General features: G+C 61.1%; 47 protein-coding genes (1 of these 47 cut by a window edge). 11 read left to right on the top strand and 36 right to left on the bottom strand.

The features are described 5' to 3' along the window. Window positions 1-253 precede the first annotated feature (253 nt). From GPK39_RS06615 to prfA, 18 genes are all read right to left on the bottom strand, one after another. A complete protein-coding gene (locus GPK39_RS06615; protein ID WP_215674550.1) occupies window positions 254-1489 on the bottom strand; it encodes an LCP family protein in 1236 nt (411 codons plus the stop codon). A 12-nt stretch (window positions 1490-1501) separates the two neighbouring features. Continuing rightward, the gene (gene murA / locus GPK39_RS06610; RefSeq protein ID WP_215674548.1) at window positions 1502-2785 is read right to left on the bottom strand and encodes a UDP-N-acetylglucosamine 1-carboxyvinyltransferase; all 1284 of its coding nucleotides are present in this window, start codon (window positions 2783-2785) and stop codon (window positions 1502-1504) included. A gap of 88 nt (window positions 2786-2873) precedes the next feature. Next, window positions 2874-3266 (bottom strand): ATP synthase F1 subunit epsilon, encoded by a 393-nt coding sequence (gene atpC / locus GPK39_RS06605; RefSeq protein ID WP_006235718.1) that lies wholly within the window; start codon window positions 3264-3266, stop codon window positions 2874-2876. A gap of 3 nt (window positions 3267-3269) precedes the next feature. Then, a complete protein-coding gene (atpD, locus tag GPK39_RS06600) occupies window positions 3270-4724 on the bottom strand; it encodes a F0F1 ATP synthase subunit beta (RefSeq protein WP_006235717.1) in 1455 nt (484 codons plus the stop codon). Then, entirely contained in the window at window positions 4724-5632 is a 909-nt protein-coding gene (atpG, locus tag GPK39_RS06595; protein WP_215674546.1) for an ATP synthase F1 subunit gamma, read from the bottom strand. The genes atpD and atpG overlap by 1 nt, the downstream gene beginning before the upstream one ends. Before the next feature lie 5 nt (window positions 5633-5637). Further along, window positions 5638-7236 (bottom strand): F0F1 ATP synthase subunit alpha, encoded by a 1599-nt coding sequence (gene atpA, locus GPK39_RS06590; RefSeq protein ID WP_215674544.1) that lies wholly within the window; start codon window positions 7234-7236, stop codon window positions 5638-5640. After that, window positions 7236-7712 carry a F0F1 ATP synthase subunit delta gene (locus GPK39_RS06585; RefSeq protein WP_215674542.1) on the bottom strand — a complete coding sequence of 159 codons (477 nt, stop codon included), beginning with the start codon at window positions 7710-7712 and terminating at the stop codon, window positions 7236-7238. The genes atpA and GPK39_RS06585 overlap by 1 nt, the downstream gene beginning before the upstream one ends. Then, window positions 7702-8304, bottom strand: coding sequence for a F0F1 ATP synthase subunit B (gene atpF, locus GPK39_RS06580; RefSeq protein WP_006235712.1), 603 nt, complete (start codon window positions 8302-8304; stop codon window positions 7702-7704). The genes GPK39_RS06585 and atpF overlap by 11 nt, the downstream gene beginning before the upstream one ends. Window positions 8305-8319: 15 nt before the next feature. Beyond that, window positions 8320-8514: an ATP synthase subunit c family protein gene (locus tag GPK39_RS06575; RefSeq protein WP_022094262.1), complete on the bottom strand. Its 195-nt coding sequence runs from the start codon at window positions 8512-8514 to the stop codon at window positions 8320-8322. Between the two features lie 123 nt (window positions 8515-8637). Continuing rightward, window positions 8638-9441 (bottom strand): F0F1 ATP synthase subunit A, encoded by an 804-nt coding sequence (gene atpB, locus GPK39_RS06570; protein WP_022094263.1) that lies wholly within the window; start codon window positions 9439-9441, stop codon window positions 8638-8640. Window positions 9442-9444: 3 nt separating this feature from the next. After that, window positions 9445-9756, bottom strand: coding sequence for a hypothetical protein (locus tag GPK39_RS06565; protein WP_022094264.1), 312 nt, complete (start codon window positions 9754-9756; stop codon window positions 9445-9447). Between the two features lie 282 nt (window positions 9757-10038). Next, a complete protein-coding gene (gene upp, locus GPK39_RS06560) occupies window positions 10039-10686 on the bottom strand; it encodes a uracil phosphoribosyltransferase (protein WP_022094265.1) in 648 nt (215 codons plus the stop codon). A 123-nt stretch (window positions 10687-10809) separates the two neighbouring features. Further along, complete coding sequence (gene glpK, locus GPK39_RS06555) at window positions 10810-12351, bottom strand: glycerol kinase GlpK (protein WP_215674540.1); 1542 nt, start codon at window positions 12349-12351, stop codon at window positions 10810-10812. Window positions 12352-12364: 13 nt separating this feature from the next. Further along, entirely contained in the window at window positions 12365-13108 is a 744-nt protein-coding gene (locus GPK39_RS06550) for an L-threonylcarbamoyladenylate synthase (RefSeq protein WP_215674538.1), read from the bottom strand. A gap of 148 nt (window positions 13109-13256) precedes the next feature. Further along, the gene (locus tag GPK39_RS06545) at window positions 13257-13559 is read right to left on the bottom strand and encodes a helix-turn-helix domain-containing protein (protein WP_006235701.1); all 303 of its coding nucleotides are present in this window, start codon (window positions 13557-13559) and stop codon (window positions 13257-13259) included. Next, on the bottom strand, window positions 13546-13941 hold the full coding sequence (locus tag GPK39_RS06540) for a type II toxin-antitoxin system RelE/ParE family toxin (RefSeq protein ID WP_022094268.1): 396 nt from the start codon (window positions 13939-13941) through the stop codon (window positions 13546-13548). Before GPK39_RS06540 ends, GPK39_RS06545 begins: the two co-directional genes overlap by 14 nt. Before the next feature lie 75 nt (window positions 13942-14016). Then, window positions 14017-15267, bottom strand: a complete 1251-nt coding sequence (locus GPK39_RS06535) for a N5-glutamine methyltransferase family protein (RefSeq protein WP_055310131.1) — start codon at window positions 15265-15267, stop codon at window positions 14017-14019. Window positions 15268-15901: 634 nt separating this feature from the next. Next, window positions 15902-16969 carry a peptide chain release factor 1 gene (gene prfA, locus GPK39_RS06530; RefSeq protein ID WP_138375237.1) on the bottom strand — a complete coding sequence of 356 codons (1068 nt, stop codon included), beginning with the start codon at window positions 16967-16969 and terminating at the stop codon, window positions 15902-15904. 508 nt (window positions 16970-17477) lie between these two features. Here prfA and GPK39_RS06525 point away from each other — a divergent pair. Continuing rightward, window positions 17478-17636 carry a hypothetical protein gene (locus GPK39_RS06525; RefSeq protein ID WP_158567811.1) on the top strand — a complete coding sequence of 53 codons (159 nt, stop codon included), beginning with the start codon at window positions 17478-17480 and terminating at the stop codon, window positions 17634-17636. A gap of 81 nt (window positions 17637-17717) precedes the next feature. Here the strand turns inward: GPK39_RS06525 and GPK39_RS06520 are convergent, their stop codons facing one another. From GPK39_RS06520 to idi, 12 genes are all read right to left on the bottom strand, one after another. Beyond that, on the bottom strand, window positions 17718-24824 hold the full coding sequence (locus GPK39_RS06520; protein WP_215674536.1) for a Spy0128 family protein: 7107 nt from the start codon (window positions 24822-24824) through the stop codon (window positions 17718-17720). Between the two features lie 297 nt (window positions 24825-25121). Beyond that, on the bottom strand, window positions 25122-26549 hold the full coding sequence (locus tag GPK39_RS06515) for a M20/M25/M40 family metallo-hydrolase (protein WP_215674534.1): 1428 nt from the start codon (window positions 26547-26549) through the stop codon (window positions 25122-25124). Between the two features lie 72 nt (window positions 26550-26621). Further along, complete coding sequence (locus GPK39_RS06510; protein WP_252200122.1) at window positions 26622-27407, bottom strand: amino acid ABC transporter ATP-binding protein; 786 nt, start codon at window positions 27405-27407, stop codon at window positions 26622-26624. A gap of 22 nt (window positions 27408-27429) precedes the next feature. Further along, entirely contained in the window at window positions 27430-28578 is a 1149-nt protein-coding gene (locus GPK39_RS06505; protein ID WP_215674532.1) for an amino acid ABC transporter permease, read from the bottom strand. Between the two features lie 9 nt (window positions 28579-28587). Next, a complete protein-coding gene (locus GPK39_RS06500; protein WP_215674530.1) occupies window positions 28588-29514 on the bottom strand; it encodes a transporter substrate-binding domain-containing protein in 927 nt (308 codons plus the stop codon). A gap of 263 nt (window positions 29515-29777) precedes the next feature. Beyond that, window positions 29778-30671 carry an aldose 1-epimerase family protein gene (locus GPK39_RS06495; protein ID WP_215674528.1) on the bottom strand — a complete coding sequence of 298 codons (894 nt, stop codon included), beginning with the start codon at window positions 30669-30671 and terminating at the stop codon, window positions 29778-29780. A 113-nt stretch (window positions 30672-30784) separates the two neighbouring features. Next, window positions 30785-31654 carry a hypothetical protein gene (locus tag GPK39_RS06490; RefSeq protein ID WP_215674526.1) on the bottom strand — a complete coding sequence of 290 codons (870 nt, stop codon included), beginning with the start codon at window positions 31652-31654 and terminating at the stop codon, window positions 30785-30787. A gap of 176 nt (window positions 31655-31830) precedes the next feature. Next, window positions 31831-32697: a MerR family transcriptional regulator gene (locus GPK39_RS06485; RefSeq protein ID WP_215674524.1), complete on the bottom strand. Its 867-nt coding sequence runs from the start codon at window positions 32695-32697 to the stop codon at window positions 31831-31833. Window positions 32698-32777: 80 nt separating this feature from the next. Next, the gene (locus GPK39_RS06480; RefSeq protein WP_215674522.1) at window positions 32778-33356 is read right to left on the bottom strand and encodes a UbiX family flavin prenyltransferase; all 579 of its coding nucleotides are present in this window, start codon (window positions 33354-33356) and stop codon (window positions 32778-32780) included. 33 nt (window positions 33357-33389) lie between these two features. Beyond that, window positions 33390-34877, bottom strand: a complete 1488-nt coding sequence (locus GPK39_RS06475) for a UbiD family decarboxylase (protein ID WP_215674520.1) — start codon at window positions 34875-34877, stop codon at window positions 33390-33392. A gap of 142 nt (window positions 34878-35019) precedes the next feature. Beyond that, entirely contained in the window at window positions 35020-36477 is a 1458-nt protein-coding gene (locus GPK39_RS06470; RefSeq protein ID WP_070100742.1) for an SLC13 family permease, read from the bottom strand. A gap of 244 nt (window positions 36478-36721) precedes the next feature. Beyond that, window positions 36722-37669 (bottom strand): isopentenyl-diphosphate Delta-isomerase, encoded by a 948-nt coding sequence (idi, locus tag GPK39_RS06465; RefSeq protein WP_215674518.1) that lies wholly within the window; start codon window positions 37667-37669, stop codon window positions 36722-36724. A gap of 152 nt (window positions 37670-37821) precedes the next feature. Between idi and GPK39_RS06460 the strand changes: the two genes are divergently transcribed. Both GPK39_RS06460 and GPK39_RS06455 read left to right on the top strand, forming a co-directional pair. Beyond that, the gene (locus tag GPK39_RS06460; RefSeq protein ID WP_338404402.1) at window positions 37822-39066 is read left to right on the top strand and encodes an MFS transporter; all 1245 of its coding nucleotides are present in this window, start codon (window positions 37822-37824) and stop codon (window positions 39064-39066) included. Between the two features lie 51 nt (window positions 39067-39117). Beyond that, window positions 39118-39564 carry a low molecular weight protein-tyrosine-phosphatase gene (locus tag GPK39_RS06455; protein ID WP_215674516.1) on the top strand — a complete coding sequence of 149 codons (447 nt, stop codon included), beginning with the start codon at window positions 39118-39120 and terminating at the stop codon, window positions 39562-39564. Window positions 39565-39720: 156 nt separating this feature from the next. Here GPK39_RS06455 and GPK39_RS06450 read toward each other — a convergent pair whose 3' ends face one another. The 3 genes from GPK39_RS06450 to GPK39_RS06440 all read right to left on the bottom strand — a co-directional run bounded on the left by GPK39_RS06450 (window position 39721) and on the right by GPK39_RS06440 (window position 42412). After that, on the bottom strand, window positions 39721-41082 hold the full coding sequence (locus tag GPK39_RS06450; protein ID WP_215674514.1) for an ATP-binding protein: 1362 nt from the start codon (window positions 41080-41082) through the stop codon (window positions 39721-39723). A gap of 183 nt (window positions 41083-41265) precedes the next feature. Further along, window positions 41266-41595: a TIGR04076 family protein gene (locus tag GPK39_RS06445; RefSeq protein WP_215674512.1), complete on the bottom strand. Its 330-nt coding sequence runs from the start codon at window positions 41593-41595 to the stop codon at window positions 41266-41268. Then, window positions 41588-42412 (bottom strand): PfkB family carbohydrate kinase, encoded by an 825-nt coding sequence (locus tag GPK39_RS06440; RefSeq protein WP_215674510.1) that lies wholly within the window; start codon window positions 42410-42412, stop codon window positions 41588-41590. Before GPK39_RS06440 ends, GPK39_RS06445 begins: the two co-directional genes overlap by 8 nt. 351 nt (window positions 42413-42763) lie before the next feature. Between GPK39_RS06440 and GPK39_RS06435 the strand changes: the two genes are divergently transcribed. The 4 genes from GPK39_RS06435 to GPK39_RS09750 all read left to right on the top strand — a co-directional run bounded on the left by GPK39_RS06435 (window position 42764) and on the right by GPK39_RS09750 (window position 48614). Next, complete coding sequence (locus tag GPK39_RS06435; RefSeq protein WP_215674508.1) at window positions 42764-43270, top strand: MarR family winged helix-turn-helix transcriptional regulator; 507 nt, start codon at window positions 42764-42766, stop codon at window positions 43268-43270. After that, the gene (locus GPK39_RS06430; protein WP_215674506.1) at window positions 43263-45077 is read left to right on the top strand and encodes an ABC transporter ATP-binding protein; all 1815 of its coding nucleotides are present in this window, start codon (window positions 43263-43265) and stop codon (window positions 45075-45077) included. Before GPK39_RS06435 ends, GPK39_RS06430 begins: the two co-directional genes overlap by 8 nt. After that, the gene (locus tag GPK39_RS06425; RefSeq protein WP_215674504.1) at window positions 45070-46989 is read left to right on the top strand and encodes an ABC transporter ATP-binding protein; all 1920 of its coding nucleotides are present in this window, start codon (window positions 45070-45072) and stop codon (window positions 46987-46989) included. Before GPK39_RS06430 ends, GPK39_RS06425 begins: the two co-directional genes overlap by 8 nt. Before the next feature lie 533 nt (window positions 46990-47522). Beyond that, window positions 47523-48614, top strand: coding sequence for a GGDEF domain-containing protein (locus GPK39_RS09750; RefSeq protein ID WP_215674503.1), 1092 nt, complete (start codon window positions 47523-47525; stop codon window positions 48612-48614). A 43-nt stretch (window positions 48615-48657) separates the two neighbouring features. On the opposite strand, the gene GPK39_RS06415 is transcribed toward GPK39_RS09750, so the two are convergent. Beyond that, complete coding sequence (locus GPK39_RS06415; RefSeq protein ID WP_338404401.1) at window positions 48658-49536, bottom strand: LysR family transcriptional regulator; 879 nt, start codon at window positions 49534-49536, stop codon at window positions 48658-48660. Window positions 49537-49769: 233 nt separating this feature from the next. Between GPK39_RS06415 and GPK39_RS06410 the strand changes: the two genes are divergently transcribed. The 4 genes from GPK39_RS06410 to GPK39_RS06395 all read left to right on the top strand — a co-directional run bounded on the left by GPK39_RS06410 (window position 49770) and on the right by GPK39_RS06395 (window position 55644). Then, window positions 49770-50651, top strand: a complete 882-nt coding sequence (locus GPK39_RS06410; protein WP_118934451.1) for an SDR family NAD(P)-dependent oxidoreductase — start codon at window positions 49770-49772, stop codon at window positions 50649-50651. A 66-nt stretch (window positions 50652-50717) separates the two neighbouring features. Further along, a complete protein-coding gene (locus tag GPK39_RS06405) occupies window positions 50718-51974 on the top strand; it encodes an MFS transporter (protein WP_117646283.1) in 1257 nt (418 codons plus the stop codon). A 70-nt stretch (window positions 51975-52044) separates the two neighbouring features. Then, complete coding sequence (locus GPK39_RS06400) at window positions 52045-53085, top strand: Gfo/Idh/MocA family protein (protein WP_215674499.1); 1041 nt, start codon at window positions 52045-52047, stop codon at window positions 53083-53085. Window positions 53086-53496: 411 nt separating this feature from the next. Beyond that, window positions 53497-55644, top strand: coding sequence for a Tex family protein (locus tag GPK39_RS06395; RefSeq protein ID WP_215674497.1), 2148 nt, complete (start codon window positions 53497-53499; stop codon window positions 55642-55644). A gap of 380 nt (window positions 55645-56024) precedes the next feature. On the opposite strand, the gene GPK39_RS06390 is transcribed toward GPK39_RS06395, so the two are convergent. Both GPK39_RS06390 and GPK39_RS06385 read right to left on the bottom strand, forming a co-directional pair. Further along, a complete protein-coding gene (locus tag GPK39_RS06390) occupies window positions 56025-56729 on the bottom strand; it encodes a transaldolase (protein WP_199576330.1) in 705 nt (234 codons plus the stop codon). A 193-nt stretch (window positions 56730-56922) separates the two neighbouring features. Then, a protein-coding gene (locus GPK39_RS06385) for an HAD-IIB family hydrolase (protein WP_215674495.1) crosses the window boundary here: on the bottom strand, window positions 56923-57621 show its 3' portion. Its footprint extends 129 nt past the window's final position; the window shows 699 of its 828 coding nt (coding positions 130-828); its start codon lies off the right edge, out of view; its stop codon occupies window positions 56923-56925.

Genomic DNA, 57621 nt, shown 5'->3' with positions numbered 1-57621 from the left:
GCGATATACGCCGTGATGCGCGACCGGGTGCCCTACCGGGAGTAGCCCCGACGGTTGACAAAACTATAGGAACACCCAACGACTAACGTCGCAGGTTGAGGACGGGCAGCGAGCGGGTCGCATTTGAGACAAGGTGACGTGAAACGAAAGGGCGCTGACCTTCTGGTCGCGCCCTTGAAGTTGAACGTCAGATTGTCCAAATGCGGCCCGCGCAGCGTCAAGCGGTTATGCGGTTTGGTAAAACCGCATAACTCTAATAGTTGGCTTCGTAGCCGTTGCCGTCGCCGGTGGGCTCTTCGTAGTAGTCCGAATCGCTCGAATCGTTTGAGTCATCGGAATCGTCAGAGCTGACCGATGAGGTTGCGGTACCGTTTGCGTAGTCGTCAGACGTGTTGTTGTTCAGGTCGCCGATCGTAGAGCTGGAACCGTCGGAAAGACCCATGGTGTTGGGACCCTTGGGATCCTTGCCGGCATCGACGCGCTCCATCATTTCCTTGAGCTCGTCCTCGTAGACAAAGACGTAGCTCACACCGTCGATCATGGTGCTGTCGTCGGCATACGAGGGCAGGTTGGCCGAGTAGATACCGTCGACATCCATACCGCGCATGGCGTTGACCGTAGCCACGATATCCTGAACGCTCATATCGGTTACGAGCATATCGGACAGCGAATTAACCAGGCCGAAGATCTTCGTGGCATCGAAGTTATTGAGAATCTGGTTGGCAAGGGCGCCGAGCACCTGACGCTGGTGGCGCATGCGCGTGTAATCGCCGTCGGCATAGGTGTAGCGGCAGCGGGCATAGGTAAGGGCGGTGGCACCGTCCATATGCTGCTGGCCAGCGGTAATCTTAATATCCAGGTGCTCGGGGTCGTCAACATCATCGGTTGCGTTAATGTCGATACCGCCAACCGAATCAATCAGCGCCTGCATACCGTCGAAGCTGACCTCGGCATAGTGGGAAATCTGAACACCGCACAGCTCGTTGACCGCCTCGACCATGGCCTCGGCGCCGCCAACGGTATGGCAGGCGTTGATCTTCATGGTCTCGCCCTTGTACTCGACCTTGGTGTCGCGCGGAACAGAAATGAGCGTCGCCTGCTTTTGCGTGGGGTCGATGCGTGCCAGGATAATCGAGTCGGCACGATACGTATCCTCGCCCGGACGGCCGTCGGTGCCAAGAAGCAGCACGTAGAACGGATCCTTTGCCTCATCGGTGTCAACCAGAACCCGACGCAGATTGTCGGTAATGACATTAGAATCGCCGAGCTTGCCCATGATGGTGGCAAACCACAGGCCGGCAGCGGTAGTGGCACTCAGCAGCACGCCAAGCACGACAATGAGCGCGACGTGACGAATCGTGTGGCTACGACGACGTTGACGAGCGCGCTCGGAATAGCGAGCCACGTTATCGCGACTGTAGATCTTGGCCTGCGCACCAGTTGAGGGTCTTCGGGCGGTGGTATCCGCGAGGGGCTTTTTATTAAACATAGGCAACCTGTATTAGTAGATGACGGGATCGGGGACGGTAGCATGCTCGACATGCGCGCCGAGCGCCTGCAGCTTTTCGACAAACTGCTCGTAGCCGCGCTTGATGTGATGAATAGCCGAAACCTCGGTCGTCCCGTCGGCGATCAAGCCCGCTACGACGAGGGCCGCTCCGCCACGCAGATCGGGCGAGGTAACCTGTGCACCCGAGAAGCCCTTGACGCCATGAATCATGGCATGATGGCTCTCGATACGAATGTCGGCACCCATGCGCACCAGCTCAGAGGCAAACATAAAGCGATTCTCGAAGATGTTTTCGGTAATAACGGAACTGCCATCAGCAAGGGCGGAGAGTACCATAATCTGTGCCTGCATGTCCGTCGGGAAGCCGGGGAACGGAAGCGTCTGGATGTCGACCGGCTTGATACGCTCGGCACGGTTCACATGGACGCCATCCTCGACGCGCTCGCAGTCGATACCCATGAGCTCCATCTTCTTGAGCACCATGCCCAAGTGAATGGGGCAAAAGCCCGTGACATCGATACCGCGATCGTCGGCCATCAACGCACCGGCAACGATAAAGGTACCGGCCTCGATTCGGTCGCCCACTACGCGATGGGTAACAGGATGCAACTCTTCCACGCCCTCGATGGTCACGACAGGCGTGCCGGCGCCGACAATCTTAGCGCCCATCTCGTTGAGCATGTTGGCGAGATCGACGATCTCGGGCTCGCGGGCGGCATTGTCGATAACCGTGGTGCCCTGCGCGCGCACGGATGCCATGATGAGGTTCTCGGTCGCACCGACGCTGGCGAACTCGAGCGTGACGGTGGTACCGCGCAGACCTTGGGGCGCATTAGCGTTGATGTAGCCGTGGGCGGTATCGAACTCAACGCCCAGGGCCTCAAGACCAAGAATGTGCATATCGATCTTGCGAGCACCCAGGTTGCAGCCGCCCGGCATGGCGATCTTGGCGCGATGGAAGCGACCCAGCAGGGGTCCCATCACGGCTGTGGAAGCACGCATCTTGGCAACGAGCTCGTAGGGGGCCTCCCAAGAATCGACCTGAGAGGTATCAATCTCGAGCGTGTGCTCGTCAAGGACATCGATTGTGGCGCCCATACCCTTGAGCACCTTGCCCATCACGTGGACATCGGAAATATCGGGCACGTTCTGCAGCGTCGTCTTGCCCGGCGCCAGAAGCGTTGCCGCCATGAGTTTGAGCGCGGAGTTCTTGGCGCCCGAAACGGGCACGGAGCCTCCGATGGCGTGGCCACCCTCAACGCGGATAATATCCAAGGTCTACCCTTTCAAAAAGCATGCCCGGGATGGCTGGGCCATCCCGGGCATGATGTGTTCGCAAATGGTCGAACGCTAAATCGTTTGACTATTGGGCAAGCTTGAGCTTACACCATGCGATTTCATTATAGAGGTAGGCGCGGCGTGCATCATCCTCCGACAAATTACCCAGCTTCTCTTCAAAACCTTGAATATCAGCTTTAAGCTTGTCGGCATCGACGGTCGCCAAATCGCAAGCGCGCTCGGCGAGAACGGTCACGACATCGTCCGCAACCTGGGCATAGCCGCCGGCCACGGCAAACGTGTGGTCGACAGTGCCCATGGCCTTATCGGAAACGCGAACGTAACCGCGGTCGATCGTGCAGATCTCGCTGGAGTGAGCAGGCAGAACGCCAAACTCGCCATCCGTGGACGGAATCGACACAAACGCAGCGTCGCCCTCATAGGCGCAGCTCACGGGGCACACGATGCGGATACGCATAACCTACTTCTCCCCCATCTTGCGGGCGCGCTCGCGCACGTCCTCAATCGTGGAAGCATAGCGGAAAGCCTGCTCGGGCAGGTCATCGGCCTTGCCGTCGACAATCTCGGCGAAGGAGCGGACGGTATCCTCGACGCGGACGTAGACACCGGGGTTGCCGGTGAACTTCTCGGCGACGTGGAAGGACTGCGAGAGGAACTGCTGGATCTTACGGGCACGGTTGACCGTAAGGCGCTGCTCCTCGGACAGCTCGTCCATACCCAGGATGGCGATGATGTCCTGAAGGTCGGAGTACTCCTGCAGGAGCTCCTGGACCTTGACGGCGACACGGTAGTGCTCCTCGCCGACGATCGAGGGATCGAGAGCGTCGGAGGAAGACGCGAGCGGGTCGATAGCCGGGAACAGGCCGAGCGACGAAATACTACGCGAAAGAACCGTGGTGGCATCGAGGTGCGTAAACGTCGTGGCAGGCGCCGGGTCGGTCAGGTCGTCTGCGGGGACGTAGACAGCCTGGACGGAGGTAATGGAGCCCGTCTTGGTCGAGGTAATGCGCTCCTGGAGGTCGCCCATCTCGGTTGCCAGCGTGGGCTGGTAACCAACGGCGGACGGCATACGGCCCAGCAGTGCGGAAACCTCGGAACCTGCCTGGGAGAAGCGGAAGATGTTGTCAATGAACAGCAGAACGTCCTGGCCACGATCACGGAAATACTCAGCGGTGGTAAGGCCGGCCAGACCGATGCGCAGACGCGCTCCGGGCGGCTCGTTCATCTGACCATAGACCAAGCAGGTCTTGTCGATAACGCCAGACTCGCTCATCTCGAGGAACAGGTCGGTGCCCTCGCGGGTACGCTCGCCGACGCCGGTGAACACCGAGGTGCCGCCGTGCTCCTGGGCGAGGTTGTTGATGAGCTCCTGAATCAGAACGGTCTTGCCGACGCCGGCGCCGCCGAACAGACCTGTCTTGCCGCCGCGGATGTAGGGCTCGAGCAGGTCGACGGCCTTGATGCCGGTCTCGAAGATCTCGGTCTTGGTGGTGAGCTCGTCGAAACGGGGCGCTGCATGGTGGATGGGGTAGAACTCCTCCACCTCGGGCATGGGCTTGCCGTCGACGGGCTTGCCCATGACGTTCCAAATGCGGCCGAGCGTCTTGGGACCAACGGGCATCTTCATGGGCTCACCGGTATCGGTGGCGATGAGGCCGCGCTGCAGGCCGTCGGTCGAGGACATGGCGACCGTGCGGACGACGCCGCCCGGAAGCTGGCTCTCGACCTCGAGGATCGTGCTCAGGTGACCGATCGGGGTCTCGGCCTCGACCGTGAGCGCGTTGTAGATCGGGGGCACCGCGCCGTCAAACTTGACGTCGACGACAGGGCCGATGATTCGCACGATGCGACCATCACCGGCAGTCGTCTTCTTGGTGGCTTCCTCGACCGCAAGCTTTACGGTGTTATTAGCCATTACTGTTCCTCCAATGCTGAGGCTCCGCCGACGATCTCGTTAATCTCGGTCGTGATCGAAGCCTGGCGCACGCGACTATACGTGCGGGTAAGGGTCGAGATGATCGCGGTGGCGTTTTCCGTCGCGGAGTGCATGGCCTTGCGGCGTGCACCCTGCTCGGCAGCCGCCGAATCGATCAGGGCCTGGTAGATGACCGTCAGGATATAAGACGGCACAAGCTTGCCGAGAACATGCTCGGGAGAGGGCACGAACTCGAACGTGGACGAGATGCGCTTAGGGGCGTCGGTCTCGTTCTTACGCGGACCGTGGGCCATAGCGATCATCTCGGGGTCGAGCGGCAACAGATGCTCGACGCGAAGCTCCTGATCCACGCGGTTCTTGGCGTGGTGGTAGACAAGCTCGACACGGTCAAGCTCACCGGCACGATACGCATCGCAGATATGAGAGGAGATCATGCGGGCCTGATTGAAATCGGGCTCAGAGGAGTTGCCCTCAAAGTGCATGACGACGTTTGCGCGGTCACGGAAATACGTGGCCGGCTTACGCCCGCACGCGATGATCTCGCACTCGATGCCGTCGTTCGCCCAAGAAGCGTCGAGCTTTTCGGCCGTGCGCTCCACCGTCGTATTGAAACCGCCGGCAAGGCCGCGGTCCGAGGCAATAACGACAATCAGGCCATGCTTGACGTTCTCATGCTTCTGCAGCATGGGATCGGTGCCCGAACAGGAAGCGTCGCCGGCGACCGTCAACATGACGTCGGTCAGCGCCTCCTTATAGGGCTCGGCCTGCTTGGAGCGATCGAGGGCACGACGGATCTTGGCCGTAGAGACCATCTCCATCGTGCGCGTGATCTGCTTGGTCGTGGTAACCGAGGAGATTCGCTTCTTAATGTCGCGAAGGTTGGCCATGGGGCTTAGTTCTCCTCTGATCCAGAAACATCCGAATGGTGCTTGGCCATGAACTGCTGCTTGAAGTCGCCGATGACGCGCAAGAGCTCAGCCTTGGTGTCATCATCGATCTTCTTGGCGCGAACCTTGTCGAGCAGCGAGCCAAAGCCATTGTCCATGTACTCGATGAGCTCGGCGCGGAAAGGCAGCACGTCGGCGATCTCCAGGTCATCCAGGAAGCCCTCGTTGCCAGCGAACAGCGTAACGATCTGCTCGCCAACCTCAAACGGCTTGTAGCGCGGCTGCTTAAGGAGCTCGATCATGCGGGCACCATGGGTCAGCTGCTTCTGAGTAGCCTCGTCGAGGTCGGAGCCAAACTGGGTAAAGCCAGCGAGCTCCTGATAGGAAGCGAGATCCAGACGGAGGTTGCCGGCGACCTGCTTCATGGCCTTGGTCTGCGCATCGCCACCGACGCGGGACACGGAGATGCCCACGTCGACTGCCGGGCGCTGGCCCTGGAAGAAGAGCTCGGACTGCAGGTAGATCTGACCATCGGTAATGGAAATGACGTTGGTCGGAATGTAGGCCGAGACGTCGCCGTCCTGGGTCTCGATGATCGGCAGTGCCGTCATGGAGCCGTAACCGTTCTTCTTGGACATCTTGACGGCACGCTCGAGCAGACGAGAGTGCAGGTAGAAGATGTCGCCAGGATAGGCCTCGCGTCCGGGCGGACGATGCAGCGTCAGCGACATCTGACGGTAGGCCACAGCCTGCTTGGACAGGTCATCGTAGATGACGAGCACGTGGCCGCCGGGGTTGGTCTCGCTGGCGGGCTTGCCGTCCTCGCCGTTGTACATGAAGAACTCGCCGATAGCGGCACCGGCCATAGGCGCGATGTACTGCATAGGGGCGGAATCGGCAGCGGTGGCCGAAACGATGATGGTGTAGTCGAGCGCACCGTGCTGAGCGAGGGTCTCGCGGATGTTGGCAACCGTGGAGGCCTTCTGGCCGATGGCGACATAGATGCAGACCATGCCCTTGCCGCGCTGATTGAGGATAGCGTCGATGGCAATGGCGGTCTTACCGGTCTTACGGTCGCCGATGATGAGCTCACGCTGACCGCGGCCGATAGGCACCATGGAGTCGATGGCCAACAGGCCGGTCTGAACCGGCTCGCACACCGGGGTACGGTCGATGACACCGGGGGCCTTGAACTCGATGGGGCGACGATGCGTGGCGACGATGTCGCCCAGGCCGTCGATGGGCTGGCCGAGCGGATTGACGACGCGGCCGAGCATGGCACGGCTCACGGGGATATCCATAATGCGGCCAGTGGTGCGGCACTCGTCGCCTTCCTTGATGGAGTCGACGGCACCGAACAGAACGGCGCCGACCTCGTCACGGTCAAGGTTCTGGGCAAGGCCGAAGACGGTCTCACCGGTATCGGAGCTCTTGAACTCCAGAAGCTCGCCTGCCATGGCGCTCTTGAGGCCGGAGACGCGCGCGATGCCGTCGCCTACCTCGTCGACCGTTGAAACCTCATGCGTATCGACCGTCGCGGAGAGGCTCGTGAGCTGCTCCTGCAGTTTCTTGGCGATATCCTGGGCATTGAGGGTTTCGGACATTAGGCTTCACCTCCGTACGAATTAGCAGAGTTTGCGAGGGTCTCCTGCGCGATGCGCAGCTGCGTCTTGACGGAAATGTCACGACGCTCGCCGCGGGCCTCGAGCACCAGGCCGCCCACAATAGACGGGTCGACCTGCTCGATAAGGAATACTTTGCGGCCGAAGTCCTGCTCGCATTTCTTAGTGATGGTTTGACGCAGCTCGTCGTCGAGCGAGATCGCCGTGGTGACGGTCACGCCCACTACATCCTCGTCTTCCTCGGCAACATACTTAAAGGCAGCTGCCACCTTGGGAAGAAGGTCGAGCTGGTCGCGCTTGGACATGGTGTCGAGCACGGCGATGATCTCGGGGCTGGCAGAAGCCAGGCGCTCGATCATCTCGAGGTCCTCGAACACATGGTTCTCGGCCTTGGCGGCTTCCAAAAGGGAACGCGCGTAGGTCTCGAGCACCTTGTCCTGATAGCGGCTAGTCGGCATTCAGGCTACCTGCTTCCTGGATGTAGCGCTCGATGAGCTTCTTCTGCTCGGCATCGTCCTCGAGTGCCTCGCCCACGATCTTGGTGGCGACGGCAACGGACAGGTCGGCGATGGAGCTCGCGGCACCGGCGTAGATGGACTTGCGCTCGTCCTCGACGGTCGTATGGGCCTTGGCGATAATCTCCTCGGCCTCCTTGTGAGCAGCCTCGATGATACGGGCGCGCTCGGACTCGGCGTCCTTGCGGGCCTCGAGAACGATGTCGGCAGCCTGACGACGGGCGTCGGTGACGATCGAGTCGGACTCAGCGCGCTTGGCGATAGCCTCCTGCTTGGTCTTCTCGGCCTCGTCGAGGCTCTCCTCGATCTTCTTGCCGCGCTCCTCCATGGTTTTCATGATGCCCGGCAGGGCGACCTTGGCCAGCACGATCCAGATAATCAGGAAGGCGATAAGCGCCGGGATGAACTCCGCCATCTTAGGGATGAGGATGTCCGCACCGGCAGCGCCGTCCTCAGCGAACGCGGAAACCGGCATGAGCAGCGCGGCCGCGGACGCGGAGAGTGCGATCGCGCTCTTCTGGGATGAAAGATTCATACTTGACGCTCCGTGCTATTTAACGATCAGCGCGACAACGAAGCCGATCAGAGCCAGAGCCTCGCCGAAGGCGGAGCCCATGATGAAGACGGTGAACACGCGGCCCTGGACCTCAGGCTGACGGGCCATAGCACCCGTAGCACCCAGAGCAGACAGGCCGATAGCAAGACCAGCGCCGATAACACCGAGACCGTAACCGATAACTCCCACGATTCCTCCTTTGTCGTGCGTGTCTTATTTCACGCAGGATAACCTTTTTATAACTGCCGGGCTCCATGGGTACGGGCACCGGCGGTTTAACGAATTACCTTACCTTAAGGCGCGAACGGAAGACTACTCCTCCTCCGCGACCTCCTCTGCCTCGGAGACATACACGGCGGTAAGGACCGTGAAGACGTAAGCCTGGATGGCGCCGACCACAAGCTCGATCGCATAGATCAGGATGAGGATGGCAAGCCAGGCCAGCGAAGGCAGGGCGCCGACGGCGTGGGCCGCGGAAACCTGCTGAAGCAGCGGCTGCATGAACATGCTCGCCATGATGGCGAACGAGCCCATGACCACGTGTCCTGCGAACATGTTGCAGAACAGACGGACGGCGAGCGTGATGAGGCGCAGGAAGGTCGAGAAAAGCTCGACGACCCACACGAGCACGTTCATCGGGAAGCTCACGCCCTGCGGGGCGAGGCTCTTGATGTAGCCGATCACGCCGTGAGCCTTGCATCCGTAGTAGATGAAGTACACGAAGGCGAAGATGGCGAGCGCGGCGGTGGAGCCGATTGCGCCGGTGCCGGGCTTCATTCCCGGGATCAGGCCGATCATGTTATTGATCAGGATGAACAGGAAAAGCGAGCACAGGAACGGGAAGTGCTTCTTCCAGTTCTCACCCACGACGCCCTTGCCGATATCGTTCTCGACGTACTCGATGATGTACTCGAAACCGTTGACGAAGAAGCCCTTGGGAACCAGGGTCTGCTTCTTCTTGAACACGGCCAGGACGATCAGGAGCACGATCGTGGAGACGATCAGCCAAAACGAGTACTGCGTGATGCCGCAGCTCAGATCGCCCACGACAGGGGTGGAGCTGAACTCGCTGACCAGATGATTAATCTCATCAGGCAGCTTTTCAAAAATTTCCACGACTTACCTTTCGACCTCATGAGGATCTCGCAGCGCCTTGGCGACGCGAACCGTGCAGGCGGCCATAAAGGCCACGAAGCCGATCGCCTCGCCCAGGAGGAACATGCGAAATGCCTCTCCGAACAACACAAACACAACCAAGGTAAAGACGAGCAGGGCGATTGCCGAGACCGCCAGACTCACCATACCCTTAAGCATGTCCGCATTCTGTTTATCGTCAAGAACCGGCTTGAGCGTAAAGACAAAGGGAAGGAAGGCAATTGCGCCCGCGATGGCGCCTGCAACGATAGCGAGCAGATCGGCTATCTGAAACATTGGCGTCCTCACTTTCCTTTTTTAACGCCTCACAGAACAGTTCCCGCCAAACATTGGTGACTATTGTACGAGCCAATCGCTAAAGTACAACCGAAAAAGCATCGGTTAATACGCACCTGTTCGTTTTCTTAAGACCTTCTTTATGCCGCAGGTACGGTAATACGTTTTTCTCGAACCCTGCAGGGCAAAACGTCCGTTAACAGGAGTGCGCGCGGTCGCCTTTTGTTCGACCGCGCGCACCGTTTCTTCGTATTTGCAGCCGCGGCCGTCTTAGCCCAGCGACTAGAGCGTGCCGAAGATGCGGTCGCCGGCGTCGCCGAGGCCGGGAACGATGTAGGCGGCCTCGTTGAGATGGTCGTCGATGGCGCACGTATAAATATGTACGTCGGGGTCCTTTTCGGTCAGTGACTTGAGGCCCTCGGGCGCGGCGACGATGCACAGCATGCGGATATCCTTGACACCGCGCTCGCGCAGGTAGCTGATGGCCATCTCGGCCGAACCGCCCGTGGCGAGCATGGGGTCGACGACCAGGCAGATGCGCTGGTCGATATCCTTGGGCATCTTGCAGTAATACTCGTGCGGCTCGTGGGTGACCTCGTCGCGCTCCATGCCGATGTGGCCCACGCGAGCGGAGGGCACCAGGTCGAGGATACCGTCGACCATGCCAAGGCCCGCACGCAGGATGGGCACGATGGCGAGTTTCTTGCCGGCAAGCTGTTTGAACGTGGCAGTAGTGATGGGGGTCTCGACCTCGACGTCTTCCATAGGCAGGTCGCGCATGGCCTCGTAGCCGTCAAAAAGCGCGAGTTCGCGCACGAGCTGACGGAACTGGTTGGTGCCGGTGTTTTTGTCGCGCAGGATCGACAGCTTGTGCTGGACGAGCGGATGATCGACAAGCGTCACACGGGACGCATCGTAGGTGACGGTCATGGGTTGATTGCCCCTTTCGTTGCAGCCGCAAAACGGCCTTGCTGACAAGGCGCGCAGCAATGTTGCCGCCGCACGCCATGCATAAGTTTAGCGGTTTGTTGTATCGAGCAGCCCATCGCAGCCCTACTGTGCGGTACTGAGCGAGCGCTTGACTGCATCACGCCAGCCCGCAAGGTTTTGCTCGCGACGCTCGGCGGACATATGGGGAAGGAAGGTCCTAACGATCTGGGCATTTTGCTCCAGCTCTTCAAGGTCTTCCCAATAGCCGACGGCAAGACCCGCCAAGTACGCGGCACCGATTGCCGTGGTCTCCACCGTCTCGCATTGCAGCACGGGGATATCCAGCAGGTCGGCCTGGAATTGCATGATGAACTCGTTGCGTGAGGCGCCGCCATCGACGGACAGGCGCTCAATCGAAAGTCCCACGTCCTGCTCCATGGCGCGCAGCACGTCATAACTCTGGTAGGCCATGGACTCGCAGGCCGCACGCACAATGGTCGCGCGACTCGAGGCACCGGTCAGTCCGCACACGATACCGCGGGCACGCGGGTCCCACCAGGGAGCGCCCAGGCCAGCGAAGGCGGGGACGATGTAGCAGCCCTCGTTGTCGTTGATCGAAGCGGCGAGTTGCGCGGACTCGCTCACACTCGAGATGATGCCCATGTTGTTGCGCAGCCAGTTCATGGTTGAGCCGGCGGCAAAGATAGAACCCTCGAGCGCATAGCTGATCTTGCCGTCCGCGGCGATACCGATCGTGGAGACCAGACCGTTCTTGGATTCGACGACCTCGTCGCCGGTGTTCATGAGCATAAAGCAACCCGTGCCATAGGTGTTTTTGGTCTGGCCGGGATGGAAGCAGCAGTGGCCGAACAGCGACGCCTGCTGATCGCCCGCCACGCCCATGATGGGCGGCATGTTGGTCATGATATCGCTCGCGACGCGGCCGTAGTCGCCCGAACTCCAACGAACCTCGGGCATCATGGAACGTGGAACGTCAAAGAGCGCCAGCAGGTCGTCGTCCCAATCGAGCGTATGGATATTAAAGAGCGCCGTGCGGCTGGCATTGGTGTAGTCGGTGGCAAAGACCTGACTGCCGGTGAGGTTGTAGATGAGCCAGGTGTCGATGGTGCCGAACATGAGGTCGCCCGCCGCCGCGCTCTCACGCGCACCGTCGACGTTGTCGAGGATCCACTGCACCTTGGAAGCCGAGAAATACGGATCGAGCGTGAGTCCCGTGCGGGAGCGCACCAGCTCTTCTGCGCCCCGCTCGACCAGCTCGTCGATCAGAGGTGCGGTGCGACGGCATTGCCACACGATGGCGTTATAGATGGGTTGGCCGCTTATGCGGTCCCACACCACCGTGGTCTCGCGCTGGTTGGAGATACCGATGGCGGCGATGCGGTCAGAATGGATGCCGCTCTTAAACTGGACCTCCATCATCACGCCGATCTGGCTGGCAAGCACCTCCATGGGGTCTTGCTCTATCCAACCGGGACGCGGGAAGCTGGTTTTGACGCTACGACGTGCCTGCGCGACGATGCAGCCGTACTCGTCGACGATGGTCGCAAGTACCGAGGTGGTGCCGCAGTCGAGCGCCATGATGTAGGAACCGCCAAAGTTAAACGAGGCATCTTCCATGCCCAGGCTGCCCAGATTCAACGACATCGCTTACACCTTTCTATTGCATCGGGTCGGACAGGACCCGTTCGATCTCTGATGCGGGAAGTGCGCCTTGGCGCAGGATCTGGAGCCCGCCGTGCTGGAACGACACGATGGTCGAGGCGTCGCGACACGGGGTCTCGCCGGCGTCGACGGCAACATCGACCCCCTCCAGGATGCGACCTTCGACGGCGGCAAAGCTTGCCGGCGAGGGCGCGCCGTGTGTGTTGGCGCTCGTGCAGGCAAGGGGACTGCCGCAGGCGCGGATGAGCGCTTGGACCACGGGAGAGGCCGAAGCGCGCAGGGCCACGGTGTCGTCGGCAGCACGCATAAAGGTCGGCACGCAGGGAGCCGCCTTGACCACGATAGTCAGGGCTCCCGGCCAGCATCGTCGCGCGAGCACGCGGGCATCTTCCGGGATATCCACGCCATAGCGGTCGAGTGCCTCGACGCCATCGACCAGCCAGGCGACCGTTTGGGTGAGTTCACGTTGCTTGAGAGTGAAGATACGGCGGTAGCCGGTACCGAGCGCAGGGACCGCGGCGCCATTGACGGCAGCCTGCGGATCGCGCGGCCACGATGGGAATTCGCCTGTATCTTGGGGCACGGCGTCCGAGAAGGCGTTGACTGCCACGGCAACGCCATAGACGGTCTCGGTCGGAATCAGCGCCAGGCCGCCGCGGCCGAGCACCTCGGCCGTACGCTCGACGGCAAGCCGATGCGGCTCACGCGCTCCCTCGAATACCCGATAGACCGTCTGCATGTGTATGCCAGCCCCTTACGCTCTGGTGCAAGTTTGTTTACTGAGGGGCATTCTCGCACGAAACGTTCAACCTATTTGCCCAGAGCGCATGTTGGTTTGGTGAGCGGCTCTTGTAGTCGGTGAAAGTGAGGGGGTTAATTGAAGATTTTTAGCGCGCAAGCGTAACGGTACGATCGGGAAACTCGATGCTTGCAACCAGTTTTCCGCCGAGGCTCTCTGCGTACCTGCTCAGCGTGTCAAGCCTCATCGAACCCAATTCCCCACGCTCGAGCTCGGATACACGTTTTTGAGAAACGCCCATCGACTGGGCGACCGACGCCTGTGTTAGATCTTTTAACCTGCGAATCTGAGCAAGCTTATAGGCTTCGATACGATCGCGAGTCCTCTCCTGCTCGGCGGTAATGGAGTCGCGTGTTATCCCGCGAGATTCCATATACTCATGCAGTTCCATCTCGATCGAGCCTCCTTACGTGGCGACGGTATATTTGCTCGGCCCTTGGAATGTTGATCGCATACCAACCGTTCCATTTTGCCCTTGACGATCCCGCTCGCGACTTATCACCCGCCAATAGCAATACCGCCTGGCGCTTGGGGTCAAAGGCGAAGAGGATGCGAATCACCTGCCCACCACACGACGTCACTCTCAGCTCCTTTAAATGATGAAGCTTCGAGCCCTTTACGCGGTCAACCAGCGGACGACCAAGGCTGGGACCTTCCTTCTCGAGCACCAAAAGGTCTGCATAAATCTGCTTCAGCGTAGCTTCATCCTGCTCATCAAGCCAAGGTTCAATGTAATCAAGCACGATACGGTACCGATGCAGCTGATTTGACATACCTTTCTCCTTCTATAGTAGAAGTTTTACGGTATATTGCAAGGACAAACTTGCGCAAATGTCTATTTATTCAGCTTAAATACGCTGTTTGGGCTCGGTGACGATGGCTCGAACGATGCGGGGACGATCGGTGAGGTCGTGGACGATACGCACGTCCGAAAGGCCTGCCTGGCGACAGAGCTCGGCCGCGGCATCGAGGGCGCCCTCGTAGAGCTCGCAGGCAAACAGGCCGCCGGCGCGCAGCATGTAAGGCGCCGCATTGAGCAGGCGGCGGAAGATGTCCAGGCCGTCGGCACCGCCCTCGAGCGCCAAGTCGGGCTCAAAGTCCTTGACCTCGTGCGGCAGCGAGCGCATGACGCCGGTCGGGATGTAGGGCGGGTTGGAAACGAGCACGTCGAAGGTGCCCCACTCTTCGCGGGGAATGGAGCTCACCAGGTTGGTGAGACTAAAGGCAACCTCATCTGCCGTGAGGCCGAGCGCGTCGCGGTTTTTGGTGGCCAGATCGATGGCGCGCGGCTCGATATCGGTGGCGGTGCAGGTAACGTGGCCGCGGCGCTCCCAGGCAAGGGAGAGCGAGATGCAACCCGTGCCGCAGCCGACCTCGAGAACGCGGGCGATACGGGGCTCGGCTGGGGCAGGCGCAGCGGCATCCTGAGCCGAAGCCGTCTCCTGGCCGGCACCCTCGATGGCGATGCCGTATTCGTCGAGCTCGGGCTCGGCGGCTTCCGCGGCTTCGGCTTCTGCTGCCTGCGCGGCGGCTTCCTCGGCCTCGCGGTCGGCCAGCTCCTCGGCATAGGCGCGGCTGCCCAATACGTCGCCGCCTAGCGCCGCCTCATCGGCAGCCGTCAGGTTAGCGGCACGGCGCTCGGCGGCCGCGCGTTCGTCTGCCAGCGCGGCCTCGGCCTTGCGTGCCTCCTCGACCTCATCGTTCCAAGGCAGCTCCACGCGCTGACGGGCAGCAGCCTCGGGGCTCAGCACCTCGGCATCCAGATAATTGAGGACTTCCTCGACGAGCATCTCGGTCTCGGGGCGCGGAATGAGCACGCCGGGGGCGCACGCGACGTCGATCATGCGAAACTGCGTGCTGCCGGTGATGTACTGCAGCGGTTCACCTTTAGCGCGACGAACAACGGCCGCGTGCATGGTCTCGAGCTGAGCCGCGTTAAGCGTCTCGTCCATGCGCATATATAAGTCGATGCGTGCCAAACCCGTGGCAGCGCAGAGCAGCCACTCGGCAGAAAGACGGGGGTGCTCCTCGCCGCGCTCGGCCAGGTACTCCTTGGTCCACTCGAGACAACGCTTGATGGTCCAAATCTCGTTTGCCATGGGGCCCTCCCCTCTTAAGCGCCGGACGGCGCGCGAATGTCGGAGCAGATTGTACGCGAGGCCAGCGCTTGGCAAGGGACGATTGAAGGCGATTATCGAGAATCAGCCCAGATTTTTGCTTGGAACCTGCCTGAAGTGCTCATTCGTCGACGTCAAAATCTGCATTCGTCAAGCTTTTGGCAAGGTTGACCCAAAACTGACCAATATCTAACCAAGAACTTGCCAAATCACTTGACGTGCGACGCATCAAAAAATGCACTGCGACTTCTTGAACGATTTTTTGAGCATTATTTTCAATAGCAGATAAATGCCGCTAATTTCTTTGAGCAGGTAGCCGGCTTCATGGCCATCAAAGCCGATTGAATAACATCTCAAAGCAATGTGCCCAACCTAGTCATTTAAGAACGTCCCCAATGACTACCTCTAAGGCGCCGCAGGTTGAGCATACCGCATCCGGAGCAAGGCAACGCCGCATGTAGAGGACGGACAGCGAGCGACGTCCAGAGCGAACAAGTTGGCATGAAAAAGGCAAGGTATAGACCTTCTGGTCATGCCTTGCCTTTTGAATGACAAATTGTCGCTCTGGGCGGCGCGCAGCGTCGAGCAGTTACGGCGTTTGGTAAAACGCCGTAACTTAAACGGCCTGCGCTAGCTTCTCGGCTCGCTCGGCGGCGGCGAGCGCCTCGATGACGGTGCCGAGCTGATCGCCCAGAAGGACGCCGTTGTAGGTGGAGTTGAAACCGATGCGGTGATCGGTCACGCGGTCCTGGGGCTGGTTGTAGGTACGGATCTTCTCGGAACGGTTGCCGTGGCCGATCTGGCTCTGGCGCTCAGCACCAAGCTCTGCCTGCTGCTTCTCGAGCTCCATCTCGTACAGACGAGCACGCAGCATCTGCATGCAGACCTCGCGGTTCTGAATCTGGGAGCGCTGCTCCTGCGACTGCACCACGGTGTTGGTGGGCAAGTGGGTGATGCGCACGGCGGAGTAGGTAGTGTTAACGCACTGACCGCCAGGGCCGGAGGCGCAGTAGGTGTCGATGCGCAGGTCGGACTGGTTGATCTGGACGTCAATTTCCTCGGCCTCGGGAAGTACGGCGACGGTAGCCGTGGAGGTCTGAATGCGGCCCTGGGACTCGGTCTTGGGAACGCGCTGGACGCGATGCACGCCGGACTCGAACTTCATGACGGAGTAGACGCGGTCGCCCTCGACCTTGAACTCGATGGACTTAAAGCCGCCGGCCTCGCTGGGGCTGGAATCGAGCACGGTGGTCTTCCAGCCGCGCGATTCGCAGAAGCGCTGGTACATCTTGTACAAGTCGCCGGCGAAGATGGCTGCCTCGTCGCCACCGGCGGCGGAGCGAATCTCGACGATGGTGTTCTTGTCGTCGTTGGGGTCACTCGGGATGAGCATGTACTTGATGTCTTCCTCGAGCTGGGGAAGCTTTTCCTCGTTCTCGGAGATGTCCATCTGGAGCATCTCCTTCTCGTCCGCATCGCTGGTGTCGCGGAGCATCTCCTTGGCGGCCTCGATGTCATCGAGCGCGCCGATGTACTCGCGCGAGGCAGCGATGAGGTCGGACTGGTGTGCGTACTCCTTGTTGAGACGCGTGAACTCCTTGATGTCGGAGGCGACGGCCGGGTCGGAAAGCTTCTTCTCGAGCTCCTCGTAGGCCTTAATGATCTTTTCGAGCTTGTCGCGCATGGCGGGACTCCTTTATGTGCGTGAAGGCGAAAATCGGCAGAGTTGATGGGGCGCGCGGCGCCACTGCGGGGGTAAGCCCAGCTAGAACATGTCGATCTTCAGATACATGCGCATCCCTTCGCGTATGAGGTACATAGTTGCGGTCTAACCCATACATGATAGCGTGCGCAGGCATGCCTGCATATAACCCGCACGGAATGCGACAAAGGGTCAGTCTCTTTCCTTGAATACAACTTCATCCGAACGCCTCCCGCATTCATCCGCACATATACGGATAAATTTGGGAATCCGATACCCTGAGGGCCGGATCGGCCGGCCCCGGGAGATCGGAGGACGCCATGTCCGGAAAGGGCGGGAAGGGCGCCGCGAGGGCGGTCCCGAGGACCCACGGCAGGCTCACCGGGTACGAGCGGGACACGGTCCAGAGGATGCTGAAGCGCAGGGTTCGCTCGGCCACTTCCTCGAGAGGTTCAAGGGCGTATCGACCCGCAGGCTCCACAGCGGCCTGATGTGGTTCAGATGGCTGCGCGAGGCCGCACGCGTCGGGGACAGGACGTCGCTCATGCGCGAGCAGCTCGACGACGGGCGCTACGAAAAGATCCGGAAGAAGATGATGGAGCCGGAGTACGAGTTCCATCTGGAGCCGGACGTGCAAACGGCGGGTTAACATAGCCTTTCACCAAAAAGGGCGAGCGGCCGCGCCCTGCGACCACCCGCCCTCAATCAAAGCCCTTCTCGGCCGCCGTAGCTACCGGTTCCGGCGCCGCAGGATAACGCCTGCGGCGATCAGCACCACCGCGCCGCCCGCGATGCCACCCAGGGCCATCGGCGACAAGCTGGTATCGCCCGTATACGGCAGACCCGGCTTCTCCTCCTTCGGCACCGGTGACTTGCTCGGCGGATTGGTGGGCGGCTCCGTCGGCGGGGTGGTCGGCGGCGTGTACGTGTTCTTGAACACCGGCGCCACGGCGCCGTCATAGGTTACCGTCGCCACCAGATGGCCCGCACCGTCGTCCGTCACCGTCACCGTTACCCGGTGCTCGGCCGCGTCGTACGTCACGTTCTTCTGACCGTCGTCCACCTCGGAGATGCTGTAGGCGTACGTTCCGGGCTTGTCGTACGAGATCGCCTCGAAGCCCACCGTGCCGTCCGCCGCGTTCTTTGCGGTCTGCAGCACCTTGCCGTCGGCATCCTTCAGCTGGAAGGAGAACTGCCCTTCCTTCAGGTCCTCGCCGCTCAGCACCTTGGAGGCCCCCAGCTTCACCTCAGTCGCGGCCGGCGCGTAACTGTTGCTGAACGCCACCGCATCCGCAGCCTTGCCGCCCTTGCTGTAGGCAACCTGCGCCTCCAGCGCGTGCGTCTCCGCATTCTCCGTCACCGTCACCGTCGCGGTAAAGACCGTCGTGTCGTAGGTGACGCCGTTCGCCGTCGCCCCTGCCCGCTCGGACACGGTGTAGACGTACGTCCCCACCTTGTCCAGCTGCAGCGGCGCGAAGCCGAACGTGCCGTCGGCGCCGTTCTGCACCGTCTGCACCACGTTACCGTCGGCGTCCTTCAGGTCGAAGAAGAACTCACCCTCGGCCAGGTCGCGGCCGGTCAGAGCCTTCGTTCCGGTAATCGTCGCCGTCGTTGCCGTCGGCGTGTAGGTGTTGGTGAAGGTCAGATCCGCAGCCGTCTTGTTCGCCGTCGCGGTCAGCTGGCCGCTGCCGTCATCGGTCACGTTCACCGTTACGTCCAGCACCGCATCGCTGTAAGTGATGGTGCCATCTTGGCCCGCAACCTCCTTCACCTGGTACGCATGCGAACCAGTTGCGGTGTACGAGATGGCCTTGAAGGTAAACGCTTTACCCACGTTCGTGGTCCGGTCGATCTCCTGCCCGGTGGCCACGTCAATCAGCGCGAATGTGAACTCGCCATCGGCGGGCGTCCGCGTGGTGGCCGGGTCGGCATTCTCAAGCACCTTGGTGCCAGAGATCTGGTAGGAGGTCTGACCCGGCTGGTAGCTGTTCGCAAACGTCATGGTATTGGGGGTGACGCCGTTCTCGGTGCCCTCGCTCGGTTTCACCGTAGAGCTCTCTACCACCAGCTTGCCGTCGTTGTTGTCCTTCACCACGTAGGTCAGGGTGTACGTCTTGCCGGTGTAGGTCACGCCCGGCACGCCCGGCGCGCCGTCCGTCGGCTGCACCTCACGGACCGTGAAGGGAAAGGTGCCCGCATGGTCGAAGGTCAGCTCGTTAAAGTAAACCTTGCCCTTGGCGTCGTTCTTCTGGGTCTGGAGCACCGTACCGTCAGACCCCACCAGCTCGAAGGCGAAGTCTCCCGCCTTTAGCTGATAGCTGCCGTCGTGCACGTCAACGCTCTTGGTGAGGGCGATCGCGCCGGAGTTCGTCGCCTTCGCCTTGTAGGTGTTGGTGAAGGTGGGCTTCGTGGCGTCCGCGCCGTCGTAGGCGACGCTCGCCTGCAGCGTGCCGGCATTGTCCACAACCGTCACCACGGCATGATGCACCGCGTCGTCGTAGGTCACGTAGGCCAGATCACCCTTCCGCTCCACGATAGTGTACTCGTACGTGCCCGGCTTCGCGTAGGAGAAGGCGTCGAAGTTAACACTTCCGTCCGCGCCGTTGGTCGCGGTCCGGACGGGCTTGGCCCCGGCAAGCTGCTCAGCAGTCATTTTGCCCTCGTACACATCGAAGGTAAACTCGCCGTCCTTGGGGACGATCGGCGTGTTGTCGTCCTTCTTCACATAGCTCTTCTGCGCACCAAGGGCCAGACCGGTCGCGGCCGGCTGGTAGGTGTTGGTGAAGGTATCCGAGCCGGATGCGCTCGTCACGATCGCCTTCGCATTCAGTGCTCCGTTCCCGCCGTCTGTGACCGTCACCGTATAGGTGAGGGTATGGTTGTCATAGACCATGCCCGGCTCCGCGCCCGGCTGCTCCACGATGGTGTAGGCGAAGGCCTTGCTCGCGGCGCCGCCCAGGTCGGCGAGCTCGAAGTCGCGCGTGAACTTCACCGTGCCATCGGCCTCGTTCTTCGCGGTGTCGAGCACCTTGCCGTCGGCGTCCTTCAGCTCGAACGTGTATTCGCCGCCCTTCAGCTTGGTGTCGTGCGTGAAGCCCGGCGCGACCGCAACGACCTTGGTCGCCGTCAGCTCCACGGATCCCTTTGCGGTGTAGGTGTTCGTGAAGGTGGGGGCATCGGCCTTGTCACCATCGTAGGCAACGGCGGCGTCCAGCTTGCCAGCTTTGTCCATGACCTTCACCGCGGCATGGTGCACCGCGTCGTCGAAGGTCACGTGGGACAGGTCGCCCTTCTTCTCCACGATGGTGTACTTGTACTCGCCGGCCTTGGTGTAGTTGATGGCCGGGAAGGTGACGGTGCCGTCCTCGCCGTTCTTGGCGCTCCGGATGGGTTGCTTGCCCTTCAGCTGCTCGGCCGTCAGATCGCCCTCGTACAGGTCGAAGGCGAACTCGCCGCCCTTGAGCGCAGCCGGCGTGCTGTCGGACTTCACATAGGCCTTCTTCGCCGCGAGCGTCACCGAGGTCTCGGCGGGCTGATACGTGTTCTTGAAGGTCGGGATATCGTTCTTGCCGTCGTAAGTGACGGTCGCCTTCGCCTTGTCGCCCTCCGCCTTCACCGAGACGTGAACCCTCACCTCCGTGGAATCGTAGGTGATGGTCGAATCGCTGCCAGCGACCTCCTTGAGCGTGTAGTCGTACTCGCCCAGGTTCAGGCCCTTGACGGTCAGCTTGACCTTGCCATTCTTATCGTTGGTGCCGCGAGCGTCCTCATTGCCGTCCTGGTCGTACAAGCCGAAGGTGAACGCATCGGCCGTCAGGTCCTTGCCCGCGAGAACTTTCGTGGCCTCAACGGTGACGTCCGCCGTCGGCTTCGTGTTGGTGAAGGTCGGCACGGCCTTCTCACCGTCGTAGGTGACGGTCGCCTTCAGCTCGCCCTTTTCGTCGGTGACCTTGACGTGGACCTTCACGCCCTTCGCGTCGTAGACGACGGTCGAGTCGGCGCCCTTCACCTCCTTGATGGTGTAGTCGTGGTCGCCCGGCGTAGCGTAGTCGATGGCTGCAAAGGCGACCTTGCCGTCCTTCTCGTTTTGGACAGTCTGGACCACGCTGCCGTCCCCGTCGAGCAGCTGGAACGTGAAGTCGTTCCCCGCGAGCTCGCCACCTGTGAAGCGCTTCGTCGCCTTGAGCGTTACCGAGGTCTCCTTCGGGCGGTACGTGTTCGTGATCACCGCAATCTGATCGTCGATCACCTGAGATGTGGCGGTGCCATCATCCTTATAGATCTGCTCCATTTTGACGACTGGCTCGGTCAGATTTCCCTTGCCGTCATCCTTCACCGTTACGGTCACTTTGTATTCGGCGCTGGAGTAGCTGACACCGCCCAGCCAACTGGGATCGCTCTTGGCGGGCGTAGTCTCGGCAATGTAGTAGGTGTACTCGCCAGGCTTCTCATACTTAATCTCTCCGAAGCTAAATTCTTCGGCGCTCGTAACGGTCTTCTCGACCTGCTTCATGCCGGCCACGGGCGCTGCCGTGGCACCATCAGGCATCGGCGTTCCATCGGCGGCGCGCAGGCAAAGCTCGAAGCTGTCGGCGCTAGTCCACTCACGGCCGGTGAACTTCTTCTTCGCCTTGATGCCTGTGAGCGTCACCGAAGACTTCACGCTGTAGCTGTTGGTGAACACCAGCTTGTTGGCTTCGGCCAACGTGCCGTCGGTATTTTGCTTCGCGATCTTACCGGTGACGCTATCGCCTGCGTCCTTCAGATCCGTGGCACCCTGCTTGCGGCCGGTCAGCTTATAGCCCGCGGGCATCTGGTCTGCGCCGGTCAGCTCCTGCACCGTGTACTCGTCGCCCTCGCTAAGACCGTACACGCGAATCGTCTCGTCGGCCTTGATGGTTTGCGAATAGCCGTTCGTCAGGTTGAACACGTTGCCGACCCGCCGCTCGCCCGCAGTCCCCGCCTTCTCGAACACCGCGGCCTTGTACGTCTTCCCCGCGGGCACGGTGAAATTGAAGGTGAACCCCGCGTCCTTATTGCCCGTCAGGCCATCGGGCACGTCAACCTTCTTCGTCACCTCGAGGCTCGCCTCGCGTTCGTTCGCCACGCGCACGCAGGTGGCGCCCGTGAACAGGGCATTCAGGTTCATGTCGCCCAGATCGGCGCGGGCGCCCTTCGCATTAGTGACACCAGGTTCATCCTGCGTGATGCCCATACGTATCCAGCCCGTCTCGGTCTCCAGGCGGTAGGGTTCGCCCGCCTTGGTGGGCCCATACTGGTAGATACGTCCGTTGGCGCCGTACTTGAGGTGTACCGTGTCGCCGGCACCGGCGGAATCGACATCGCTCCACGAAAGATTACCGCCATCGGTCACGCCATCCGATGTCTGCCGCATACCCTTGATCCACGTGAATGTGTTGTCGATGTCGCCCTCTGCGCCAAACTGGCCCAGACTCTTCATAAGCGTGCCCGGCCCCACGAACGTCGAGACGCCGTCATCGGCCGTACCAGCATCGGCATGGACGCCGTAATCGTCCACAATCACCTTGGTGAGCGTGTCGTTAAGCAGGAAGCCCTTGGGCGCCGAGACCTCCTTTAGGAAGTAGGCGCCCTTCACGAGCGGCTTGTTGCCGTCGCTCGTACACGGGAATATGCCCGCCCCTTCGAGCTGGATCGGGTTGCTGACCTGCCCCGTCGTCAAGGTGTCGTAGGGGATCTGGTCGCCGTTGAGCACGACTTTGCCGTTCGCGTCTGTTGTCACCTGACCGTCCGTGTACAAGCCGAACTTCGCGCCGTCTACGGGGTTGCCCTCGGTATCGGTCTTCTGCACGAACAGGCGGTTCTGGATGTTCGTGACGAGCAGGCTCGTGGCGAACTGCCGCTTAAAGTTCACCTGGTCACCGGGGAGGTCATCACTGAACACATGGACCGTGTTGTCCGTATTCGCGTCGGCGATGGAGCTCGCCGTTGTGTAGTAGATAGCCACCGCGTACTCGGCATTCTTGCGGGCATCACCGCTCAGCAAGTAGTAGTACTTGGAGATGTCACCGGGCAGATACGGAATCTCTACCTGGTACTGGCCGCTAGTGTTGAGCGTGAAGGCGTACAGGTCCTTCTTCGCCGCCTCGATGGCGCCGGCCATGCCCTGGGCGCCGGCGAGGGTATACCCCTTCGTCGGGTCGCCCGACACGGCGTGCCAGGCGTTCTTGCTTTTATCGCGCTTGAAAACTACTGCGAACAGGGTGCCGCGCTTCATATCAACAGTATTGCCTGGCTTCATCGAGTCATCGTCCGCCTGGTACACGGTCGACGGCGCGGTGATGGTCTCCTTCGAGCCGGCGAACGCACCGCTCTGCCAAACGGAGCTGTCCGCGTCCATACCGCCGCGGTTGATGATGACGCCGCCCGCGCGGTTCTCGTCGCTCGCGGGCACGTACTCGAACTGCATGCTACCGTCCGTTGCCGTGAGGCTCGAGCGGTGACCTTCGGGCACCTTTGTTTCCTTCAGGAGGTAGTACCGGCAATTATGGTCTTTACTATAAAGGTCATCGAAGTTGATAACGCCGTTGTCCACTTTATTCGTGAGCGTCAGTTGTCCATTCGCGTCCGTGGTGCCGGAGCCAAGTAGTTTTTCCGAATTAGTAGTCGTGTCAGCGAAGCTCTTGTCTGTCTTGTACAGCTCGAACTGAGCGCCCTCCACCAGACCGCCATCCTGGTCGAACTTGATAATGTCGGACTCGGGAACCGTCACGAGGTTGTACTTGAGCTTCATGTTGGAGTCGGTGGCGCCACGCTCCAAGTAGAAGAACTTGAGCGTGTGGCTGGTGTCGTTAGCGAAGGTGTTGCCAGTGAAGCCCGAAGTGCCCCGCCCCGCTTCCTGGAACTTTCTTAACAGCGTGCCGTTTGGGGAATCGTTAACCTTAATCTCGCCCGTTTGGAAGTCAATGGTCAGCTTAGCACTGGTGTGGATGCCGCCAATGTCGCCCACGAGGACATCGTCAATGAACACCCAGACGTCGTCGTCGCCGGCGAACTCAAAGGTCATGGGATCGCCAGCGTTCGTTTTGCCATCCGTCGGCTGCACGAAGCGCGATGACATGGAGAGGCCGAAATAATGGTTGAGGGGTTTGCCATCGTTATAATTCGAGTCGCCGTTGTTCGACGACGTAATGCCGTTCCGGACGAGGCAGCCGTTCTCCTCCTTGAATACCTTATCGGCCGCATCGAAGGGGAAGAACTGGCCTCCATTTTGAGAGCCAGCCCCCGCTTGCCCAACGCCGGCGACTTCGTAGACATCAAATGCATTCTTATTGACGTTGTACGCCGCGTAGTTCTTCGAGCTGTCATACTCGTAGTAGCCGCCCTTGGCCTGCAACAGACCCGTCACACCCATATGGGATATCTTGCCCGTCTGGGCGGAGGAATCAAACAGGTAGCCGAGGGATTCTCCGCCCCAGCTGTCGGTGAGTTTCGGGTAACCGCCGGTAAGAACGTTGTTCACGATACCGGAGCGAGGAGAGGAGCCGCCCGTATACCGGTTGAGATCATCACTGGCTCCCTGATCCTTGAACTTGAAGCGGTGGCCCTTGTTGATGCCGTCGGATCCACTGACCGACAGGTGATCCTCCGAATTCACCCAGTAATCAAACAGGTTGATTGTTGTCCCCGAAGGCGAAATCGTCGGAACCATGTGGTTCGGAAACGGAACCGTATGGTCCGAAACCTTCGCCTCCGCGCGGGTCGGCAGGAAGAAACTCGCCGTCAGCACGACGGCGAGGGCCAGAACAATCACATATGGCGAGACCGGGCGCAGCCCGCGACGACGGCCATAAGACATGACGGACCACCGCTCGCGCGGCCGGTGTTCACCAGGAAGTTCCCTGCTTAGACACCCCCCCCCGGTAGCATTATTCACGAGTCGAGACGTCGTCTCTCTGAGCTCCTGCATAATTTCCTCCCCAGTCACACGGCGACCTGCCCGGGTGCTCCCCGGGGGCCGAGGCAGTCTGGCACATGCCCGCAGTCGTTCAAGGAATACCAACCCCAGCATATGTCTCTTAAGATATCTTAGTCTTATTCTATGACAGTTTTTGTCTCATTACCGATGAAATCGGCTCAGTCCCTTTGTCGCATGCTAGAGCGTGTGGAGCAGGGCGATGAGGAAGCGGATGCCTTGGAGGTAGGCGCGACGGGTGATGCGCTCGTTGGTGCCGTGGACGCCGCGGCCGCATTCGTCATCGTCGACCACAAAGGCGGAGAAGCGGATGCACTCGTGGCAAATGCGCTGGTAGTTGGCGGCATCGGTTGCACCAATCACGGTCGAGGGCACGATGCTCATCGGCTCTTGGCCCACCGCAGACGATCCGTTTTCCTCCGTCGGCTTGGGATCACGGAAATAGCGGGCGGCGATGGAGCGAACCGCCTCGAGGCCGGGACCACCGATGCGCGGGGACGGCGAGGGTTCGGAGCTGCCGGGGCCTAGCTCCACTTCGACACGACCGGCAAGGTCCGCCCCGGCAACCGCCTCACGACAGCGCGCCACAACGTCGGCCACGCTCGTGCCCTCGAGCATGCGGAAGTTGATGTTGGCCCACATATCCTGCGGCATTACGTTGGCGCCGGTGCTGCCACCCTCGATCTGCGTGGGTGCGCAGGTGGTCGTCACCAGCGGATAGAGCTTCTTGCTGGCGAGGCAATCGCGGACAATGGCGCCCCCGTTGGCGGCAATTTCATCCGCCGTGTAGAGCCCCAGCTCGACGAGCTGGGCGGCAAGCAAGTCGGTCACGCGCGTCGGCCACTCGATATCGCAGATTGCGGTGATGGCACGGCTGAGCACCTCGAGCGACGTGCCGCCGTAGGGGTTAGAAGAATGTCCACCCTCACTCTTCGTCTTGAGCACGATATCGGCATAGCCCTTCTCCGCGAGGTCGGCGTGCATGAGCCAACCCTCGCCCGCGCTGTACTCGGCATCCGAAACGATGCGGTAGTCGCCCTCGTCGATCAGGAACTCGAGCTCAACACCGCGCTCCTCGAGCGCGCGGCCGATGGCGCCTGCGCCGTACTGCGTCGTCTCCTCGTCCTGGCCAAAGGCCAGGAGCAGCGTGCGCTCATGCTCCCAACCGTGCGCGAGCGCATACTCGACAGCCTCGAGAATGCCTGCGACCTGGTCCTTCATGTCGATCGCTCCACGGCCCCAGATGTAGGTGTCGTCCACGTGCCCGCTAAAGGGGTCGTGCGTCCAGTCGGCCTCGGTACCCGGCACCACGGGAACCACATCCATGTGGCCCATGAGCATAATGGGCTTGAGGTCAGGGTCGGAACCGCTAAGCGTCACCAATAGCGAGTGGTCGATCAGCTCGACCTCGCCCGCCGCGAACACGCGCGGCCACGCCTGCTGCATATAGGCGCGCAGGTCGTCGAAGGGCCGCCAGTCCACCGCCTCGGCATCCATGCTCGAGATGGTCGGAAACGACAGCACGCGGCCCAAGCGCTCGCACGCGCCCGCCTCGTCTATATCGGCAAAATCGTCCTCATGTGCAAAGAAACGCCAAACCTCGGCCATGACATCCTTTCGATTGTGACGACAAAGGCCGCCCCACGGGAGCGGCCCTGCAACGTAAGCGTTTGCGGTCGGTTATTTGTCCTCGAGATAGCGAGAGAGGAACTCGCGAGTGCGCTGGTGCTTGGGGTTGCCGAAGAGCTCGGCCGGCGCGGCGTCCTCGAGCACCACGCCCTTATCCATAAAGACCACGCGGTCGGACACGGTGCGGGCAAAGGCCATCTCGTGCGTAACGACGACCATGGTCATGCCGTCGGCCGCGAGCTTGCGCATGACCTCGAGCACCTCGCCCACGATCTCGGGGTCGAGTGCGGAGGTCGGCTCGTCGAACAGCATGATCTGCGGATTCATGCACAGGGCACGCGCAATGGCCACACGCTGCTTTTGACCACCGGACAGGCGACCCACGGCGGCGTGCGCGAACTTTTCGAGCCCCACGCTCGTCAGATGCTCCATCGCGACCTTCTCGGCCTCGGCCTTGCTCATCTTTTTGAGCGTGACGGGCGCAAGCGTGCAGTTGTCGAGCACGTCCATGTTGTTGAACAGGTTAAAGCCCTGGAACACCATGCCGATGTCCTCGCGGAGTTTGTTAATGTTGCAGCGCTCGGCCGTAAGATCCTGGCCGTGGAACCAGATGTGGCCCGCGTCCGGGGTCTCGAGCAGGTTGAGGCAGCGCAGGAAGGTCGACTTGCCCGAGCCCGAGGCGCCGATAATGGTGACGACCTCGCCGGGGTTAACGGACAGGTCGATGCCCTTGAGCACCTCGAGCGAGCCAAAGCTCTTGCGCAGGCCCTCGACGCGGATGAGCGGCTCATTGGTCTGTGCGACGGCCGCGGTGCCGGTAGTGGCGGTATCTGCCATGATGATTCTCCTCGTCTTGAGCCTAGTTGGAGCTGGGCAGCGTTGCCGGGGCCTCGGCGCCGAGCTTTTTGCCAAAGGCCTCGAGCAGGCGGCTCGCCACGAGCGTCAGGATCAGGTAGACCACGAGCGCCACGCAGTAGACCTCCATCTGGCGGTAGTACACGCCGGCGACGGTGGTGGTGGCGTACATGAGGTCGAATACGCCGATGACCGAAAGCACCGACGAGTCCTTGATGTTGATGATGAGCTCGTTGGTGAGTGCGGGGATCGCGTTTTTAATACCCTGGGGGAACACGACCTTGCGCATGGCCTGCCACTGCGACAGACCCAGCGAGCGCGCCGCCTCGGCCTGGCCGGGATCGATGGACTCGATACCGCCGCGCAGGACCTCCATCATGTAGGCGGTGGAGTTGAGCGAGATGGTGACGAGACCGGCGGTGAAGGTACTCCAAATCTGGTTGGCCTGGGCGGTCTCGAAGCCCATGCCGCGCAAAACGGTGAAGCCCGCGTAATAGATGAGCAGGCCCTGGACCATCATGGGCGTGCCGCGCACGATGGTAGAGTAGACGGTCGCAAAGCCGCGGCCGATGCTCTTAAAGAAGCGCGTGAGATCGTTATCCACGCGGTCGAACGTCTGAATACGCAGGAACACAAAGAGCAGCGCCAGGAAAAAGGCGATGACGGTACCGAAGGTCGCAAGTGCGATGGTGATCTCGATGCCGCGGATAAAGAAGTCGCCGCTCTTGTAGGTCATGTAGACCAGGCTCGACAAAAAGTCGCTGGGGTTGGAGTCCGAGACAATGCTCACCTGCACCAGGTCGATAAATGACATGACGCAGCGGTCGACAAAGAAGATCGCCGCAATAGCAACGACGACATAGCTGCCCAGGCGCGCGCCGCGACGGAAGCGCTCGGAAGCAAACGGCGACGTTTCGCGATAGTCGTTCCAGTGCATAAGCTTGGTGACCAGCGCCGCCGCCGACACGACGAGCCAGGCCCAAAGAATCGCCCAAAGGCAATCCTGGAACACGCCCGTGGGGGCCAAGAAGCTCAGCGGCGTGGGGTTGCGTTGGCTAAACGCCAGGCCGAGCGCCGCGATAACGCTCGTGCCCAGGTATACATAACGGTGGTCGGCCTTGATAAAGGAGGCCAGACGATTGATGGTTTTCATGCTGCCTCCCTATGCCGGCTGACGGTCGAGACACGCGTCCCACATTTGGTCGCGCTCCTCTTGGCTAATGCCCTTGAGCGTCTTATCGATGAGCTTAAGCAGCTTGTCCGAGCCCTTGCGGCAGCCGACGTCTGCCGTGACTTCCTGCTTAAAGCCCTCGCCCTCGGCAAATTGAATCGGCACGATACCCGGGTTTTGGGCCATATAGCCCTTCTCGTTCTCGGTATTGTAGGTCACGGCGTCGCAGGTGCCCTGCAGCAGGTTCGAAAACACCGTGGGGACCGAATCGACCGGGTTCTTGTGGACAACGCCCGGGATCTCGTCGATGACGGTATCGAGCATGGTGTCCTTTTGGCCGAGGACCGTTGCGCCGCTAAAGTCGCTGAGCTTGGTCGCATTTTGGTAGGGCGAGCCCTCTTTTACGAACAGGCCAAAGTAGCCAATGAAGTACGGGTCGGAAAAGCCGACGGACTCCTCGCGCTCGGGCGTGGCGCTCATGCCGGCAATGATGAGGTCGATCTGGCCGTTGTTGAGCGAATCGATAAGACCCGAGAAGCTCTGTTTAACGGCAACGGGCTCGCCGCCGAGGGCCTTGCAGACGATCTTGGCGATCTGCACGTCGTAACCGTCGGCATAGGCGCCCTGCACGTTGTCGATGGGGATAGTGTACTCGCTGGCTTCGGAGACCTGCCAGTTGTACGGGGCGTAGGCCGCCTCCATGCCGATGCGGATCTTGTCCTTGCCGATCACGGAATCGGACAGGTCGTCGCGACCGCCGCCCGTCGTGGGCTGAACTACTTCCAGCGTGGAGGGGCGCTGGCAACCGGCAAGTGCGCCGGCGACGACAGAAGCGCTCGCAGCGAGAGCACTACCCAAAAAGATGCGACGGCTGCATACCGGCTGTGGATGCGCGTCGCGTTGATGGGGAGAATGCATAATCTGCCTTCCCTGTTGAATCGTATTCTGACGACTTAACAGGATATACGCCAGCAACCAGCAGCGCAGCACAAGCTCGAAAAATTAATAGACACGCGGTAGTCATTGGGGACGTCGATGTTTTGGCAATGCCGGCGAGCGACGTCCAGAGCGAACAAGTGGCATGAAAAAGGCAAGGCATGACCAGAAGGTCTATGCCTTGCCTTATGAATGACAAATTATCGCTCTGGACGGCGCGCAGCATCGACCGAGCGGCGGAACCTCTAGAGCAAGGTGACGCTAAAGCTGCGTTTATCGGTAGCGCCGGGAGCCAAGGTGACGGTGTTGACCTTGTGCTCAAAGACGTCGTCCTCGGTGTCCATGGTGGTGTGGCCGGTCCAAGGCTCGAGCGCCACAAACGGGGCGTCGTTGGCGGCAGACCACACGCCGATGTACTTAAAGCCCTCAAAGTCGATCTTGACGCCGTGGCCCGACTTGCGGCCGCGCAGCGTGAGCGTGGAGCCCGGGGTATCGGTGAACATGATGGCATCGTTATCGAAGCTGCGGTGCGTGATGGGCAGCACGTCCGAGTTATCGGGAGCCTTGTAACTGCCCTCGAACGTCATAAGACCGTCGGGCGTGATGATGGGGGCCTCGTTGGTCCAAGCCTCGGTAAATGCCAGCTCGTAGTCCTCGAACGTCTCGTCCTCGGCACCGGGGGCGGGCACGTTAAATGCAGGGTGGCCGCCCACCGAGAACGGCAGGTCCACGTCGCCGGTGTTGGTGACGGCAAAGGTCTGCGTGAGCGTGGCGTCACCAGTCAGGGCATAGGTCATGTTGAGCTTAAAGTGGAAGGGGAAAGCCTTGAGCGACTCGGGCGTATCGGTGATCTCGTAGGTGACGGACGAGCCGTCCTCGGAGACCTCGACCAGCTTGTGCTCGACGATGCGCGCGAGGCCATGACGCGGCATCTCGCAGGTGCCAGCCGCAGACGTCGCTGTGTTGTTGCGCAGCGATCCCACGATGGGGAACAGAATGGGCGCGTGCTTGCCCCAAAAGGCCGGGTCGCCCTGCCACAGATACTCGTTTCCGTCGAGGGCAAGGCTCGTGAGCTGGGCTCCCATGGAATCGATGGCCGCGGTGAGGCCGCCGCGCTTGATGGTGGTGACGGTGGACATGCTACTTCCTCCAAAAGTAAACAACAGTGTCGAGGGCTATTGTGCCACTCTTGGCGGCGGGACGGGACGGCAGGCGATTATTGAGTAGCCATAGCGGAATGAGCGGCGAGCGCCTACTGGGTATCTACGTAAAGGTCGAACCCGCCCTGCGGTGTGGTGTCGACCGTGTCGGGCGCCTGTGAGTTAAAGTTCACGGGAACCATGCGCTTTGAGGCGCGGAAGCGCGTGCCGTCGGTGGCGACGGGCGGTTCATCGACCGTGAGCTCGTAGTCGCCAGGCTTGAGCTCGATGCCGTCACCAGCGGAATTGACGTATTGATACTCGTCAATCGTCTGCCCTTTGAGCGTGCGCCCCACGATGTGGATGAGCATTTGGCTGTCGCCGCGCGCGGTGTCCCACGTCGCGCCGTCCTTGACCTCGACCGACACATGCACCGAGCGCGTACGACCGAGCGATTGCTCGACAGACATCTCGACCTTGGCGGCGTCTTTTCGCTGTTGCTCAACATGGCTCCAGACGTTTCCAATTACCGAGCATGCGATAACGCCGGCCATAAAGGCGATAAGGATGGGGCCGAGCGGCGAGCGACGTCCTGCATCTTCCTCGCGAGACAGATTGGGGCGACGTGTGGGCGCGGGCGCCTGGGCACCCTGCGAGGGCACGTCGAGAATACTGAAGGGTGCCGTGCTGTCGGGATCGATGGTGTGACGCGGCTGCGGGGTCTTTGCCGGCGAGATCGACATGTCGGCTGGCTCACCCAGCGTGGCCGTGGCGTCGGCCTTAGCCTCGTCGGCCTCGGCCTGAGCCCAGGCCTGTTCAAAGGTTAGGGGCTCGACGGGGTCGAGGGCGGCGTCCGAGTCGGCGGCGACGTCGTTGCCGGTCTCGTCCTCGTCGCTCGAGACGTCACGCGGCGTGGGCTCGTCCCACCCCTCGTCCGGAGCCTCACCCTCGCTATACCACCATTCAAAGTTATCGATATCCATACGGGGCGCCCCTTAGGCCTCGCAAATAAACACTTGTTAGCCTTATACCCGCAGATGGCGCTGGAGCTCGCACGGAATGCGATAAAGGGACTGCTCCTTTGTCGCATCGAAGTTGCGGTGGAATAGTTCCTGTTTGCACGCCCACTCGAGCTATTTAGGGACTATTTCACCGCAAGTTATTTGAGGGCGACGGGGATTTGGATACAGCAGAAGTCCTCTTGGTGAGACTCGTCGTAGCTCGTGGTGTCCAGGTAGCAAAAATCGAAAGCGTTGCCGATGGGCTGGAGCGCATGTTTGTCCATGCAGGCGACGATGGCGCGGATACCCTCGGGCTCGTACGGCATGCCCCAGCGGCTCATGCATAGATACGTGCCCTCGGGCAGCACCTCGACGCCGATCTCTGCCAGCTCGGCAGGATCGCTCGGCAGCGTTTCCTCGGCACCGCGCGGCAGCACGGCAAAAGAGCCGGCACCGGCGATGGGGTCGTCGGAATGCAGTGCCTCTCGACGCAGCATGGCACCCCAACCGCGCATGGGGCGTGTGCCCGTCAGTGCACGCATGCGTAAAATCGCCCGCATAAGCGTGGGATGAAGCATCGAGCGGCCGCGCTCGATATCGCCCGGGAACTCCTCAAAGACCACGTAGCGGCGCTCAAACTGTTTGAGCTCCGGCTTGCCCTCACGCTCGCGCCAGTAGACCGCTTCGTCGTAAAAGCTCAGGCGCTCCTGCACGCTGGCGCGCTCGGCTTTGAGCCCGGCAATCTGTTCGTCGAGCGCCTGCACCCGCGAGCGCAGGTGGTCGGTCATCTCTCCAATGTCGAACGTCGAGGTCAGGCGGTCAATCTCGTCGAGCTCCAGCCCCAAGTCGCGCAACATGCAAATCAGGCGCATAAGCGGAATCTGCGTGGGCGAATAGAAACGGTAGCCCTTTTCGTTGACCACGGCGGGTTTAAACAGACCGATCTTGTCGTAGTAGATGAGCGTTTGGCGTGAGACGTTAAACAAGCTCGCCATCTCGCTAATCGCATACATACCCGTCTGCATAGGTCCTCCCGACACACCAAAGCCCGCCGCCCACAGGGGCAGCGGGCTCAAACACTACTCGTATCCTACCCTAAAGATGCCTATGACCAGCGCTTATAGTTTTCGCACGACACGCCAACAGCTTCGAGCGCCTTGGCGGCGATGTGATGCACTGCATCGTCGAGCGTGGCGGGGCCGTTGTAAAACGTGAGCATGGGCGGCATGAGCATGACGCCCGGCACGCGCGCCAGGCGCGCCATGTTGTCGACATGGATCGCACTGAAGGGCGTCTCGCGCACCATGAGCACCAGGCGGCGCTGCTCTTTCATCTGCACGTCGGCCGCACGCAGCAACAGGTTTTCGCTGTAGCCGCTCGCAATGCCGGCGAGCGTCTTCATGGAGCAGGGCGCCACAATCATGCCGGCGACCGGATAGGTGCCACTTGCGATGGCAGCGCCGATGTTCTTGTTGTCGTAGACCACATCGGCATGCGCGGCAAACTCGTCGAGCGTCATGCCGAGCTCCTGCTCGATGGTGATCTCTCCCCCGCGCGTGACGACAAGCGCCGACTCGGCACCGGCCTGGCGCAGGCACTTGAGACACTCGAGGCCCAGCGCAGCGCCGCTGGCACCAGAAACGCCAACGACAATGCGACGGGAACGGACAGAAGACTCAGGCATGACAACTCCTTAGCTATTTGATAGGGCTACTTACTAGAAGGCGAGCTCGGCGGCCCACTTCTCTTCATCGATCTCCATGAACTGCGAGCGGATGAAGTTCTTCTTGAGGTCGAACGGAACCGTGCAGTCGAAGATGGCCTTGCAGGCGATGCCGTGCTCGCGAATCGAAGGATCGAACGCGGGGTCGTTGGACGGATCGAGCACGTGGCAGTGGCAACCGGGGATGGTGATGAGGTCCACGTCGGCCTGGAAGCGCGTGGTCATGGCCCACATCACGTCGCTCATATCGAAGATATCGACATCCTCGTCAACAAGGATGACGTGCTTGAGCTCGGAGAACGCCGAGAAGGCAAGCATGGCGGCGTTGCGCTGACGGCCCTCGTCATTTTTGCTCGACTTCTTGAACTGCATGATGGCAACGAACTTGCCGCCGCCGCAGGGAGCGGCGTGGACGTTGAGCAGGCGGCCCGGGATGGCGGTCTCGACCATCTTGTAGATGGAAGCCTCGGTGGGGATGCCGGCCATGGACACGTGCTCGTGCGAAGGGCCGATGCAGCTCTCCATGATGGGGTTGACACGCGTGGTGACGGCGGTGATCTTGATCACCGGGCAGACCTTGGCGCCGCCGGTGTAACCGGGGAACTCGGGCATGGCGTAGCCGTGGCCGTTGACGTCCTCATTGATAGTCTCGTCGTGCATGAGGTAGCCCTCGAGCACGTACTCGGCATTGGCAATGCACTTCTGCGGAACGGTGACGCAGTCGGCAAGCTCGACGGCGTGGCCGCGCAGGGCACCGGCGATCTGCAGCTCGTTGAAGCCGAGCGGCGTGGTGGGAGCCTCGAAGCCGCAGCACATGTACACGGCGGGGTCCAGACCGATGGAGATGGAGATGGGCATGTCCTCGCCGCGCTGGCAGTACTCGTCAAAGAACGCGCCCAGGTGACGGCTGCCCGGGGTGATCCACATGGCGAGCTTGTCCTTGTCGACGCAGGAGAAGCGGTGGATGGTCACGTCGGACTGGGTGCCATCGGGGCTCGTGCCGTAGGCGAGGCCCATGGTGATGTAGGGGCCACCGTCGACGGGCGTGTTGGTGGGAGCGGGAACGATCTTGCGCAGGTCGAAGCCCTCGTCGGTCGCCTTGTACACGACCTCCTGGCAGTCGACGTGCTTGCCCTCGGCGATCTGCTCAGGGGCGATCAGGTTCTCGAAGCGCTTGCCGATCTCGAGGCCCAGATGCTCCTCGTCCAGATCGAGCAGGGCGGCAACGCGCTTGCGGCTGGCAAGCATGCCGATGCAGACCTTGGCGTCGTCAAAGCCCTTAACGTTGTTGAAGACCATCGCCGGGCCCTCTTTGGTCGGACGCATGACGGTGCCGCCGGCACCGACGTGACGGTAGACGCCCGAGACCTCGGCATCGGGATCGACCTGGGTGTCGGTCTCGAGCAGCTGGCCCGGCATCTCGCGCAAAAAGTCGAGTGCAGAACGCAGGTCGTGGATCTGGGAAGCATCGGTAGTGGACATGGCATGCTCCTTTCGGGAGAGTGCCCGACGGCGGTGTGCCGCCGGGCGGGGTAACGTAATGGGGCCACGGCGCTCACAAATGGAGCGCTCGACCGCTCGAAGTTCAAGTGCTTGGCTGCTTACAGCCGGAACGCCCGACCGCTTACATCAGGCCAAAGAGGTGGAACCAGGCGGCCTCGACCAGCACGACGACAAAGACGACCGCGGTGAGGGGGATGCCCATGCGCATGGCCTCTTTGGAGGTGTAGCCGCCGGCGTCCTTGCCTTCGCCGATAAGGATCGGCAGGTTATGGAACGGCAGGATGTAGTGGATGTTGATGGACGTGAAGACGATGAGCGCCACGGCGAGCGGGCTCACGCTGGAGCCGGCGGCAAAGCTGATGAACGCCGGCACGCACACGCCGAGCACGGCCATGACCGAGCCCATGAACATGTGGATGATCATGGAAAGCGCGGCGACGAGCAGGGCGAACAGGAAGATGTTCTCGGGCACGGAGCTGGGGAGCACGACGTCGGCGATCCAGGCGTTCATGCCGGTGGCACCGCCCACGGAGCCCACGGCCATGGCGGCCGTCAGGAACATGAGGGACTTGATATCGACAGCGTTCCAGCTGGCGGGGGTGAGGACTTCGCCAATGATGGGCATGGCGAGAGCGACACCAATGGCCAGGGTGACCCAGCCGATGTAATCGCCCGAAACGGTGAGCCACAGCGCGATGGCGATGACAAGCCACACGATGGTGCGGATCTCTTTGACGGAGAGCTTGCCGAGCGCGGCCTGCTTGGCCACGATCTGCTCGCGATCGTAGACGAGCTCCTTGCTGGGCTTAAAGAGGAAGAGGCCCAAGAACAGGGTGCACAGCAGCGCGACCAGCATAGGCACGCTCATGTACAGGAACCAGTCGACGAAGGACGGGCTCATGCCGCCGGCCTCGGCACTGTACTGTGCAACGAGGGGGTTGAGCGTGGAGTCGCCCGTCAGGAAGAACATGGAGCCCGGGGCGGCAGCGGCAAACACGAGGAAGCCGAGCTTGCCCTTGTCGTCGTCACCGTAGCCGGCGGACTCGGCGATGACCGAGACGACGGCGAGGATGAGGAAGGCGCGGGGGAACGGATGCGGGATCAGCAGCGACAGCACAAAGGTGAGCGCGAAAATCGAGATGATGAGCGACTTGGCGTCGCGCACGAACTTGAGCATGAACGCGTAGGCAATACGCTCGCCCAGGCCCGACTCCTTGACCGCGCTGGCGATGAGGTAGGCGCCGATGACGAGCCACATGGTGGCCTTGGTCCACGAGCTAAACGTAGAGGCGACCGTCGCCGAAATGCTCGCGGCGCCCGTGTCGTCCACGCACACCTTGAACAGGACGAGCAGCGCGCAGTAGAGCAGGCCCACAAAGCCCGGCTGTGCCACGCCACATGCCCAGAACACCACCGTGGCGAGCGTCAGTGCCAGACAGGTCTGACCGCCGACCGTGAGCTCGACCGTCGAGCTCAGCTCCGCCAAAGGAAGAAACTTCACCAGCAAAAAGACAACGATACCCAGCACAAAGCCAATTTCGCGCTTGGTGATCTTAAACGCCTTCTTTTCCGCTTCCATCTCCCCACCTTTCTTGTTGGGGGCGCTCCGGATTCGCAGCCACGTTGCCGCTTAAAAAGGGGCGCCCGTTATCGGACACCCCTTACGTTGCGCTGTGTTGCGGCAATACAGTCAAGCGGATTTTTTTGGATGAGAAGCGATTCCCTAGACAAAAACCGTCACAACATTCGACGCTTTTCCTCGTTTTCGAGATTTTCGCCGAATGTTGTGACGGTTTGGATGTGACAAAGGGACTGTCCCTTTGTCACATAGCGAGGGCCGTACGGATGGATGGGTCGCTGAGAGCCTCGCGGAGCCAGGGGGCCAGCTGCTCGGGGTGACCCTGCAGGTAGCCGTCGAGCTCGGACGGGGCCACGCGGCGCACCTCCGAGATCTCCTCTTGGTTGATATGCAGCTCGCCCGGCTCAACATGGGCAAGGTAGACCTCGCACCATTCGCACTCGCAGCGGCCGTCGCCGTGGTCCTCACGGTACACCACGTGTCCGAGGTGCTTGAGCTGATCGGGCTCGCGCGTAATGCCGAGCTCTTCGTTGATGCGGCGCGCCGTGGCGGCCGCGACGTCTTCCCCGGGGAGCGGATGGCCGGCGCAGCTATCGGCCAGCACCCCGCCCCACAGGCGCTTGAGCGGACTGCGGCGACAGAGCAGCAGGCGCGCGTCTTCGCCCCGGCCCTCGACCAAAAGCGTCAGAAATGCCTGATGCAGGATGCCCTCACCAGCATGGGCCTCGATGCGGTCGACGGGGCCAAGCGCCTCGCCGGTCGCAGCATCGACCGCCACGACCTCGGCGCCCGCACCGCCCTCATCCCAGCCGGCGCGCAGAATGCGGGCTGCGGCTTCCTCGAGCGCGGCGATGAGCTCCTTGGTGGTGTCGAGCACGCGCTGCAGGTCGTCACCGCTCGCTTGTTCAACATGAAAACCCGTGCTTGCAACTACCGGCACGCCAAAGCGCGTGGCCAGCGCCGCCGCGATATCGTGCGCCGGGATCTCGTCTCGATGGCACGGAACGGCCAGGATGCTCACCGTTGCCGTACGGCCGGGCTCGGGGCGCGGAATGGCCTGCGCCGTGGCGCCCAGGTGCGCAAACTCCGGCGAGCAGGCGTACACCGCCATGCCTCGCGGCGTCACCGTCAGCTGGGCCTCGAGCGCAAACTTGCCCTCGCCCACTGCAACCTTTGTCGTGTGCATACCCATGGGATCTCCTGCCGCCCGCGATGTACCTGAGACCATCTTCGCCTGTATTGCGACTATACAGGCAAGCCCTCCATGTGACAAAGGGACTGCCCCTTTGTCACATTCTGTTAGAGTTGCAGGGATTGAATCCCGCTTATTCATGCGACATTGGAGTGACAACCTTGACCGCCGCAACCACGCCTAAAAGTAAGCCAACCGCCGCCGCGCTCTCCCCCGCGCGCACCAAGCTCTGCCTGGCGCTGCTCGTGCTGTTGGGATTCTCGCTCGGCTGCTCCGAGTTCGTGGTCATCGGCATCGAAAGCGACTTGGCAACGGAACTCGGCATATCACTTGCCACTGCGGGCCAGCTCATCAGCGTGTTTGCGCTCGTCTACGCTATCGCCACGCCGGTGCTTGCGCTCAGCACGGGACGCTTCCGCCGCTACCAGCTGCTCGTGTGCTATAGCGTCGTCTTTGTGCTCGGCAACCTGGTCATGGCGTTGGCTCCCAACTTCCAGGTGCTGTTTATCTCACGCATTGTCCTGGGCTCTGTCTCGGGTGCGCTGCTCGCCGTGGGCGTGACGTACATCCCTGAGCTGTTATCCCCGCAGCAAACCTCACTTGCCATCTCGGTCGTGTACGGCGCGTTTTCCGTGGCGATGGTCTTTGTGACCTCGATTGGCAAGTTTGTGGCCGACACACTCGATTGGCACGTGGCCATGTACGGCACGCTGACCTTTGCCGTTTTGATCTGTAGCGCGCTCGTGGCGTTTATGCCTCGCGCCGGGCAGACCGATGAGCCCGCCACCTTCCGCGAGCAGGCGGGGCTACTACGCGAGCCGAGTATCATCACCGGCATGCTCATCTTCTTGTTTGGCGTGGGCTCGGTCTACGTATTCTACGGCTACGTGACGCCTTATCTGGAGCAGATGCTGGGCATGGATACCGTTCAGGCGAGCACCACACTTATGGCCTATGGCGTGTTCTGCCTGATCTCGAACATCCTGGGCGGATGGATCGATGCGCGTTTTGGCATGAAGGCGCTGCTGGTTACGTTTGTGCTGCAGGCGGCGGCACTGCTCGGGCTGTTTGCCGTGGGCGCCGCCATGCCGCTCGCGCTGGTCTTTGTCTTTAGCCTGGCGATGCTCATGTACCTGTTCTCGGTCTCATGCATCACGCACTTTATGGACGTGGCACGCAGCCGCCATCCCAAGTCGATGGTACTCGCAAGTTCGGTTGAGCCCATGGCGTTTAACGTCGGCATCTCGTTTGGCACCGCAGTGGGCGGCGCCGTGGTAAGCAGCATTGGCATTGCGTACGTGGGTGCAGTGGGCGCCGCGTTCTCGCTTGTGGCCTGGGCGCTCACGCTGGTGACGATTAAGTTGGCTCGCTGGGAGCGCAAGCGGGCGAGGGCGTAGGCGTAGGTGCGATACTCGAACTCGATGATGGCGATCGAAAGGAAACCGCATATGCAACGCGTACTGTTTATCTGCTATGGGAACATCTGCCGCTCGACGATGGCCGAGTCGGTGTTTACCGAGCTGGTGCACCGCGCCGGGCGCGCGGGCGAGTTTGTCATTGATTCTGCCGCGACCTCGACCGAGGAGATCGGCAACCCGCCGCATCACGGTACTGTTGCCAAGCTACGCGAGGTTGGGATTCCCGTCGTCGCACATCGCGCACGTCAGGTGCGCCGCGCGGAGTATGGCGACTGGGACCACATTGTCTATATGGATGCCGAGAACGCGCGTGGCCTGCGTCGCATCTTTGGCGACGACCCCGACGGCAAGATCTCGCGCCTGCTCGATTGGACCGATCGCCCCGGTGACGTGGCCGATCCTTGGTACACCGGCAACTTCGATGCCACCTACCGCGATGTGCTCGCCGGCTGCACGGCCATGCTCGAGCAGTTATAGGCAAGCGAGCACGCGGACGCACGTGCCACGCCATCGGCATAAAACGAGCGTGGATTTTCTCCCACTTTGAGCGCTCGAGTGCGCTCTAAACGGGAGAAAATCCACGCTCATGAATGTGACAAAGGGACTGCCCCTTTGCCACATCCGGGACTGGCCCTAGACCGGCTTGACCTCCAGCTTTATCCCCTCGGCGCAGGAGTCGCCCAAAACATCCGAAAGGGCCCAGGTCGCATATAGCGGCAAATAGAGAACCGCTCCGTTGCGCTCAACGTTGCCTCTCGAGAAAACAATCCCGAGCCTTACGCCATATTCAGCCGTATCAAGCACATGACCGAGCGCAGCGTGCGCGTGGTAATAGGAGCCCGATTTAACCTCGATCGGAACAGCCGCCCCATCCGGCCCATCGACCACAAAGTCCACTTCACCGCGCTTTTTTGTCTGATAGTAGTAAAGCTGGCGATTTTGGGCAGCCAGCTGCTGGGCCACCACGTTTTCGTAAATGCCGCCCAGATTGGGCTCCCTGCTATCAAGATACGCCGCTTGGGCGACTCCAACGGGGTAGCGCGCCATCAACATGCCCGTATCCGATTGATATAGCTTGAACTGCGATGGCCGTGCCGTCTTGAGCAGGGGCGATTTTGGCTCGGTTACGATATCGGCTTTGAGGGCAACGCCGACATCGACAAGCCATACAAAATCTCGCTGATACTTCTCGTAGTGAGCCTTGGGGTCAATGGAATTGAGCACGAAGCGCTTGTTTTCGCCCTCGAGCATAATAGGGAGCTGATCGTAGATGCTCTGTACCTGAAGGGCTCGCCCGCTTGCATACTTGAAGATATCCCGCCGGTACTGTTCGTTGAGCTCTAACTGTAGCTGACGAACAGAGGCAAGGTCGCCCTGCGTGTCAAGGAAACGCTGCACGACCTCCGGCATTCCGCCGACAACGGTATAGGTCCTGAAGTTTGCCATCATCGCGTCATGAATGTAATCAGGAATGGGCCTCTCGCTGATACACGCGTCACGTATCGTTTGGAGAGCCCCCTCGCTCACCCCGGTTGCCCAGCAAAACTCCTCAAAATCGAGCGGGAACATCCTAAGCTCGTGGACATACCCCACGGGATAGGACCTGACGCCCTTAAACTGGGTCCCAAGCATTGACCCCGAAAACGCCCAGCGGCACCTCCCGTCCTCAACAAGGAACTTTGCCATCGTCATGATGTCGGGGGCCTCTTGGACCTCATCGATAAACACGAGCGTTTTGCCTGGTGCAATCGACTTTCCCGAAAGAAGCGTCACCCTGCTGATGAAATCATCGGCATCCCGCGCCTCGAAAAGAGCATCTTTTGCCTGGCGATTTTCCATGAGGTTAAGCTCGATGTAGGTTGCATGGCTGGCTTTGCCAAATGCGCGAATCGAATAGCTTTTGCCGATCTGGCGAGAACCCGTGATGAATAAGGCCTTTTGCTCGGCAGACTTCAGCCAACGCTCCAGCTCTGCCGCTATTTTCCTGCGCAGCATAGGCTCTCCCCTCAGTGTCATCAAATGAAATGCAAAGTTTTATGCGCTTAATTATCGATGAAATGTAGGATTTTTAGAACCTAAAATCGGATGAAATGCAGAGATTTAGGATTATAAGCAAAAAGAAGGGGCAGCCCCGGCGAATGTGACAAAGGGACTGTCCCTTTGTCACATTGCGCTCGACTACTCGTCGACGATCTCGGCAAGCCAGACGTTCAGCGTATCGACCTCGGGGCAGCAGAACTTTGCCGTACCGGGCTCGTTGCCAGGCACGGTTCCGCCATAGCGCAGGATATCGATATAGGGAAAGCCCACATGGCAGGCCATGGCACACATCTTGCCGCGGTCTCGGTCGAAGTCAAAAACGTCGCCCGGCTTGTGACCATGGTGGCAGCGGCACGCACCCAGCTGGTCCACGCAGCTCACGCGGATGCGCGGACGCTTGCCCCGCGGCGCGCCGAGCGGCTTGTTCTCGCCCGCAGGCTTGGCGCCGCCCTCGCCAGCATTACTCATGGTCAATCACATCCAGGCAGGCCTCGATGGGAAGGCCAGCCGACTTGTCCTCTTGGTCGGCATTGCGCTCGATAAGTTCAGCCACCACGCGCATGGCATCGGACGTCGCGCGTTGCAAACTCCAACCTGCCATAACGCGGCCGACGAGCACCGCCGAGAACGTGTCACCCGTGCCCGGGAAATAGACCGGAATGAGCTCAAAGGGAATCGTAAAGTACTCCCCCGCCACATGGTCGTAACCGATAACCGCGTTCGTGCCATTGACCACGGCGCTCGTAATGACCACCGACTTGGCACCCAGCTCGCGCACGGCGTCCACAAGGGCGCGAGCCTCATCGGGCGTAATTTGCTCGGCGATAGGCCTATCGGCAAGCAGGCACGCCTCGGTATAATTGGGCACCGCGTAGTCTGCGCACTCCAGCAGGTGCCGCATAAGGCCAATCGTGGACTCGGGCACGCCCGCATAGAGCTTGCCGTTGTCGCCCATGATGGGGTCGACGAACACCTTGGTGCCCTTTTGCGCACGGCGGTGGCAAAAGTCCGAGATGATACGCGTCTCTTCCTCGGTCACGATAAAGCCGGTCGAGATAGCGTCGAACTCAAAGCCGAGCTCCTCCCAGATGGCAAGACTCTGGCGCACGTACTCCGTGGTGTCGTGGATGTAGAACTTGGGGTAGTTGAGCGTATCGGAAACAAGGGCCGTCGGCAGGTTGTGGATGCGATAGCCCATATGCGACAGCACCGGCAGCATGGCGGAAAGCGCAACCTTGCCGTAGCCGCACATATCGTTGATCAGCAGCAGCTGAGTGTTCTTCATGAGGGTCTCCCTTGGTTCGGGCACGGCGCAGCAGCGCCACAGTGCGACTAAGTGTAGCGCAGGGGACGTTGTGAGCGGAGTCGAGCAGCGCGAAGGGTAAATTGTTGCGGAAAGGTTACGGAAAATGATCCCTTTTCCTCCGACCCCAAGGGATCACATGCACCAAAGCGGACCGTGGCGGAATCACAGATTGCCGCTTAGGAACGCTTGCAGCGTCGAGCGGTTACGGCGTTTGGCAAAACGCCGTAACTTAATAAGTTTGGTACCTTGACATTCATTTCTCATGCTCCTAGATTGGTTAGGCACAAAACAATTCCACTACCTAACTAAAGAAAGGAGCAACACTAATTCATGTGCGATGAACCTTTTAACCTTTGTTCGCACGAGCCCGGCGGCGACCCGTCACAGCCGGCGGATGTACCCGAAGCGGTTAGCTCGGAAGACAAACTCGCCAAGCGCATCCTGAGCGGCCTGGGTTTTTGCGGCCATTACATGCATTTTCATGGCGGAGGCGTGTCCGGCAAGGCGCCCATCATCTGCCTGCTGGCCAAGCAGCCCGGCGGCGAGATGTCTCAGCAGGAACTCGGCATGCACTTTGACCTCAAACCGGGGTCGCTTTCCGAGATCCTGTCCAAGCTCGAGGTCAACGGCCTCATCGAGCGCAGCCGTAACCCCAAGGATCGACGGCAACTCACCATTCGCCTGACCGAAACCGGCCGGGAAAACGCCCGCATCGACCAGGCGGCCCGCATCCGCTTTAGAGAACAGGCCTTTAGCGCCCTTACGCACGACGAGCGCGAACAGCTCGCCGAGATGCTCGAAAAAATCCGCGTAACCTGGGAGGAACTGGATGATTAAAACCCTCATGGGAAGCATCCGCGATTACAAGAAGGTCACGATCGCCACGCCGCTGCTGGTGCTTGGCGAGGTGCTCTGCGAAATGATGATCCCGTTTATCACCGCCGACATGATCGACGCCATCAAAGACGGCGCCACCGTGGCCGAGATGCTTCCCACCGCAGGCTTTTTGGTGCTCATCGCGCTGACGTCGCTTGCTTTTGGTGCCGCTGCCGGCGTCACCTGCAGCCATGCGAGTTGCGGCTTCGCCAAGAACCTGCGTCACGACCTGTTCTACAAGATCCAGACGTTCAGCTTTGCCAACATCGATGAGTTCTCGAGCTCCTCGCTCGTCACGCGCCTGACCACCGACATCAACAACGTGCAGCAGGCCTTTATGATGATTATCCGTATCGCCGTGCGCGCGCCGCTGGTCTTGATCTTCGCCTTTACCATGGCGTTTATCATGGGCGGCAGCGTTGCCATGGTCTACCTGGTCATCATTCCGCTGCTGGGCTTTGGACTGTTCTTTATCATCTTTAAGGTGCGCCCCATCTTCTCGCGCGTGTTCCACAAGTACGACGCCCTTAACGAGTCCGTCGAGGAAAACGTCACCGGCATGCGCGTGGTCAAGAGCTATGTGCGCGAAGACTTTGAGAAGGAGAAGTTCGCGACCGCTGCGCGCGACGTCCAGATGGACTTCACCCGCGCCGAGAAGCTGCTGGCCTTTAACAACCCCATGATGAACATCTGCGTCAACGGCGCGTTTGTCGTCATCATCTACCTGGGCTCCAAGCTCATCATCACGAGCCAGGGCACGCTGTTCGACGTGGGCCAGCTCTCCTCGATCTTTACCTACGGTTTTCAGATCCTCATGAGCCTGATGCAGCTGTCGATGATCTTTGTCATGGTGACCATGGCCGACGAATCGGCGCACCGCATTACCGAGGTGCTGGCCGCCGAGCCCACGATCGCCGATCCCGCCGAGCCCGTGCTCGAGGTTGCCGACGGCTCCATCGACTTTGACCACGTGAGCTTTAAGTATTCCGCGCATGCGAAGCGCCAGGCGCTCGACGATATCGACCTGCACATTAAGAGCGGCGAGACCATCGGCATCATCGGCGGCACCGGCTCGGCCAAGTCCACGCTCGTAAACCTCATCGCCCGCCTGTACGACGCCACCGAAGGCACCGTGCGCGTGGGCGGCATGGACGTGCGCGACTACGACCTGGACGCACTGCGCCACCAGGTCGCCATGGTGCTGCAGAAAAACGTGCTGTTTAGCGGCACCATTGCCGAGAACCTGCGCTGGGGCGACCCGAACGCCACCGACGAGGAAGTCCGCGAGGCGGCACATCTGGCCTGCGCCGATGAGTTTGTCGACGGCTTCCCCAAGGACTACGACACCTGGATCGAGCAGGGCGGCTCCAATGTTTCCGGCGGTCAGAAGCAGCGCCTGTGCATTGCGCGTGCCCTGCTGCGTCGCCCCAAGATCTTAATCCTGGACGACTCCACCAGCGCCGTCGACACCAAGACCGACGCCAAGATTCGCGCAGGGTTGGCAAGCTATCTGCCCAACACGACCAAGCTCATCATCGCCCAGCGCATTAGCTCCGTGCAGGACGCCGACTGCATCATCGTCATGGAGGGTGGCCGTATCGCGCAGATCGGCAACCATGACGAGCTGCTTAAGACAAGCGAGATCTACCGCGAGACCTTCACCTCGCAAAACAAGATGTCTGCCGAAGGCGAAGGAGCCGTCGAGGCCGACACCGAGGCATCCGCAACGCAAGCTCAGACCCAGGAAGGAGGCGAGGCACATGAGTAAGGCAACGACCGCCGAGCGCGCACTCAACCGCAAGGGTGGCACCATGTCGCGCCTCATCAAGACGCTCTTTGGCTTCTACCCCGTGCTTTTGCCCCTCGTCGTCGTCGGCGTGGTGCTCTGCGCCATCATCAACTCCATCGGCGCGACCTTCCTTCAGAGCGCCCTGCAGATTATTAGCGAATCGTGGCAGTCGGGCGATTGGACGACCGCGCAGCCCAAGATTCTGCAGCTCGTGACCACCCTTGCCTGCATCTACGGCGTCGGCATCCTGTCTTCGCTCTTCTGGAACCGCGCCATGGCCATCGTCACGCAGGGCTCGCTCGAGAAGCTGCGCGAGAAGATGTTCAACCGCATGCAGGACCTGCCGATTCGCTACTTCGACACGCACCAGCGCGGCGACATCATGAGCCACTACACCAACGACATCGACACGCTGCGCCAGATGATCAGCCAGTCGCTGCCCAACCTGCTCATGACGACCATCGTCATCGTCACGGTATTCTTTATCATGCTGTACTACAGCGTGTGGATGTGCCTGGTCATTGTGGCCGGCGTCGTCTTTATGACCTTTATGACCAAGCTGCTCGGCTCCAACTCCGCGCGTTTCTTTATTGCGCAGCAGTCCGAGCTCGGCGTGGTCGAGGGCCATATCGAGGAAGTCATGAACGGCCAGAAGGTCGTCAAGGCATTCTGCCACGAGTCTGCCGCCGAGGCCGATTTTGACGAGCGCAACGAAAAGCTCTTCGAGGTCTCGCAGAAGGCCAACATGTACGCCAACATCCTCATGCCTATCCTTATGAACCTGGGCAACCTGCTCTACGTGTTGGTGGCCCTTGCCGGCGGCATTTTCCTGGCGCTGGGCGTGCCCAACCTGAGCATCTCGGGCATGACGCTGTCCATCGCCGTCGTGGTGCCGTTCCTCAACATGACCAAGCAGTTCTGCGGACAGATCGGTCAGATCTCGCAGCAGATCAACGCCGTGGTCATGGGCCTCGCCGGCGCCGACCGCATCTTTGAGCTCATCGACGAGAAGCCCGAGACCGACGAAGGCTACGTGACGCTCGTCAACGCGCAGGTGAACCCCGATACCTGGCAGCTCGAGGAAGCCGACCACCACACCGGCATGTGGGCGTGGAAGCATCCGCACCGCGCAACCGGCGAGATCGAGTACGTACCGCTGCGCGGCGACCTGGTCATGGACAACGTGGACTTTGGATACACACCCGACCATGAGGTGCTGCACGGCGTGTCCGTGTTTGCCAAGCCGGGCCAGAAGGTCGCGTTTGTCGGTGCCACCGGTGCCGGCAAGACGACCATCACCAACCTCATCAACCGCTTCTATGACATCGCCGACGGCAAGATTCGCTACGACGGCATCAACGTCAACAAGATCCGCAAGGCCGACCTGCGCCGCTCGCTGGGCGTCGTGCTACAGGACGTGAACCTGTTCACCGGCACCGTGATGGATAACATCCGCTACGGCAATCTGGACGCTACCGACGAGGAGTGCATCGCGGCGGCCAAGCTCGCGGGCGCGGACGACTTTATCACCCGCCTGCCCGACGGCTACGACACCATGCTCACCGGCAACGGCGCACAGCTGTCGCAGGGCCAGCGCCAGCTGATCTCGATCGCACGCGCCGCCGTCGCCGATCCGCCGGCGATGATCCTGGACGAGGCCACGTCGAGCATCGATACCCGCACCGAGGCCATCGTGCAAGCCGGCATGGACAAGCTCATGGAAGGCCGCACGACGTTTGTCATCGCGCACCGCCTGTCCACCGTGCGCAACTCCGACGCAATCATCTGTCTGGACCACGGCCGCATCATCGAGCGCGGCAACCACGACGAGCTGATCGCCAAGCGCGGATACTACTATCAGCTCTATACCGGAGCGTTTGAGCTGGAGTAGTTCGGCTCGCCGAGATGGCCGATTTGCCGCTCATTCATCGGGCATGATCCCAAGGTCAATGCCCACCTCTTTCGGGGCAAATCGACTCATCTCAACGACCCAAACACAATGCACCGCAACGAATAAAGCCTCCGCAGCTACACGAACTGCGGAGGCTTTTTTCATGCCGGCCGGAAACCGTATCCCACTTTTCGGGCCAAAAATGGGATGCCGTTTCCCGCTGGGCCCCCTCCGGGAAACGGCATCCCATTTCAAGGGCATAAACCGGGATGTGGTTTCCCCTAACGGCACCTTTGGGAAGCCGCATCCCACTCTGTACGCACAAAACGGGATGAGCTTTCCCATGGTGATCCAAGACCAGAAGCATGTCCGATAGCGCGGCCAGGTCAAGAACAACAAGGCAAGCGTCACGCCAATTTGGACGAGCGTCTGCTGCAGTTTAAGGCTGCTGGCCCATATGGTAGAGTTAACCACCCATGAATTTCAGCACACTGCGTGCTACCTGTTCTTTTGTCATTTAGGGAAGTGAACTTGTGAATACTTCTGTCGCCAAGAAGGCCAGCCAGGCGGTGCGCCTGCTCATGATGGTGCTCACGGCAGTTCTCATCTTCTTCTTCATCAATGTCATGCTGCTCGTCTCCGATATCCAGGGCACGGCGCGTGTGGTCAACTACGCCGGCCTGGTGCGCGGCACCACGCAGCGAATCGTTAAGCTCGAGGACGCGGGCCAGCCTCAAGATGACCTGCTCAAAGCCGTGGATTCATACATCAACGGTTTGCGTTACGGAAGTGACGACCTCAACCTCGTCCGTCTCGACGACGATGAGTATCAGGCAAAAATGACCGAGCTTGCAAATTATTTTGATGAGCTTTGCACCGAGATTGCCCGTGTGCGTGAAGTCGGCTACGAGAACACCGATATCATCGCGATGAGCGAGGAGTTCTTTGGTATTTGTGACGATGCTACACGACTCGCGGAGGACTACTCTCAGGAGAAGGCGTCGGCGCTCAACTATCTCGAGGGCCTGGTGATCATCGACATCATGGGCTTGGTGGCGACCTTTGCGGTCGAACTTGTTCGCGCGGTGCGAACTGCCGCGCTCAATCGCGAACTGCAGAACAAAGTCTATCTCGACGAAGCCACAGGACTGCCCAACAAGAACAAGTGCGAGGAGGTCTTGGGGCAGGAGCAGCCTGTCTCCGCGGAGGCGCCCGTTGCGGTGTGCGTCTTCGACCTTAACAATCTGCATACGGTCAATAACAACTTCGGTCATGAGAAGGGCGATGAATACATTCGCTCTTTTGCCCAACAACTGGGAAGTGTGGCATCCGAGACGTGCTTTGTGGGCCGCGACGGCGGCGATGAGTTTATCGCGGTGCTGCGGGATTCCGATCGGGCTGCCGTGGAGTCCTGTCTCGCTCGGGTCCGTGCGAACGTGAACGAGTATTCCGAGGCTCACCCCGACATGCCCATCAGCTATGCGGTGGGCTTCGCGCTTTCCAGTGATTTTGATGAACCGCCTACGATGCGCGAGCTCTTTTCCCAGGCCGACAAAAACACGTACATCGACAAGAACCGCGTAAAGACAGCCGAGGCAGCCGGGCCGCAACGCGAGGACCGCTAAACCCGTAGCAAAGGGTAGCTAATTTGGGACGGGACTCTTTTGGCTACTTGAGGAGTTGGGCCATGGCGTTGACGAATTTTTGGACTTGGAGGGTGGGCTCGAGCGGGTAGTGCAGAAAGACCGGCACCTCGCGGCCGCACAGGAACGGCACGCCCACAAAGGCTGGGTGCACCCCCGACCACGCTCCGCAGGTGAGCACCGCGTCGCCCTTTTCCTCTGCCTCGTTAAAGAGCGCAAAGTCAAAGCTGTCCACGTCGATCACGTCAACGCCGCCGTCGGCCAGAAGGTCGATGCGCAGGCTGTCCATTGCGTCGTTGCCGTGGCGGAGCACGCGCAGGCGCATGCCCTCCAGGTCGGCGACCGTAATGCGTGTCTTGCGCGCCAGCGGGCTCGTGCGCGGCAGGTCGATATAAAACGGCACGTTAACGATGCGGAGCTTTTGGCAGGCATCGCCCCAGCGTGGGGTCGAAAAACTCGACTGCACCACATCTACTTCGCGACCAAGGCTGCGCATGACGGATTCGCGCTCGTCATAGAGGTCGCTCACCGGCACGATCTCGAAGCGCAACGATGGCTCCAGCTCGTGTACGCCCGTCCACATCGACAGCGTCTGGCGCCCCGGGCACATCATCGACACGCCCAGGCGCACGGCACCGCCATCGCCCGCCGCGCGTCGGGCACGGCGCAGCGCGTCCTCGGACTGCCGCATGATCGAGCGCGCGTCATCCACCAGCAGAGCGCCCGCCGGCGTCACCTTGACGCCCGAGTGCGAGCGTTCGAACAGCGTAATACTGAACTCCGCCTCAAAACCCGATACCTGCTTGACGAGTGCCGGCGTCGACACACGCAATTTTGCCGCCGCACGCGAGAAGCTTCCCAGCTCCGCGGCGGCCGATATGGCCTCAAGTCGTCGATCGTACACGTCAATCTCCCGTTTTCGCGCCTGTGACCGCATGGTGCCACAGGGGGTTGTTTTCGCAGGTCACGCGCTCAATTGAGAATAATCTGCATCGCACAGTGTAAACCTACGGTTAACGCCATTCTAACAAATATGCAATTCACCTGCGCAAATGCAAAGCATACGATAACCAGCGAAAACCACGTGGGTCGGTTAATGGGAGCGACCCACCGGGAGGCACAAGAAGGGAAGTTCCTATGAGCAATTGGCTTAAGCTCGAGGGCGATGTCTGCGCCGTGACTGGCGCGCTCGGCGGTATGGGCGTCGAGATTTGCCGCGAGTTCGCCCGCAACGGCGCCAACGTCGTCCTGCTCGACCTGGACGAGGAGAAGGTCAAGGCTGCTGCCGCCGACCTCGCTGCCGAGTTTGGCATCCACGCCGAGGGTTACAAGATGAACGCCACCGACGAGGCCGAGGTTCAGGCCGCCGTCGACGCCACCATCGCCGACTTCGGTCGCGTCGACGTCCTCGTCAACACCGCCGGTATCCTGCGCTTCGCCGCCATGGAAGACCTGCCGCTGAGCGACTGGGAGCAGGTGCTCAACGTCAACCTCACCGGTTACTTCATCACCTCGCAGCGCTTTGGTCGCGAGATGATCAAGGCCGGCCAGGGTCGCCTGGTGCACATCTCGACCGTTGCCAGCCACTCCCCCGAGACGTTCTCGGGCGTGTACAGCTCCACCAAGGCGGGCGTCAACATGATGTCCAAGATGCTGGCTGCCGAATGGGGCCCCTACGGCGTCCGCTCCAACTGCGTCGAGCCTTGCTTCGTTAAGACCCCGATGTCGGCCAACTTCTACGCCGACCCCGAGGTCGAAAAGAGCCGCAGCCGCCTGATCGCCACGCGCCGCATCGGCGAGGTCAGCGATATCGCCAACGCCGTCATGTTCCTGGCGTCCAAGCGCTCGGACTTTACCACCGGCGACGCCATCAAGGTCGACGGCGGCTTCTCCAACATGATGGGCGACCTCACCGCCAAGCCCGGCGGCCGTCGCGCCTATGCCGACAACTACCTTAAGAACAAGGGTGTCGAGCTCTGGTCCGATGAGTCCGGCGTCGCCAAGCCGACTGACCAGTAAACCAACCCGACAGGGAGGACTCGCAGACACGCCTGTTCCTCCCCCGTATCGATTAGAAAGAGTCCAATGGCTTCCACCAACTCCAACAAGGGTCGCGCCGTCGTGCTTTCCGCCGCGTGCGTCACCATGTTCTTCATCAGCTCCATCGCGCTGTATTCCGTCGTGAGCAAGAACCTGCTCGCCGTCTACCCCGAGTGGTCCAGCGCTCTTACCTGGGCCTTCCCGGTCTTTCAGACCATCATGGCCGTGACGGGCATCTTCGCCGGCCGCATCTCCGATAAGATCGGCCCGCGCAACGTCGTGATCGCCGCCGCCGTGTGCTACGGCCTGGGCTGGTTCATGTCCGGTACCGTCACCGAGCCGTGGCAGTTCTACCTGTGGTTCTCGCTCGTCGCCGCCATCGGCAACGGCCTGGGCTACAACCCGGCGCTCACCACCGGCCAAAAGTGGTTCATCGACAAGAAGGGTCTCGCCTCCGGCATCACCCTGGCCGCTTCGACCGCCGGCCCCGCCGTGCTGTCCCCGGTGCTCGCCTCGCTGCTCATCCCGAGCCTGGGCATCTTTGGCGCCCTTAAGGCGCTCGGCGTCATCTTCTTTGTGACGATCGCCGCCTCCGCCCTGTTCCTGAAGGCCCCCGAGGCCGGTTGGCTGCCCGAGGGCTTCGAGGCCCCCAAGGGCGGCGCGCATGCCGGCACCTTCGGTGACCTCACCCCGGGCGAGATGGTCAAGACCCCGCGCTTCTGGGTCCTCATCGTCACCTTCGCCTTTGCCGCCACCGCGGGCACCCTGCTCGTGGGCAAGGTTGCCTCCATCGCCGCCGTCCAGCTCTTCGCCGACCCCACGAGTGCCGCGGCCGTCGCCCTCGGCGGTGTGGTCGTCTCCGTCAACACCTGCGCCAACCTGGTCGGTCGTCTGTCCTTTGGCCAGATCATCGACAAGCTCGGCGCCTATAAGTCGCTGCTCATCAGCCTTGTCGTCACCATCGTCGCGCTCGTCATCATGTCGATGAGCTTTACGCAGAGCATGTTCTTTGTGGCGCTCGCCCTGCTCGGCTTTAGCTTTGGCGCCCTGCTCGTCATCTACCCGCCGCTCACCGGTGGCGCCTTCGGCACCAGCAACATCGGCGTCAACTACGGCATCATGTTTTTGGGTTACGCCGCCTCCACCTGGATCAGCCAGCCCATCACCGCCGTGCTGTATCACGCCGAGGCCGGCAGCGCCGCCTACCAGCAGTCCTTCTACGGCGCCATCGTGATCGCCGCCATCGCCGTCGTGCTCACCGTCTACATGATGGTCTCTGACAGCAAGAAGAAGTCCGCCTAGTAATTGCCAATGTGACAAAGGGACAGCCCCTCTGTCGCATTCCACCGGTCACCAGTATTAAGGAGTCGAAATGTCTGAACTCAACCCCGTCCGCATTGCCGTTATCGGCGCCGGCGCCATGGGCCGCAACCACATCCGCTTTGTCACCGAGGAGCCCGAGGCCGAGCTCGTCGCCATCGCCGACGCCTTTGAGGGCGCCCGCGCCACGGCCGAGGCCGCCGGCGTGCCGTTCTTCACCGATCCCGCCCAGATGATGGACGAGGTCAAGCCCGAGGCCGTCATCATCGCCACGCCCAACGACCTGCACCTGGGCGTTGCCCGCGAGGCCATCAAGCGCAACATCGTGCCGTTGGTCGAAAAGCCGATCTCCAACGACCTGGAGGATGCCCAGGCCTTCGCCGCCGAGGCCGAGACCGCCGGCGTGCCCGTGCTCGTGGGCCAGCACCGTCGCCACAATCCCTTCGTCAACAAGGCCAAGGAGATCATCGAGGCCGGCGAGCTGGGCAAGCTCACCGTGTCGAGCTTCCACTACATGATCTATAAGAATGACGAGTACTTCGATGTCGAGTGGCGCCGCAAGAAGGGTGCCGGCCCGATCCTGGTCAACCTGGTGCACGACGTCGACCTGCTCCGCTACCTGCTGGGCGAGCCCGTTGCCGTCCAGGGCATGCAGTCCAGCGCCGCCCGCGGTTTTGAGACCGAGGACTCCGCCGTGGTCAACGTCCGTTTTGCCGATGGCGCGCTCGCAAGCATGACCATCTCCGACGCCACCGCCAGCCCCTGGAACTGGGAGGCAACCGCTCGCGAGGACCCGCAGTACCGCCCCTTCGACGCCGACGCCTACTTTATCGGCGGCACTAAGGGCGCCCTGTCGCTGCCCCGCCTGCACCAGTTCTCCTACGACGGCGCCTCCAACTGGCACAAGCCGCTGCAGATGGAGATTCCGGCTGTGGACCCGGCGCTGCCGCACAAGATGCAGCTCAAGCACTTTGTGAAGGTCGTCCGCCGCGAGGTCGAGCCCGTCGTGACCCCCGCCGACAACGTTAAGACGCTCACGCTTCTCAACGCTATCAAGGAGGCCGCCGAGACCGGCCAGCTCGTCGAGCTGTAATGCCTTAAGAGCGACCGCGGCAGAAACCCCATGCCGAACCCTTCGGTCCGTCACCAACAAGCCCCTCTTCTTTGCCCCGCGAGCAGCCTCCTGCCCGCGGGGCATTTTGCTACCTTGCCGACGATTTTTCTGGGGCGGGGGCTATTTTGCACCTCGGCTTGATTCGTTCGCCACGAAATGGGCCTATCTACTACGCTTAACCGATCGCCCTCAACCATGCCGAATTTCGCGAAATTAAAACCGCAGGTAGACAGCTTGCGTATTCTCGGAAAACCGGGGAATGGTCGACCCATACGGGTTAAACGTAGTAGATAGGCCGTTTTCGTGGCGCGGCCCCAAAACAGTCTTTTGGGACGGGTGGTATCCTTGGTAGCTCTGTGCTGCAAACGCACCTTAAACGCAAGGAGTCCCATGGATCTTATCGCCCAGCTCGCCCGCGAGCTCGACCTTAAGGCTGACAACATCGAGGCAGCCGTCAAGCTCATCGACGAGGGCAACACCATTCCCTTTATCTCACGCTACCGCAAGGAAGCCACGGGCGGCATGGACGACGTCGCCCTGCGCGCCCTCGACGAGCGCCTGTCCTACCTGCGCAATCTTGAGCAGCGCAAAGAGGACGTCATTCTGCTCATCGACGCCCAGGGCAAGCTCACGCCCGAACTCGAACAGCAAATTCGCGAGGCCACGCAGCTCCAGCGTGTCGAGGACCTCTACAAGCCCTACCGCAAAAAGCGCATGACCCGCGCGCAGAAGGCCCGCGAGGCAGGTCTGGAGCCGCTCGCCAACATGATCATCATGCAGGCCTCGGCCAAGGGCAGCGCGCTCGACGCCGCCGCGGCATACGTCAACGAGGAGGCCGGCTTCGACACACCCGAGAAGGCGCTCGCCGGCGCCGCCGACATCGTGGCCGAGACGGTAGCCGAAGACCCCGAGAACGTCGCCGACCTGCGCGCCTTTACGCAAAACACCGCCGACATCGTCGTCGAGGCCACCGACCCCGCCGAGAAGACCCCCTACGAGCCGTACTACAGCTATGATGAGCCGCTGCGCCGTATACCCAACCACCGCGTGCTGGCTATCGACCGCGGTGAGCGCGAAGGCAAGCTCCGCGTGCGCGTGAACGTCGACGGCGCTGCCGCCACGGCGCGCCTCGGCAGCCGCTGGCCACGTCGCCAGGGCGTCTTCGCGCCCGTCTTTGACGCCGCTATCGCCGACGGCTACAAGCGCCTCATGGCTCCCTCGCTGGAGCGCGAGGCCCGCGCCAAACTCACCGTTCGCGCTCAGACCGAGGCCATCAATGTCTTTGCCAAGAATCTCGAGGGCCTGCTCTCGGCGCGCCCCGTGCGCGGCGCCCGCGTGCTCGCACTCGATCCGGGCTACCGCACCGGTTGCAAGGTCGCCGTCATGGACGAAACCGGCAAGCTGCTCGACCACGGCGTGGTCTACCCCACCAAGCCGCGCCACGACGTCGCCGGCACCAAGCGCGAGCTCGCCCGCCTCGTCAAGAAGGATGGCGTCAACACCATCGTCATCGGCAACGGCACCGCCAGCCGCGAGACCGAGGAAGTCGTCTCGGAGTTCATTGCCGAGCAGGCGCCCAGCCTTCGCTACACCATCGTCAATGAGGCCGGCGCGTCGGTGTACTCCGCCTCCGAGCTCGCCAGCCAGGAGTATCCCGACCTGGACGTCACCGTGCGTGGCGCCATGAGCCTGGGCCGCCGTCTACAGGACCCGCTGGCAGAGCTCGTCAAGATCCCGCCCCAGTCCATCGGCGTTGGCCAGTACCAGCACGACCTTGACCAGGCCGAGCTTTCGCGCACCCTGGGCCATGTGGTGGAGGACGTCGTCAACCGCGTGGGCGTCGACGTGAATACCGCGAGCGCAAGCCTGCTGGGATACGTATCGGGCATCACGCCGAGCGTGGCCAAAAACATCGTGGCCTACCGCGAGGAAAACGGTGCCTTTACCGATCGCCGCCAGCTTAAGAAGGTCCCCAAACTAGGACCCAAGGCATACCTCAACGCCGCGGGCTTCCTGCGCATCAGCGGCGGCAAGAACCCGCTCGACGCGACGAGCGTCCACCCCGAGAGCTACGAGGTGGCCACGTCCGTCCTGGAACGCGCCGGCGTTAAAGCCAGCGAGCTCAGCCGCGGCGGCGTGCCCGACATCGAGCGCCGTCTGGGCAGCATCTCAACGCTGGCTAGCGATCTGAACTGCGGCACCCTCACGCTCATCGACATTGTCAACGAGCTCAAGAAGCCCGGCCGCGACCCGCGCGATGACGCGCCCGAGGTGGTCTTTAGCCGCTCGGCGCTTTCCATCGACGACCTGGAGCCCGGCATGGAGCTCAAGGGCACGGTGCGCAACGTTGTCGACTTTGGCGCCTTCGTCGACGTGGGAGTGCACCAGGACGGCCTCGTACATATCTCTAAGCTGGCCAACCGCTTTGTCAAGCACCCCAGCGACGTCGTGCGCGTCGGTGACACGGTCAAGGTGTGGGTCGAAAAGGTCGATCGCGACCGCAAGAAGATCTCGCTCACCATGGTGCAGGGCAAGTAAACCGCCAAAGCAAAGGTACCCCCTGTAGCGATGTGCAAAATCGCGAGTATTCTGCAAATTCCACCGTTCCGGATGCCCCTCAGAGACGAAAAAGCAAAAAACAGCCCCCGTTTTAGCGTCGTCAGAGCCAAAACGGGGGCCGTTCCGTGCTTTATCTAGCTGGTAAAGCCTTTACCTTGCTGAATACTCTCAATTTTGCACGGCGCAGGCGGGGGTACCTTTGCCCACGGCAGGATATGGAAGCCAAGCGCCAACTTGCTGGCAAGCTCGTGTCGGCAGCCCCGGCCTTTCCTTTGCCTAGCGCGACCCTCGCGAAGCGCGTGAGCGATAGGGAAAGGAAAGGCCGGGGCGAGCAGCCCGCGGCGTAGCCAGTGTTCGCGTTACGGCAGAATATGGAAGCCCAAAGCGGCGATATCCTTGGCAAAGCCGCGCACGGTGTCGAGCGAGACCTCGTACGGGTCGCGACCAATGTTCTTGCGCTTGGCCAGGATGCTGTTGGGCACCGTGATGATCTGGCAACCGCAGGCCTCGGCCTGGTAAATGTTGATGAGCTCGCGCGTGGACGCCCACAGGACCTCGCAGTTGGGCTTTGCGGCGGCCTTCTTAACCGACTCCGTCATAAACGGAATGGGGTCGACGCCGGTATCGGCGATGCGGCCGGCAAAGAGCGAGATGATGGACGGCGTCTCGGCGTCGACGGCCTCGACCATCTCATCGACCTGCGTAGGCGTAAAGATGGTGGTGACGTTGACCTTGATGCCGTCGGCCGAAAGCTTGCGCACCAGCTCGGCGGTGGACTCGCCCTTGGTAGTCACGCACGGAATCTTGACGTAGACGTTCTCGGCCCAGGTAGCGATCTCGCGGGCCTCGACCTCCATGGTCTCGACGTCGTCGGCAAAGACCTCGAACGAGACGGACACATCGGTGATGTGGGTCAGGACCTCCTTGGCAAACGCGCGGTAATCCGTCACGCCGCCCTTCTTCATAAGGGACGGGTTGGTCGTGAAACCCTGAACGTTGCCGTTCTCGTACATGTCGAGCATGCCCTCGAGGTTTGCACCGTCAGCGAACACCTTGATTGCCATCTGCCTGATTCCTTTCGTTAGCATACGGCCAATAAACTGCTAAACACTTTACCTACGTTTATCAAGGCGTGAGCTGCAGTTTTTTATCTTCTCGGCGAACGGTATAAACACCTCAGTGTTTGGATTGATAAATCGATTGAGCATGCAAAAGCAAAGAGTCGCAGTTTGGGCAAACGTCAGAACGCGGGATTCATTAGATGAGGCCGAAATGCTGCATCGCTGTGACGGTACCGTCGTGTGCGACATCGTCGGTCACGTAGTCGGCGACCGCCTTGACCTCGGGCATGGCGTTACCCATGGCCACGGCTGTCTCGACGGCGGCGAGCATGCCCAGGTCGTTGCCCGAATCGCCAAAGCCAAAGGTGCGCGCATTTCCCTCGCGGCCCAGATACGCCAGCGCTCGCGCAACGCCCACGCCCTTGTCAATGCCCTTGGGGCTCAGCTCGCGATTCTGGCCACCGGTGTTGCACAGCTCAAACTCGCAATCGATAAAGCCGTCATCATTGGCTACGCGAGCCAAACTGGGCACATTGAGGCATACCTTGCCCACGCGCAGACTGCCGTCGACGCGCATCTCCTCGGCGTTGTGCACCACAGAAGTGCCGATCAGAGACGACTGCTCAACACCCGCGGGTTCCAGGGCAAAAGTAGCCACGTTGGTCTCGAAAAAGGCCTCAATCCCTGCCGCGGCCATACGGCGCGCAAGCTCCTCGATAACGTCCTCGTCAAAGCAGTCCTCATGCACCACGCGACCCTCGACCTCGAGCGTGGCGCCCGCCATGGCAACGACACCCGCAGGCTCCAAAGCACGCAGGCCATCGGCAATCAGCCACAAGGGACGACCCGTGCAGATAAACGCCTTGTGCCCTGCGTCGCGCAGACGATGAAACGC

It is taken from the genome of Collinsella aerofaciens, assembly GCF_018785245.1.
Classification (GTDB): domain Bacteria; phylum Actinomycetota; class Coriobacteriia; order Coriobacteriales; family Coriobacteriaceae; genus Collinsella; species Collinsella aerofaciens_AD.
The sequence above is the reverse complement of the archived record's forward strand: the minus strand, read 5'-3'. Positions and strand labels throughout refer to the sequence as shown.

Coding starts and splice junctions, on each gene's coding strand:
- GPK39_RS06615 (WP_215674550.1), bottom strand. CDS start 1,489: ATGTTTAATAAAAAGCCCCTCGCGGATACCACCGCCCGAAGACCCTCA.
- atpC (WP_006235718.1), bottom strand. CDS start 3,266: ATGCGTATCCGCATCGTGTGCCCCGTGAGCTGCGCCTATGAGGGCGAC.
- atpD (WP_006235717.1), bottom strand. CDS start 4,724: ATGGCTAATAACACCGTAAAGCTTGCGGTCGAGGAAGCCACCAAGAAG.
- atpG (WP_215674546.1), bottom strand. CDS start 5,632: ATGGCCAACCTTCGCGACATTAAGAAGCGAATCTCCTCGGTTACCACG.
- atpA (WP_215674544.1), bottom strand. CDS start 7,236: ATGTCCGAAACCCTCAATGCCCAGGATATCGCCAAGAAACTGCAGGAG.
- GPK39_RS06585 (WP_215674542.1), bottom strand. CDS start 7,712: ATGCCGACTAGCCGCTATCAGGACAAGGTGCTCGAGACCTACGCGCGT.
- atpF (WP_006235712.1), bottom strand. CDS start 8,304: ATGAATCTTTCATCCCAGAAGAGCGCGATCGCACTCTCCGCGTCCGCG.
- GPK39_RS06565 (WP_022094264.1), bottom strand. CDS start 9,756: ATGTTTCAGATAGCCGATCTGCTCGCTATCGTTGCAGGCGCCATCGCG.
- upp (WP_022094265.1), bottom strand. CDS start 10,686: ATGACCGTCACCTACGATGCGTCCCGTGTGACGCTTGTCGATCATCCG.
- glpK (WP_215674540.1), bottom strand. CDS start 12,351: ATGTCGTTGAATCTGGGCAGCCTGGGCATGGAAGATGCCTCGTTTAAC.
- GPK39_RS06550 (WP_215674538.1), bottom strand. CDS start 13,108: ATGCAGACGGTCTATCGGGTATTCGAGGGAGCGCGTGAGCCGCATCGG.
- GPK39_RS06545 (WP_006235701.1), bottom strand. CDS start 13,559: ATGGAACTGCATGAGTATATGGAATCTCGCGGGATAACACGCGACTCC.
- GPK39_RS06540 (WP_022094268.1), bottom strand. CDS start 13,941: ATGTCAAATCAGCTGCATCGGTACCGTATCGTGCTTGATTACATTGAA.
- GPK39_RS06535 (WP_055310131.1), bottom strand. CDS start 15,267: ATGGCAAACGAGATTTGGACCATCAAGCGTTGTCTCGAGTGGACCAAG.
- prfA (WP_138375237.1), bottom strand. CDS start 16,969: ATGCGCGACAAGCTCGAAAAGATCATTAAGGCCTACGAGGAGCTCGAG.
- GPK39_RS06525 (WP_158567811.1), top strand. CDS start 17,478: ATGTGGTTCAGATGGCTGCGCGAGGCCGCACGCGTCGGGGACAGGACG.
- GPK39_RS06520 (WP_215674536.1), bottom strand. CDS start 24,824: ATGTCTTATGGCCGTCGTCGCGGGCTGCGCCCGGTCTCGCCATATGTG.
- GPK39_RS06515 (WP_215674534.1), bottom strand. CDS start 26,549: ATGGCCGAGGTTTGGCGTTTCTTTGCACATGAGGACGATTTTGCCGAT.
- GPK39_RS06510 (WP_252200122.1), bottom strand. CDS start 27,407: ATGGCAGATACCGCCACTACCGGCACCGCGGCCGTCGCACAGACCAAT.
- GPK39_RS06505 (WP_215674532.1), bottom strand. CDS start 28,578: ATGAAAACCATCAATCGTCTGGCCTCCTTTATCAAGGCCGACCACCGT.
- GPK39_RS06500 (WP_215674530.1), bottom strand. CDS start 29,514: ATGCATTCTCCCCATCAACGCGACGCGCATCCACAGCCGGTATGCAGC.
- GPK39_RS06495 (WP_215674528.1), bottom strand. CDS start 30,671: ATGTCCACCGTCACCACCATCAAGCGCGGCGGCCTCACCGCGGCCATC.
- GPK39_RS06490 (WP_215674526.1), bottom strand. CDS start 31,654: ATGGATATCGATAACTTTGAATGGTGGTATAGCGAGGGTGAGGCTCCG.
- GPK39_RS06485 (WP_215674524.1), bottom strand. CDS start 32,697: ATGCAGACGGGTATGTATGCGATTAGCGAGATGGCGAGCTTGTTTAAC.
- GPK39_RS06480 (WP_215674522.1), bottom strand. CDS start 33,356: ATGCCTGAGTCTTCTGTCCGTTCCCGTCGCATTGTCGTTGGCGTTTCT.
- GPK39_RS06475 (WP_215674520.1), bottom strand. CDS start 34,877: ATGTCCACTACCGATGCTTCCCAGATCCACGACCTGCGTTCTGCACTC.
- GPK39_RS06470 (WP_070100742.1), bottom strand. CDS start 36,477: ATGGAAGCGGAAAAGAAGGCGTTTAAGATCACCAAGCGCGAAATTGGC.
- idi (WP_215674518.1), bottom strand. CDS start 37,669: ATGGGTATGCACACGACAAAGGTTGCAGTGGGCGAGGGCAAGTTTGCG.
- GPK39_RS06455 (WP_215674516.1), top strand. CDS start 39,118: ATGCAACGCGTACTGTTTATCTGCTATGGGAACATCTGCCGCTCGACG.
- GPK39_RS06450 (WP_215674514.1), bottom strand. CDS start 41,082: ATGCTGCGCAGGAAAATAGCGGCAGAGCTGGAGCGTTGGCTGAAGTCT.
- GPK39_RS06445 (WP_215674512.1), bottom strand. CDS start 41,595: ATGAGTAATGCTGGCGAGGGCGGCGCCAAGCCTGCGGGCGAGAACAAG.
- GPK39_RS06440 (WP_215674510.1), bottom strand. CDS start 42,412: ATGAAGAACACTCAGCTGCTGCTGATCAACGATATGTGCGGCTACGGC.
- GPK39_RS06435 (WP_215674508.1), top strand. CDS start 42,764: ATGTGCGATGAACCTTTTAACCTTTGTTCGCACGAGCCCGGCGGCGAC.
- GPK39_RS06430 (WP_215674506.1), top strand. CDS start 43,263: ATGATTAAAACCCTCATGGGAAGCATCCGCGATTACAAGAAGGTCACG.
- GPK39_RS06425 (WP_215674504.1), top strand. CDS start 45,070: ATGAGTAAGGCAACGACCGCCGAGCGCGCACTCAACCGCAAGGGTGGC.
- GPK39_RS06410 (WP_118934451.1), top strand. CDS start 49,770: ATGAGCAATTGGCTTAAGCTCGAGGGCGATGTCTGCGCCGTGACTGGC.
- GPK39_RS06405 (WP_117646283.1), top strand. CDS start 50,718: ATGGCTTCCACCAACTCCAACAAGGGTCGCGCCGTCGTGCTTTCCGCC.
- GPK39_RS06400 (WP_215674499.1), top strand. CDS start 52,045: ATGTCTGAACTCAACCCCGTCCGCATTGCCGTTATCGGCGCCGGCGCC.
- GPK39_RS06395 (WP_215674497.1), top strand. CDS start 53,497: ATGGATCTTATCGCCCAGCTCGCCCGCGAGCTCGACCTTAAGGCTGAC.
- GPK39_RS06390 (WP_199576330.1), bottom strand. CDS start 56,729: ATGGCAATCAAGGTGTTCGCTGACGGTGCAAACCTCGAGGGCATGCTC.